The sequence below is a fragment of the Cryobacterium sp. Hb1 genome, from assembly GCF_004403585.1.
Lineage (GTDB): Bacteria > Actinomycetota > Actinomycetes > Actinomycetales > Microbacteriaceae > Cryobacterium > Cryobacterium lyxosi.
This window is the reverse complement of record NZ_SOHI01000017.1, coordinates 1-57,459: the sequence shown is the minus strand read 5'-3', so window position 1 is coordinate 57,459 and position 57,459 is coordinate 1. Positions and strand designations below refer to the sequence as shown.

Below are 57,459 nucleotides of genomic sequence, written 5' to 3'. Positions count from 1 at the left end.
TCAACGGCCTGCGCCTGTGTCTTGGACATCTCCGTGGACTCGGTGGCCTTGAAGGAGACGTCTTTCGAGCCGGGAGCAAAGGCATATGCCGGTAGCGCCATGGTGGCAACGAGTCCGGTGGCAAGGGTCATGACGACGATATTGGCGATACCGCCACGTCGCTTCTTCGGGGCCGCTCGAGGTAGGGCACCGTTGGGGCGTACCGACGATTCCACTTTTTCCAGAGAATCCGCTGTTCGGCTCAGCCCGCGACGGGACCGTCTCGTTCCTAATGCAGCCAAAGTGTTAACCTCCGGCGCCTCGACAACACCAGGTTGTCGTCCCGTCCACTTCGCTAATCGCGGGTGTATTCATAAATCAAGAGACGGGGTAAGCAGGCGTCTTGACCAGAGTCCTTCGACCATTCATGGTCTGTGGGACCCCCCGAGGCTACAAGAGCGACGCGCATTTGTCACCCTGAAGCGGCGCATTTCTAACGGATTGGTAACGAACCGGCGAGCAGGTCGAGACGACTGGCTCGGTTCACAGCGCTGCGAACCCGGTGCAATTTCAGTGAGCGACCGGGCTGTGGCCGGTCGGTGTCGTAACGAAAATGTGCCCGGCTACCTCATTGGGGAGCTCCAAACCGGCACCGAAACCTTCGACTTGAACTAGAACGTACGATCCGGCGGCCGAAAACACCCCGGTCGCGCCGGGCATGACGCCGCTCTGTTTGAGCTGCAGGAGCAGGTCGGGGTCGAACTGCACCGGTTCACCGAGACGGCGGATGACTGCGGTTACCGGCACGGTCGAACTCGCCACCACCGACACCACGTTGGTCACGCCCGCCATGAAGGCGACTGCCGGCGAATCACCGAGCTCGTCAAGCCCCGGAATCGGATTGCCGTAGGGAGATTCGGTCGGGTGACCGAGCATCTCCAAAATCTTGCGTTCGACCTGTTCGCTCATCACGTGTTCCCAGCGGCAGGCTTCGTCGTGCACGAACTCCCACTCGAGTCCGATCACGTCGCTGAGCAGGCGTTCGGCCAGGCGATGCTTGCGCATTACGTGCACGGCCTTGCTGCGTCCGGTCGGGGTGAGTTCCAGGTGCCGATCCCCGGACACGATGACGAGGCCATCACGTTCCATCCGCGCGACGGTCTGCGAGACGGTCGGGCCGGAGTGTCCGAGTCGTTCGGAGATACGGGCCCGCAGGGGCACGATCTGTTCTTCCTCCAGGTCGAGGATCGTGCGGAGATACATTTCGGTGGTGTCGATCAGATCGCTCATCCGAAGCCCTTCATTCGGCTCGTGCGCGCACCGCTCATCGAGTGATAGAACGGCGCTCAGTTGGCGGCCTCGGCAGTGGCCCGCACAGCGTCCCAAGCCTACCCGCCCGTAGCAGGGCAACTAGAATCGCCCTATGGCCGACCTACTGATACCCACCGATCTGCTCCCCCTCGACGGACGATTCGGCTGCGGCCCATCGAAAATCCGGCGCGAACAGCTCGACCATCTTCTCGGATTCGGCACCGGAGCACTCGGCACATCGCACCGCCAGGCACCCGTGAAAGACCTCGTCGGCCGCGTGCGCGCCGGCTTGGGTGAACTGTTTCGCATTCCCGACGGCTACGAAGTCGTGCTCGGCAACGGCGGCTCGACCGCATTCTGGGACGCCGCAGCCTTTTCCCTTATCGAAAACCGCGCGCAAAACCTGGTCTTTGGCGAGTTCGGCGGCAAGTTCGCCAAGGCGGCGGCTGCCCCCTGGCTTGCAGCTCCCGACGTGATCAAGGCCGACACCGGCTCACGCAGCGATTTCGTGGTGCGTGAGGGCATCGACGTCTACGCCTGGCCCCAGAATGAGACCTCAACGGGCGTCATGGCCCCGGTCACCCGGGTCAACGGTGACGCGGGCGCGCTCACCGTCATCGACGCCACCAGCGCAGCCGCCGGCATCGACTTCGACGCGAGCCAGGCGGATGTCTATTACTTCGCGCCGCAGAAAAACCTCGCTTCGGACGGCGGCCTGTGGCTCGCTCTGTTCTCACCGGCGGCCCTCGAACGGGTCGAACGCATCGCAGCGAGCGGCCGGTACATTCCCGAGTTCCTCAGCCTCAAGAATGCCGTGGACAACTCGCGCCTGAACCAGACGCTGAACACGCCGGCTCTCAGCACTCTCCTGCTGATGGAGAACCAGATCGACTGGATCAACCAGAACGGCGGCCTGAAGTGGGCGTCATTGCGAACGAGGGAGTCGTCATCCGTTCTCTATGACTGGGCGGCGGGCGTCGACTATGCGACCCCATTCGTGGCCGACCCGACGCACCGTTCACAGGTCGTCGTGACGATCGACTTCGACGACGCCATCGACGCCTCATCGATCAGCAAAACCCTGCGCGCCAATGGCATCGTCGACACCGAGCCGTACCGCAAGCTCGGCCGCAACCAACTGCGCATCGCGACCTTCACTGCCATCGACCCTGAAGACGTCAAGAAGCTCGTGGCATCCATCGAGCACGTCGTGGCACACCTCTGAAATTAGCTGTACGAAACGCAATGAAAGGATCGGACGATGCGCCTGTGGTTGAAAGACAGCGAACGCCGGCCCGATCCGCTGCCCGCACGAACGGATGCCCGCACGGCACTGATATTCGGCACCCTGCTCTGGCTGGTCGCACTCGGCGCCGCCCTCTTCTTTGAAGAAGCGGCGCCGGGCGCCTCACAGTCAGGGGCGGCGAGCGCGCCGGGAACGGGTTGGTGGCTGTGGTGCACTGTGATCGGCGTCGGCCTCGGCCTCGTTGGACTCGCCTGGGTTCAGTTCCGCCGCCGCTAGCGCTTCGTTGAAGTCGATGCCGTCCAGAGCATCGAGGGAGTCATCCGCTTCATCGTCGACCACATCTGCGTCGTCGACTGGATGCTCGTCTGACCCGTCATCGTCGGCGTCGGCGTCGGCGTCGGCGTCGTCATCGTCATCGTCATCAGCGTCGTCATCATCGTCATCGTCATCATCATCGTCGTCGTCGTCGTCGTCATCGTCATCGTCATCCGCTGCAATGTCGTCATCGACGAGACGATCCGACCACGGCACCCACCCGGGCGCGAGCAGCGAGTCATCGCCGGGCGTGAGCTCGGTTTCAAGAACCTTCGGCTCGGAATTCTCGTCGACCCGCGCAAGACTCACGGTCCAGCGCCAGCCCGGATAGCCGGTCAGCAGGCAGTCGAACAGCAGCGACACTACGAGGTCGCCTTCGTCGATGTGGCCGATGACCTCGCCGATCGTGTCGTCCGTCGTGATTTCCAGCAGCGCCGTGCGCGCCAGTGCAACGGCCGCGAGCAGGGTGGCATCGGTCTGCTTGTCCGATTTCGTCGGCTGTGCGTCGGTCTCCTGCGCCTCGGTCGGCTGCGAGTCGGTGACCTCAGGCATCCAGTTCCTCGGCGACCTTGCGCAGCATCGCCGCGATCTTCTTACTGTGGCTTGATTCGGGGTACCGACCGCGCTTGAGATTTGTGCCGATACCGTCGAGCAGCTTCACCAAATCTTCAACGATGATCGACATATCGTCGGCTGGCTTACGGTTGAATTTAGACAGGCTCAGAGGAGCTTCGATCACGCGCACCGACAGCGCCTGGGCGCCGCGTTTGCCGTCGGCGATACCGAATTCGAGCTTCGCACCGGCCTTGATGGTTACGCCGGACGGCAAAGCGGAAGCGTGGAGAAAGACCTCCTGACCGTCATCGGATGTAATGAAGCCAAAGCCTTTCTCCTCGTCGTAAAACTTGACCTTGCCGGTGGGCATCTGAACCTCACTTGAGTTTTGGGCGCACAATATAGTGCGGGATGTAAACCCAGCATATTCGGTTGCGGCACCCGCGTGCCCGTATCCTTAGGCTGTGACCAATCAAACTCCGCAAGCCGTCAGCCGGCTTGAACGTGTGCTCGCTTACATGGTGGCGAGCGTGGTGGGGCTGTCGATTCTCGCGTTCCTTGCGGTGATCATCGCGACCGCGATGGGCGTCGGTCAAAATGACGGGTTCAGCCGCGGCTTCTGGCCGCCGATCTTCATCCTGCCGCTCTACGGCCTGCCCATCGGTTTCGTTCTCATCATCGTGCTCATCATCTCTGCTGGAGTTCGTCGCAGTCGCGCAGCTCGACGAGACCGCGAGTAATGCTCGGCCTCGCATCGAGACTTCGGGTCCTGCCCGATGCTGAGCTGCGGCACGTCATCAAGGTGCGCGGCGTTTCTGCGAACGGCATCCACGACTTCTTCGATCTGGCCGAAGCCCTGCTTGATGCAGGCAATGTGCAACTGGCCCTCAGCCACCTGGACCGCTCGACCCTTGCCGTTCTGGCCGTGGCCGGACAACTCACCAGCAGCAATTCCGTCCCGACGCTGGTCGCGGTGACGAATCGACTGTTTGAACTCGGCTCGACCGAGGTCACGCTGGCCGATGTGGCCCGCCGGGTCGACAGCCTGCACGCCGTGCTCTTGGCCGAACGAAACGACGGATGTTGCATTCCATACGACGCCGTCTCGGCTCATCTGGCGCACTGGCCGGCGCAGGGTCTACCGGGTACCGCCGACCTCGCCGTCACTGCGCCCCCGGTCACCCTCGCCGCCGTGCCCGACACCGAGATTGCGTTCATCGACCAGCTGGCCGCTGAACGCGCCTTCGGGATGGTGTCGTCGATCGCCGAGCTGGTCAACGAGTTGTGCCGCGAGCCCGCCCGGCAGCTCAGTCGGGGTGGGCTCGGCCTGCCCGACACCAAGCGCCTCGCCGCCGTTATGACGGTCGACGTCGATCTGGTTGCCCCGATCCTGGCCTTGGCCTCCCGGGCCGACCTGCTCGCCCAATCCGACGGTTATTGGATGGAAACCGAGGCCGGCGAGGCCTGGCTGCTCGAACACACGACCAGCCGTTGGGCGGCCTTGGCCGTGGCCTGGTTGGCGGCGCTCCCGCCGACCGTGGCCGACATTCTTCCGCGCCAGGCCGGGCTGCCCTGGGGTGACGGACTGACCGCGTTTATCGCCTGGCTCTATCCGGCCGGCGGCGAGTGGATGCTCTCCCAGCTAACCGAGTTCGCCCGCGACGCCGAGTTGCTCGGTATCACTGCAAACGACACCACCAGCACGGCCGGCGCCAACGTGCTGCGTGGTGACCTCGAGGTAGCCGTCGATATCATGGCGGGCGCGCTGCCGGCTGAAGTCGGCGCGGTGTATCTGCAGCACGACCTCTCGATCGTCGCGCCCGGCCCACTTGCACCGTCGATCGACTCCCGGCTGCGCGGGATGGCCGACGTGGAAAGTCGAGAACTTGCGTCGAGTTATCGCATCACTGCGGCATCCGTCAATCGCGCCCTGGCCGCGGGCGAGAATGCAGACTCGCTGCTCGCTTTTCTGGCGTCGATCTCACTAACCGGCATCCCGCAGCCGGTCGATTACCTCATCAACGAATCGGCTTCGCGGTACGGTCGGGTGCGAGTGGGACGTCTCACCGACGGGCCGAACGCCCCGATCGCCCCACCCGGTAATGACACCGTTTTTCTCAGTTACGTCTGCTCAGCTGATGCCGCGCTGCTCGGCACTATCGCCGTCGACCAGACTCTGGCGCCGCTCGCACTCGTGCGCGCCGGCGACAGCGAACACCTGCTCAGCCGCTTCGCCGGTGACGCCGTGTTTTGGGCGCTGAGTGACGCACGTTATCCCGTCGCTGCCGAAGACGACCTGGGTGAGATCGTGCACTTGCGTCGACACCAGATCGCCCGTGTCACGCTGACACCAACGGTTGACACCACCCGCAACCTGGTCGAGAAGCTGCGGCTTCGCGCGGAAAGTGGCGTTTCAGTAGCGGATGCCTGGCTTGCCCGCCAGCTCGACACCGCCATCAAAGCGAAGCAGACCATCCTGGTCAGTATCGCAATGCCCGGCGGCGCGGTGGTGGACTACCTGCTCGAACCGGCCAGCGTCAGCAACGGACGCTTCCGAGCCCGCGACCGGCGAGCCGACATCGAGCGCACCCTGCCACTCAAGAGCATCCTCAGCATCACCCCGGCCCCGTGACCGCTTGTGCGCGGCAGCGGCCGGTACCGTAAAAACTGCCGAACGGGCGTAGAATTAGGGGTTATGTCTGATGGCCCCCTGATTGTGCAAAGTGACCGCACGGTGTTGCTCGAAGTTGCCCATCCTCTTGCCGAGGATGCTCGTCACGACCTCGCCGTTTTCGCAGAGCTCGAACGCGCCCCCGAGCACATCCACACCTACCGCATCACGCGGCTGGGCCTGTGGAATGCCCGGGCGGCGGGGCACGATGCGTCCGACATGCTCGCGACGCTCGAGAAGTATTCGAAATTCGCAATACCTCAGACGGTCAGCGTGGATATCACCGAGACGGTCGGCCGCTACGGGCGACTCGTCATTGAACGTGACCCCGAGGGTTCCCTCGTGCTGCACAGCAGTGACCAAGCCGTTCTCACCGAGATCGCAGGGGCGAAGCGCATTGCGCCCCTGTTGATCGGGCATCCTTCTCCGGAAACGTATCTCGTCGAAGCCTGGGCTCGCGGGCAGCTCAAGCAGGAACTGGTGAAGCTCGGGTGGCCCGCCGAGGACCTTGCCGGGTACACACCAGGCACCCCGCACGATATTGCGCTGAAGGAAGACGGCTGGTCGCTACGTGACTATCAGAACAAGGCCGTAGCGAGCTTCTTTGACGGCGGCAGCGGCGTCGTCGTGTTGCCCTGTGGCGCTGGCAAGACCCTCGTCGGCGCCGGGGCCATGGCCACCGCGAAGACCAACACGCTCATTCTGGTGACCAACACCGTATCGGCCCGCCAGTGGCGCGACGAACTGCTCAAGCGCACGACGCTGACACCAGAGGAGATCGGCGAATACTCCGGACAGGTAAAAGAGGTCAAACCGGTGACCATCGCGACGTACCAAATTCTCACGGCGAAGCGCAAGGGCGAGTACGCCCACCTTGAGCTGCTCGACGCCATGGACTGGGGCCTGGTGATCTATGACGAGGTACACCTGTTGCCCGCTCCCGTGTTCAAGCTCACCGCCGAATTGCAAGCGCGACGCCGCCTCGGCCTCACCGCCACCCTGGTGCGCGAGGACGGCCGCGAGGGCGACGTGTTCAGCCTGATCGGCCCGAAGCGGTTCGACGCCCCATGGAAGGAGATCGAGGCCCAGGGCTTCATCTCCCCGGCCAACTGCTACGAGGTACGCATCGACCTGCCGCAGTCCGAGCGACTCAGCTATGCCGCCGCAGCGGACGATGAGCGCTACCGCATGGCCGCGACCGCGCCGGCCAAGCTCGGCGTGGTGCAGGCGCTGATCAAGAAGCACGAGGGCGAACGCATCCTCGTGATCGGCCAATACCTCGACCAGATCGATGAACTCGCCGAGGTCTTGCATGCCCCCCAGCTCACCGGTGCCACCCCGATCGACGAACGCGAACGGTTATATCAGGCGTTCCGCGTGGGCGAGGTGAAGGTACTCGTGGTGTCGAAGGTCGCGAACTTCTCGGTCGACCTGCCCGAGGCGACCGTGGCCATCCAGGTGTCTGGTTCGTTCGGCTCCCGCCAGGAAGAGGCCCAGCGCCTCGGCCGACTGCTGCGCCCGAAGGAATCCGGCCTGTCGGCGAACTTCTACACGCTCGTCGCCCGCGACACCGTCGACCAGGACTTCGCGCAGAACCGCCAGCGTTTTCTCGCCGAACAGGGCTACAGCTACACGATCCTCGACGCGCAGAGCCTCACCGCCCAGACCCTGGTCGCCTGACCCGTGTCACCTGACCCGTGTCACTATGGACGGGGCCCGGGCCCCGTCCCCCGGCACAGCTTATAAACTGGGCCCCGGAACAGAAGGTGGGCCCAGCGCGTGTTGCCCGCCCTCTCAGGATTGTCGGCGGGCATACCGCAGGAACAGCATGTCGCCGGCGCGCAACACGTGCAACAACTCCATAGCGCGGGTCGCCGCGCTTGTGCCGACCGCGATGCGCCCGGCAGAGCCCCCCTCGAGCACCGGGGCGAGGCTCAAGCAGAGCTCGTCGACCCGGTCCGCCGCCACGAGGTCTCCGAATAGGTGCGGACCGCCCTCGCAGAGAATCTGGGGCAGACCGCGCTCGGCGAGCTCCGCCACCATGCGTCGCGGGTCAACCCTGTCCTCGCCGCAGTCGACCACATCAGCGCGCGAGGCGAGCGCCGCCCGCCGGTCGGTCGGCGCTGCGGCATGGGTCAGCACAATTGGTCGGGTCGCCGCATTCGTGAACACCGGATGCTCGGGGTCAAGATCCAGCCGACCCGACACGATTGCGACGCGGGGCTGGGCGGCCAGGCCGGCCTGCACGCGCCAGGTCGCGTCATCCGCTGGCAGCAGAATGCCGCCGTAGCCCTCGGCGCGCACCGTTCCGGCACCGACCAGAATGACATCGGTGAGCAGCCGCAGGGTGTCGAAGACGATCTTGTCGTCGGAGTTGTTCAGGCCGCCGCTGAGCCCCTCATGCGTTGCAGCACCATCGAGGCTGGCGATGAAGTTGACGCGTACCCGCGGCACCGATCGGGTGGCCACTCGGTAGTGCTCGATCAGTTCGGCCTGAGGTGGCAGTTCGGCCCGCATCAGGCGAGGTTGTGGCGCTCGTAGGCGGGCTCACGAAACCCGAGGATGGCCTCGGTCATGCGCACGGCGTCGACGGCGGCCCGCACGTTGTGCATGCGCACGATGCGCGCACCCTGCAGAATGCACACCGTCATGGCGGCCAGAGAACCCTCCACGCGTTCGCCGCGTGGCCGGTCCAGGCTCTCCCCCACGAAATCCTTGTTAGACACGGCGACCAGAGTCGGCAGGCCGAGTGCCGTGATCTCGCCGAGCCGCCGGGTCAGCTCGAGCGAGTGTCGGGTGGTCTTGTTGAGGTCGTGGCCCGGGTCAATGATGATTCGCTCTCGCAAAACGCCGCGTCCCATAGCCCGGTCGACCCGGGCTAGCAGAAACTCGCTGACATCGGCGACGACGTCGTCATAGTGCGGCGCCGGGTGGGGCCTACGCGGCGCAGCCAGGCTATGGGTTATCACGAGTGTGGCGTCGCTGTCCGCGACGATCTCGGCCATCGCCGGATCGTGTACGCCGGTAGTGTCGTTGATCACGTGCGCGCCGGCGGCGATGCTCGCGGCGGCCACTGCGGGGTGAAAGGTATCGACCGAGATAACCACGCCCGAGCCGCGCAGCGCCTCGACCACCGGCACTACACGGTCGATCTCCTGCTCGATGGGCACTGCCGGCCCGGGCGCGAATTTAGCACCGCCGATGTCGATCCAGTCGGCCCCATCGGCAATTGCCCGATGCGCCGCCACAACGGATGCGTCGAGCGCGAACGTTGCGCCTTGGTCATAGAACGAGTCCGGCGTGCGATTGACGATGGCCATCACAGCCACCTCTCGATCAAAGTTGAAGGTGCGGCCGCCGATCACCCGGCGCGGGGCATCTATTCGAGGCAACGTCAGTGCTGTTTCGGGGGTCGTGCGGTTCATAGCGGTCCTCACCTGTGAAGCGAATCGATCGTCCATGACCATCATGTCGGTAATCCGCGTCCCGCAACGGATATCTGCCACCCATCTCCACACACACCGTTCACTATCAGCAAAGCTCCAGCTAACGCGCAGATACTGGGGACATGACTGATGGCCCCCGCATACTTATCGTCGATGACGAACCCAATATCCGCGATCTCCTCACCACCAGCCTCCGCTTCGCCGGTTTCGCCGTGCGCGCTGTTGGCAATGGCGCACAGGCCATCTCCGCCGTACTCGAGGAAGAACCGGACCTCATCATTCTCGACGTCATGCTGCCGGACATGAACGGCTTCGGGGTAACGAAACGCCTGCGTTCGGCCGGTTATACCGCCCCGATCCTTTTCCTGACCGCCAAGGACGACACCGAAGACAAGATAACCGGCCTCACCGTCGGCGGTGACGACTACGTGACCAAGCCATTCAGCCTCGACGAGATCGTCGCCCGCATCAAGGCGATCCTGCGTCGCACCATGCACGCTGACGAAGACGCCGTGATCCGTGCTGGCGAGCTCACCATGGATCAGGACACCCACGAGGTTCTCGTCGGCACGGAAGCCATCGAACTGAGTCCTACCGAGTTCAAGCTGCTGCGCTACCTCATGCTCAATCCCAACCGCGTGCTGTCCAAGGCGCAGATTCTGGACCATGTCTGGGAGTACGACTTCAACGGTGACGCCGGAATTGTGGAGAGCTACATTTCCTACTTGCGCCGCAAGGTCGATGTGCACTCGAGCGAACCACTCATTCAGACCAAGCGTGGCTTCGGCTACATGCTCAAGGCTGCCAAGGCTTAGTCCCAGAGAACTTTCGTAGGCTGAAGTCCCATGCACGAAACCCTGTCGAGACGGTGGAGCAGCATCTCCCTCCGTTCCAAAATCACCGGCGTCACGGTGCTGATGCTCACGCTCGGCCTGCTTGTTTCAGGCATCGGCACCATGGCAATGCTGAAGCAGTACGTGGTGACGCAGGTTGATACACAGCTTCAGGTCGACACGCAAACCGCGCTCAGCGGCTATTCGTCGAGCGTGTTCTCGCAGGGAGACACCGAGGGCGTCGCATCGGACTACTTCGTGGCACTCTACGACCAGGACGGCACCCTGATCACGCGTACCTGGCAAGAACGCGACCACGCCGAACTGCCGGTCGTGGGCATGCCGCTCGACCTGAAACGGGTCTCTCAGCTCGACGGGCAGATCCAAACCCTGTGGGACGCTGCCCATGACACCGAGTTTCACGCGATCATGGTTCCCGTCGTGATCAGCCCCACCGGCACCTATGGCACCCTCGTCATGGCGGTGTCGCTGCGGCCGACCGAGAACACCATGGCTACCTACCTCACGATCTTTCTCGGCTTCGGCGCTGGCGTTGTCTTGATCGGGGCCATGCTCACCCGGGTGCTCGTCACGACCACCTTCGTGCCGCTGCGTGAGGCAGAGCAGACCGCAGCGGCCATCGCCGACGGTGACTTCAGTCAGCGCCTCGGTGGTGCCACCCCGAACACCGAGGTCGGTCGCCTCAACCGTTCGCTCAACATAATGCTCAGCCGCATCGACCGTGCTTTCAAGGACCGCGCCCGCACCATCGACCAGATGCGCCGTTTCGTCGGCGATGCGAGCCACGAATTGCGCACACCCCTCGTCTCCGTTCGTGGCTACGCCGAGCTATACCGCATGGGCGCGCTGCAGACGCCCGAAGATGTTGCCCAGGCCATGGAACGCATCGAAAAAGAGGCCATTCGCATGGGCGGCCTGGTCGAGGATCTGCTCGAACTAGCCCGTCTCGATGAAACCAAGCCGCTCGCTTTAACCCCGGTGGATCTCGTTCCACTGGCCCGCGATGCCGCGCTCGACACCATGGCCAGTTCCCCCGGCCGCCAGGTCACCGTTCTCACTCCCCCGCCGCCGGTTGGGCCGCGCGGCGACGACCTCGACGTGACTCTTGACGGGGACTCGGGTGAAATTCTTCCAGTCGGGCATGACTCGTCGGAGAGCGTCACCACAGGCACCATCACCCGGCCGTCGGGAACCGGCACGCCAACCGGAGCGATCGCCTTTGCCGGAGCCACCCTGGCCCGACTGCGCACCCGCAAGCCCCGTCGGGGAAGCCCCGTTATGCCCGACGCCGACCTGACCGCGCTGCCTGTGGATACGCAACTACCGCCGATCGTCATGGCTGAAGAGAATAAGATTCGCCAGGTCATCACCAACCTCATGGGCAACGCGATGCGCTTCACCACCACTGACAGCCCGATCGAACTCGAAGTCAAGGTGGATTCGCACAACCAGCGGGCATCGATCGCCGTGATCGACCACGGTGAAGGTATTCCGCCGCAGATTCGAGAGAAAATCTTTCAGCGTTTCTGGCGCGCCGACTCTTCTCGCGCCCGTGAAACCGGCGGCAGCGGGCTCGGGCTGGCTATCGTCGCCGCAATCGTCGCGAGCCACAACGGCACGGTCGACGTCGTCGAAACCCCGGGCGGAGGCGCGACTTTCCGCGTTTCACTCCCGCTCGCCGGCACACCGAGCGCCCCGCAGCACGCGCAGCCCGTCATTCCGTAGGGATTTCGCCGCATCCTCCACAGGTCATCAGCGGCGGCATGCGCGCACAGATCCGTTTCGAAGAGCGGATGCCGCTCGCCTACCTTCTACGCTCACAGTCACCAACCACTGTTATGTAGGAGAAGGGCACACCATGACAAGCTTCCAGGTCGACAGCGATGCGGTACAGAGCACGGCGAGTACCGCCCGTGGCACCATTGCGCGCGTGCAGGCAGATGTCGGCGACCTCAACGCCCAGCTGACCAGCCTGGAAGGGTTCTGGACCGGCCAGGCTTCCGCGGCCTTCCAGGGGGCATTCGCCGAATGGCGCGGCATGCACCAGCAGCTGGAAGAGAGCCTGACTCTGCTCAACCAGGCCCTGAGCGTCGCCGGGCAGCAGTACGCCGAGACCGAGCAGGCGAACACCCGTCTGTTCGCGCGCTAGGCGGGTAGGCGGGTGCTTTCGGCGGTAGGCGGCGTTCATCCGCGTGCGCTGTCACACGCGATATAACACCATCTCACCCCGCCGAGCCTCGAGTATTCTCGGAAATACGGGGATTCTCGGTGCTACACTGACAGACGCTCACAAGCGCCGCCACCGCGGCCACTCGGACAGCCGACACGCACACATGCGGCTGGCACCATCGAGACATCACACCAAGCACCAAGGATGAGATGACTCTCCCTGCCCCCATTCATGCCGCCGTACCATCGACCGGCCCCCCCGACCTACCCCCGGAAAACAAAACCCGGGTCAATAAGACGGTTTTCTTCGGATCAGCGTCCGGCATCATCGCCATCGCACTGTGGGCGATCCTCGCCCCCACCAACGCGAGCGACGTTATCGCCGCCGTCGTCGGCTGGGTGTCGGTCAACCTCGGCTGGTACTACTTCCTGATCGTCACCGTCGTTCTGGTCTTCGTCATCGTCGTCGCCCTCTCCCGGGTCGGTAAAACCCGGCTCGGTCCCGACCACTCACGCCCGCAGTTCAGCCTGTTCACCTGGACGGCCATGCTGTTCGCCGCAGGAATCGGCATCGACCTGATGTTCTTCTCGGTCTCCGAGCCGGTCACGCAGTACCTCGCCCCGCCCACCGGCGACGGCAGTTCCGTCGAGGCCGCACGTCAGGCCATGGTCTGGACGCTGTTCCACTACGGCATCACCGGCTGGGCGCTCTACGCCCTGATGGGCCTGGCCCTCGGCTACTTCGCCTATCGGCAGAACCTGCCGCTGAGCATCCGTTCGGCGCTGTACCCGATTTTCGGCAAAAAGATTCACGGCCCGATCGGTGACGTGGTCGACATCGCCGCAATTCTCGGAACCATCTTCGGCATCGCGACGAGCCTCGGCATCGGCGTCGCCCAGCTCAACTACGGCCTGACCTTCATGTTCGGAACGCCGGAGACCATTCTGGTGCAGGGCTCACTCATTGCCCTGAGCGTGGTTATGGCGACGATTTCCGTCGTCTCCGGGGTCGAGAAGGGCATCCGACGCCTGTCGGAACTCAACGTCCTGCTCAGCGTTGGTCTCATGCTATTCATTCTTATCGCCGGCAACACGAGCTTTCTGCTCGACGCCATCATTCTGAACATCGGCGACACCCTCAGCCGGTTCCCGGCGATGACCCTCAACACCTTCGCTTACAACCGCCCCGACGAGTGGCTCAACTGGTGGACCCTGTTCTTCTGGGCGTGGTGGATCGCCTGGGCACCGTTTGTAGGCCTGTTCCTGGCCCGCATCAGCCGCGGCCGCACCATCCGCGAGTTCGTCGCCGGCACCATGATCGTTCCGTTCGCGTTCATCCTGCTCTGGATCGCCGTTTTCGGCAACAGCGCCCTCGCAATCGTCATCGGCGGAGACGCCGGCTTTGGCGAGGTGGCGATGAATTCACCGGAGCGCGCCTTCTACTCGCTGCTGGCCGAATTCCCGTACGCCCCCGCAACGGCCGCGATCGCCACGTTCACGGGTTTGCTGTTCTACGTCACGAGCGCCGACTCCGGTGCCCTTGTGATGGCGAACTTCACCTCGCACCTCAAAGATTCCGAATCCGACGGTCCCAAGTGGCTGCGCATCTTCTGGGCGGTGACCACCGGCGTGCTGACAATGGCAATGCTGCTGGTCGGCGGCATCCCAACCCTGCAGAATGCCACCATCATCATGGGGCTGCCGTTCTCGGCGGTGCTGCTGCTCGTCATGCTGGGGCTGTATCGGGCGCTGCGGCTCGAGCAATCTCTCACCGACAGTTACCGCGCGAGCCTGCCCGGACTGCTGTCCGGCCGCAGTACCGACCCGGCCCGCGCGCGTAACTGGCGCCAGCGGCTGAGCCGCGCGATGAGCTACCCCGGCCCGCGCCAAGCCGAACGCTTCCTGTCGGGCGTGGCACTGCCCGCCCTGCAGGAAGTGCGCGACGAACTCGTGACGCAGGGCGCCGAGGTGACCCTGTCGCAGGGCGTCGTCGACGGCCTGCAGCTACCGCACCTCGACCTGAACGTGTCCATGGGCGACGAGCGCGGGTTCAAATACCAGATCTACCCAGTGCAGCTCGAGACCCCGACCTACGCCGTACGGGCGGCCAGCGCGAGCGGAAAGTACTACCGCATGGAGGTCTTCTCCCTCGAGGGCAGCCACGGCTACGACCTCATGGGTTACAGCAAGGAGCAGGTCATCACCGACGTGCTCGACCATTACGAAACGCACCTCGACTTTCTGCACCTCAACCGGGCAGAGCCGGGAAACACCGCCCTCGCCGAGGACCAGGTGGCTAAAGACAATTGGGAAGCCGATTTCGAATCGGACGAGGTCAAACAATGAACACTCTGAACGATTCTGCTGTGCCGGCCACCCTATTCATCAACGGCGCCTGGGTGCCCGCGAGCGACGCCGGCACCCGCGAGATTCGCTGCCCGGCCGACCAGAGCGTGGTCGGTACGGTCAGTGAGGCGACCACAGCGGATGTCCACGCCGCCATTCGCTCCGCCCGCACCGCTTTCGACAGCCACGTCTGGAGCGGGGTTCCGGCGCCGGAACGCGGCGACTTTCTGCTGCGTGTCGCCGCCGAACTGCGCGTACGTCGGGCAGAGTTCGCCCGCGCCGAAACCCTCGACACCGGCAAACGCCTGGTCGAGAGCGAGATCGACATGGACGACATCGCGAACTGCTTCGCCTACTTCGGCAAGCTCGCCGGGCAGGACAGCGGACGCATCGTCGATGCCGGCGACGAGAACGTCGTCAGCCGCATCGTGCACGAACCCGTCGGCGTCTGCGGCCTGATCGCACCGTGGAACTATCCGCTGCTGCAGGCCGCGTGGAAGATCGCGCCGGCCCTTGCCGCCGGCAACAGCTTCGTGCTCAAGCCGAGCGAGCTGACCCCGCACACCAGCATGCTCATGATGATCTTGCTCGACGACCTCGGCCTACCGTCCGGCGTGGCCAACCTCGTGCTCGGCGCGGGCGCCGTGGCCGGGGCGCCGCTCTCCAGCCACCCCGATGTCGACCTCATTTCATTCACCGGCGGACTCGAAACCGGCAGAAAGATCGCCGCGGCCGCCGCTGGAACGGTCAAGAAGGTCGCCCTCGAACTCGGCGGTAAAAATCCCAACGTGATCTTTGCCGACGCCGACTTCGACGCGGCGCTGGACAATGCGCTCAACGGCGCGTTTGTGCACTCGGGGCAGGTCTGCTCGGCGGGCGCGCGCATCGTGGTGGAAGCATCCGTCGCGGAGAAGTTCGTCGACGAGCTGGTGCGCCGCGCGAACCAGATTCGTCTCGGCGGACCGTTTGATCCAGAGTCCGAAACGGGGCCGCTGATTAGCGCAGCCCACCGCGACAAGGTCACCGCCTACGTGGCGAAGGGCATCGCCGAGGGCGCACGCCTGCGCGCCGGCGGAACCTGGGGCGAGGGCGACCTCGCACACGGCTACTACTACACGCCGACCATTCTCGACCAGGTATCGAGTGGCATGTCCGTCGTGATTGACGAAGCGTTCGGCCCGGTGGTGACGATTGAAACCTTCGAGACCGAAGCCGAAGCCGTGCGCATCGCCAACGACACCGTGTACGGCCTGGCCGGCGCAGTCTGGACCCAGGACGCCGGCAAGGCCCAGCGCGTGGCCAAGGCACTGCGCCACGGGACCGTCTGGATCAACGACTTCCACCCCTACCTGCCACAAGCGGAATGGGGCGGCTACGGCCAGTCGGGCGTGGGCCGCGAACTCGGTCCGATGGGCCTCGGCGAGTACCAGGAGACCAAGCACATCTACCAGAACACGGCACCAGCCGTGACGGGCTGGTTTCAGCGGCGCTAGCGGGCATCCGCTCACCGGTATGACAGGATCACCCAGGTTAGGAATCAATTGACCACTGCAACACCAGCTACTCCCACCGAATTCGACTACATCGTCATCGGGGGCGGATCGGCGGGGGCCGCCGTTGCCGCACGGCTCTCGGAGGACCCGACCGTTGAGGTCGCCCTCGTGGAGGCCGGTCCGGACGACCGCGGGATCGACGCCATTCTCCAGCTCGACCGCTGGATGGAATTGCTCGAGAGCGGCTACGACTGGGACTACCCCATCGAACCGCAGGAACACGGCAACTCTTTCATGCGGCACGCTCGCGCGAAAATCATGGGCGGCTGCTCGAGCCACAACTCCTGCATCGCCTTCTGGGCTCCCGCGGAAGACCTCGACGACTGGGCCGGCAAGCACGGCGCGACCGGTTGGGAGGCCGCCAACACCTTCCCGCTGTTCACCAAGCTGGAGACCAATGAAGACCAAGCTCCGCACCACGGCCAGGATGGCCCCGTGCACCTGATGAATGTGCCGGCCAACGATCCGTGCGGGGTCGCCCTGCTGGATGCCTGCGAGCAGGCCGGTATTCCGCGCACCGTGTTCAATGCGGGCACGACCGTGATCAACGGTGCGAACTTCTTCCAGATAAACCGTCAGGCTGACGGCACGCGGGCATCGTCCTCGGTCTCCTACATCCACCCGATCGTGGAGCGCCCCAATTTCACGCTGCTCACCGATCGGCGTGCTCGCAAGCTCATCTTCGACGAGAACAAACGCTGCACCGGCGTTGATGTCGTCGACGCCGCCTTTGGCAAGACGCACCGCCTGACTGCACGCGCCGAGGTCATCCTCTCGGCCGGCGCCATAGATTCACCGAAGCTGCTCATGCTCTCCGGTGTCGGTCCGGCGGAGCAGCTCGCCTCGTTCGGCATCGAGGTAATCGCGGACTCCCCCGGCGTCGGCGAGAACCTGCAGGACCACCCCGAAGGCGTCATTCAGTGGGAGGCCAAACAGCCAATGACTGACACCTCCACCCAGTGGTGGGAAGCCGGCATCTTCACCACGACCGAGGACGGCCTCGACCGTCCCGACCTCATGTTCCACTACGGATCCGTACCGTTCGACATGCACACCGCGCGCCAGGGGTACCCGACCACGGAAAACGGATTCTGCCTGACTCCGAACGTGACCCACGCCCGGTCACGCGGCACGGTGACGCTGCGCAGCAGCGACTACCGCGACAAGCCCAAGGTGGACCCACGCTACTTCACCGACCCGCACGACATGCGCGTGATGATCGCCGGTATCCGCAAGGCCCGCGTGATCGTCGGGCAGCCGGCCATGGCCGACTGGGCGGGTGAAGAGCTGTACCCCGGCATCGACGTACAAACAGATGCCGAGATCACCTCCTACATCGAGAAGACCCACAACACCGTTTACCACCCGGCCGGAACCGTGCGCATGGGCGCGATCGACGACATGTACTCGCCACTCGACCCGGAACTGCGCGTGAAGGGTGTCACCGGTCTTCGCGTCGCCGATGCCTCGGTGATGCCGGAGCTCGTCACCGTCAACCCGAACATCACCACAATGATGATCGGTGAGCGCTGCGCTGAGCTGGTGAAGGCGGCCCGCGCCATCCGCTAGCACGCAGACCGATAGATACATAAAAGTGGGCGCCTCCCGAAGGAGACGCCCACTTTTATGGTGTTGCTAGCGGCGGGACTTAGAAGTCCATGCCACCCGAGGGGTCGCCGGCCGGAGCCGAGTTCTTCTCGGGCTTGTCGGCGACGACGGCCTCGGTGGTGAGGAACAGTCCGGCGATCGACGACGCGTTCAGCAGCGCGGAACGGGTGACCTTCACCGGGTCATTGATTCCGGCAGCGATCATGTCGACGTACTCGCCGGTGGCGGCGTTGAGGCCCCATCCGACGGGCAGGTTGCGCACCTTGTCGGCGACAACGCCGGGCTCCATGCCCGCGTTGAGCGCGATCTGCTTGAGCGGGGCGTCGATGGCGACGCGCACGATGTTCGCGCCCGTTGCCTCGTCGCCGACGAGGTCAAGGACTGCCTTGCTCTCGAATGCGGTCTTGCCGGCCTGGATGAGTGCGACGCCACCACCGGCGACGATGCCCTCTTCAACGGCAGCCTTGGCGTTGCGCACTGCATCTTCGATGCGGTGCTTGCGCTCCTTGAGCTCAACCTCCGTAGCGGCTCCGGCCTTGATGACAGCAACGCCGCCAGCAAGCTTGGCGAGACGCTCCTGGAGCTTCTCACGGTCGTAGTCGCTGTCGGTGTTCTCGATCTCGGCACGAATCTGCGAGACGCGACCGGCGATGGCTTCGACGTCACCGGCACCCTCGACGATCGTGGTCTCGTCCTTGGTGATAACGACCTTGCGGGCGTTACCAAGCAGGTCGAGCGTGACGTTCTCGAGCTTGAGGCCGACCTCTTCCGAGATGACCTGTCCACCGGTGAGGATGGCGATGTCCTGCAGCTGAGCCTTACGACGGTCTCCGAAGCCCGGAGCCTTGACGGCGACGGACTTGAAGATGCCACGGATCTTGTTCACAACGAGCGTGGCGAGGGCTTCGCCGTCGACGTCTTCCGCAATGATGAGGAGCTGCTTGCCGGTCTGGATGACCTTGTCCACGATGGGGAGCAGGTCCTTGATGTTGGAGACCTTGGAGTTGACGATCAGGATGTAGGGGTCTTCGAAGACCGCTTCCTGACGATCAGGGTCGGTGACGAAGTACGCCGACAGGAAGCCCTTGTCGAAGCGCATGCCCTCGGTGAGCTCGAGCTCGGTGCCGAAGGTGTTCGACTCCTCGACGGTGACAACACCTTCCTTGCCGACCTTGTCGATGGCCTCGGCGATGATCGCGCCGATTTCGGTGTCTCCGGCGGAGATCGACGCGGTCGCGGCGATCTCTTCCTTGGTCTCGATCTCCTTGGCGCTGGCGACGAGCTCGGCGATGACAGCAGCCGTGGCCTTTTCGATACCGCGCTTCAGGCTGATCGGGTCAGCGCCGGCTGCGACGTTGCGCAGGCCTTCGCGAACCAGGGCCTGGGCCAGGACGGTTGCGGTGGTCGTACCGTCGCCGGCAACGTCATCCGTCTTCTTGGCGACCTCTTTGACGAGTTCCGCACCGATCTTCTCGTACGGGTCGTCGAGTTCGATCTCCTTGGCGATGGACACACCGTCGTTGGTGATCGTGGGGGCGCCCCACTTCTTCTCCAGAACGACGTTGCGGCCGCGCGGGCCGAGGGTGACCTTGACGGTGTCGGCCAGAATGTTCAGGCCGCGCTCAAGCCCACGACGGGCCTCTTCATTGAATGCAATGATTTTTGCCATATGTGTAACTCGTCCCTCCCGGACGTTCCAAACGATGATGGGGTTGGCACTCAGGTGACGAGAGTGCTAAATCGATTCTGGCACTCTGGGGTCGAGAGTGCAAGCGAGCATCTGGGGTTACGCCGGGCCAGCTACAGACCGTCAGGGAACGAGATCGGTCGAGCCGGTGCCGTTGGGCACCAATTGAAACCAGGTATTGCCCGGAGCTAGCCGAATTGTTACTCCATGAGCGTCGACGAGGCGGATCGGTGCGGTCTGAGAGCTCTTGCTCCAGGTGGCCGCAAGCGTCTTTCCACCGGTCGAAATCGACGCTTCGCCTGAAGCGATGAGCTCGGTCTTGGGGATGCTCTGGTCGACGGTGACGTCCACCCGCAGCACCACAACATTGGTGGCCGCCAGCTGCACACCGTCGCCGGTGAGGTCGGGCGCGCCGTCCTGCGCGCGCAGGTAAGCGGTGGCTTCAGCATTCCAGGTCCAGCTGCGGGCACTCGAGTTGGAGAACCGGGTGTTGATCACTGAAATCGGAGCGCCATCCACGACAGCGGACGCTCCGGCGAGCGTGGCTGCATAGGCGTACTGCTGGGCAGGCGGGGCAACTGTAACGTTGCGGTTAGCGAATTCCGAGGCGGCGAGGATTACGTTGTGCGGGGCCGCAGTAGCTTTCGATCGGGAGAACAAACCGGTCGTGTCGTAGTCGAAGATGGCGCTGATCTGACCGGTCGCGGTCATGGCCTCGACGAATCGCTCCTGGCCGCCCGAATACGAAACGAGTCCGCCGAACGGGGCGATAATATCGGGGTCCATCGGGCGGATCGACCGTACCGGCCCGACCTGGTCAGGAATGCTCGACTGCCACACGGCGACGTACCGGGTGATGCCACCTTCGACCAGTTCTTCGAACACGAGGTCGGTGCGGTCGATCGCGACCTGCGGGCGGGCGGCCACGTGGTTGTCGATCTTGGCCGCGAGGGAGGGGTGCGCCGACGACCCGACTGCCACAGCAATGCCGGTGAGCGGTGCGATCTCCGTGGCGGCGGGAGCAACATAGCCCGAAGCCCAAGCGGGGGTTGGAGTCCGGGTCGGCGTCGCAGTACTGCCGGAGCATCCGCTCAGCAGCAGTGCCGGCACGATCAGAGTGAGCAGGACCGCGGATTTCAACGGTCGTGTCGTGCGGGCTGTCTTTTTCTCGGTCACCGGTAAACACTAATGCCGCCCGTTGCAGCGGGCGGCATTAGGTGGGGGACAGACCCCGATTACGGGGTGGGTCAGGCCGGTCGAACCGATTCAGCCTGGGGGCCTTTCGCTCCGGCACCGACCTCGAAGACTACCTGCTGGCCTTCTTCAAGAACCTTGTACCCGCTCATGTCGATGGCGGAGTAGTGGACGAAAACGTCTTGCCCTCCCCCATCGACAGTGATGAAGCCGAAACCCTTTTCAGCGTTGAACCATTTCACGGTTCCGTTCGCCATGTGTTACTCCTTGCTCAATTTCGACGGCACCGCCCATTGGCTGTTCCGGGCCCTGTCGCAAAAACTGCGTTCATTCTGTGCGAGCAGCAAATCCCCGAGAGCAAGTCTTCTGTTTCAAGTTACCTACTGGTGCAAGTTACCTTGGGCGAGCGTTCTTGATCCGGGCGGGTATTGCCCGAACAAAATGTTTGACCAAGTCCAGATAGTACTGAAGCCACGGCGAAAGAACAGGGGCTTGACGAACCGGGCAATGCCCACTAAGCCCGAAGTTTTGACTGCCTGTCAGCCTGCTGGCAGCACGTAATCGTTGCCGACGACGACGGTGAGGGCCGCTCCCGAATCGACGAAGCTGGTCGAGGCAACGATCTTCGATCCCGGCAGTGAAGCCGCGACGCCGCGTGCGGCGCCTTCTTGGCTGGCATCGGCGTAATAAACGACGGTAATCGGTTCGGTGTCGGTGCTCGCGTTACCGGTGGCGCTGACCACCCAGCCAGCGGCGGTAAGCGTGTCGCTGACGGATGCTGCGACGCCGTTGGTCGCGGAGCCGTTCAACACATTCACGGTCAGCGCCGGGTCGACGGTCGCTTCGGCCGTCGGAATAGCGGTCTCGGTGGGGACCGGAGTCGAGCCGGGCGACGACAGGCCGGGGAAACTGGAAAAGTCGAGGCGGTTGTTGATCGCGAAGATTCCGACCACTCCGACCGCGATCAAGAGCACGGTGGCGCCGAGCGCCCACCAGAACCCGATCCAGCCGCGGCCCCTTCTACGGGGAGCGCGGTGGGCACCGACTCGGTCGAGGGCATGCATCTGGGTGTCGAAACGGTCTTTCGCAAATTTTCGCGCCATAGTGATTGGATCCTTGATTGGCCGGTCGCCCCATGCCGGCGAAATGCGGTCAGGTACTAGTCGTGAGCGGGCAGCGAACGACTGGCGCGCGCCTCGGATCGGGCGGAACGCATCCGCTGCAGTCGGTTCACGAGCATCGGGTCGAAGGCCAGTGCCAACGGTGAGTCGACCAGCGCCGCCAATAGCTGATAGTAGCGCGCGGCCGAGAGACCGAAGGTGGCGCGGATAGCCTCTTCTTTGGCGCCGACATGCCGCCACCATTGACGTTCAAAGGTGAGCACGGCTGCATCGCGTTCGCTGAGTTGGGTCAAATCCGGTGCGCTTCTGGCGGGCGGAGCGGGAGGTTGTGCGTGGGTCGGTGTTCTCTCACTCATTGATGTTTCTTTCCCCCAAAACAGTTTTGACGGAACATCCGACGCACTCATCCTATTTGCGAGCGACTGGATGTTGTCTCCGGCACGCCCGGAACGCCGGAGTTGCGGGGTCTATCGCCGTGCAAACACTGCGAAACGGCCGGGCCTGGAATGCGGGTACTGCCATGCGAGTTTAGGCTGAGTAGACGTTGTCCGTTTGTGGACGGCCGGATCGAAGGGACATCCACCATGGACTACGCAATCAAGAAGTCAAACAGCGAGTGGCGCTCCGAACTGGGCGACGAAAAATTCGCTGTGCTGCGCGAGGCTGGTACCGAGCGCCCCGGCACCGGCGAGCTGCTCGACGAGAGTCGGGCCGGCACCTACACCTGCGGCGCCTGTGACGCCGAGCTGTTCAAGAGCGGCACCAAGTTCGATTCCGACTGCGGCTGGCCAAGTTTTTACGAGTCGGTACGACCCGAAGCGGTCGAACTGCTCGAAGACCGTTCGCTCGGCACCGTGCGCACGGAGGTCCGCTGCGCAAACTGCGGCTCACATCTAGGTCACGTATTTCCCGACGGATTTGGCACCCCGACCGGCGATCGCTATTGCATGAACTCGATCTCGCTCACCTTCACGCCCGCCGAGTAGAGCGGTGAGCCTGCCTCCCTCAACAACGAATGTTGTTCCGTCTGCGGTGTTCCAAGCCGTCAATTGCCGGCGCAGCTACTCCAAAGTGACGGCGTCCGCGCCTACCCGGGCTGAGTTGTTGCCCTTGGTAGGCGCAGCGGCGCGGGTAGCCGATCACGGTGCGCTGCGGCCGTGGCGCCTGCTCGAACTACGCGGAGAAGCGTTGGAGCGGCTGGGAGCGGCATTTGTGGCGGCATCCGCTTGTCAGGGCAGTGAGGCCGTCAAACTAGCCGGCAAGCCGTTGCGGGCGCCACTGCTGATTGCCGTCGTCGCCGTGCGGCGGGCCAGTGACAAGGTGTCCGACTGGGAGCAGGATGCGTCGGCGGCGGGCGTCGCGCACCTGCTCACGCTACTGCTCGACGACGCCGGCTGGGGTGCGATGTGGCGCACCGGACCGTTCGTGCGCACGGCAGCGGTGCGTGCGGTGCACGGCCTCGCCGACAACGAGGAACTGCTCGGATGGCTGTATGTCGGCGGGATTCCGGCGGACTGCAAGCCTGGTGTGCGGCTGTCGATAGACCCCGTCGAGTTTCTCGAAGTTCTGTAATCGAAGCTGGTTCTAGGCGCTGATTCTCGGCGCGAGTTCTAGACGCTAGTTCTAGACGCGAACATGGCCGGGGCGATGCCAGCGCACCGCGGCAATGACCACGGCCACGAGCGCCAGTGCGGTCCCGACGATGGTCGTCACTCCGAGCGGATGGCCCGCCGTTGGCGCGAGCAGATCCAACGCGAGGGCGCAGACCAACTGGCCGGCCACGATGCACAGGCCGAGCATGAGCACCCCGGTGGTGCGCACGACGACCGCGGCCCCGGCGATGAAGACGCAGCCGATGAGTCCGCCGGTGTAAAGCCACGGATTCGCCGGCAAGTCGAACGCGAAACCGACCAGCAGGCCGTGCACGAGGGCGGCGAGTACGAGGGCGATGGTACCGGTGAGAAAGTTCAGAAAGGTCGCCGTGAGCGCGCTTTGGGCAGTGACTCGCACCTGACCGTTGACGGCCTGCTGCCAGCCCTGGCCGATACCGGCGATCAGCGGCAGCGCTAGCAGCCAGAGGGCGCCGCTGCCGCGCAGCTCGCCACTCACCGTGAAGGCGACGGCGACCAGGGCGAGCACGGCACCAACGATTTTGGACGCGTGCAGAGGACGTCGCCCGCCTGGGCCGATGCCGAAGCGGTCCATGAGCACGCCGCTCACGGTTTGGCCGGCCACTACAGCGACCGTGAACAGGGCGATGCCGAGCGGTGCGGCAACGAGCCCCTGCGACAGCACGAACAAGGCGCCGGCCAGTCCGCCGAACAAGTGCCACCAAGACAGGTGGTTCGCTGCAACGCCGCGCGCGACGAGTTGCAGGCCACGGCGTCCGCTGCGGAACACGATGAGTCCGAGGCTGAGAACAATGAGGCCGGAACCGAAAGAGATGACGGCGGCGGTGAATCCGTCGCCGATTCGCTGCCCGAGTTCGCCATTCACCCGTGATTGCACGGCATACAACGCGCCGATCAGCACGGAGAAGACGAGGGCTAGCCAGACCGGCACAACGGATGCCGCGAGCGCGGCCGACGCATCCGTTCGTTTTCGTGCGCGGGCTTGGGTCACTTGGTAATTCTACGAGAGAGTACGTTGCCGCGCCGCCCGGCCTACCGGGACCTTCCGACCAACCCTGGGCCGCTAGGCTGCTAGGCCGCGGGGCCGCGGGGCCCACCTTGTGACCCCGGGCCCAGTTTATAGACTGGGCCCGGGGTCCGGGCCCGGGCCCCGTCCGTGAGAGACAGGGCGGCGAGAGTCAAGCGGCGCGCACTTGGATCTGGCCGGGGGCGGCTCCGTCGCTGCCGAAGACCAGACGGCGGTTGGCGATCTTGTCGGTGAAGAAGCGGTCGTGGCTGACCACCACGACGGCGCCGGGAAAGTGCACGAGGGCGCGTTCCATCACCTGGGTGCTCGACATGTCGAGATGGTTGGTCGGTTCGTCGAGCAACAGCACCGAAGCTCCGGAAAGCAAACACTGGGCCATCGCCACGCGGGCACGCTGACCACCTGAGAGAGCACCGATCTTCTGCTTGAGATCGGCCTCGCTGAACTGGAACATGGTCAAAAAACGGTTGACCGACTTTTTCGTCGCGGTGAGGGCAAGGCTGCCGGGCATGGCGTTGACGGCATGGCTGACGGTATCGGTCTCGTCGAGTTCGACCAGAATTTGATTGTACGAGACGACGCCGGCGCCGCTGGCCCAGGCGACCGAGCCGTGGTCGGCCGTCTCCTCACCGGTGAGCACCCGCAACAGGGTGGTTTTGCCGCTGCCATTGCTGCCGAGGACGACGATGCGGTTGCCGCGGCGCACCTCGAAGCTGAGGTCCTCGAACAAGAGTTTGTCGCCGTAGCTCTTGGCGAGGCCGTCGACCCGACACAACACGTCCTTGACGTGCAAATTGCCGTAGATCTCAGTGATGATCTGGTCTACCGGGCGCGGCGTGCGCGACTTCTTGATGTGGGCCAGCTGGTTGCCGAGCTGGCGGCTCTCCGCTTTGGCTGCTTCCCGACGGTCGGCGATTCCCTCGGCCTCGAAGGCCAGCAGCTCGGATTCGTGCACGAACTGAGCCTGAAGAGTCTTGAGCCGAAACTGCTTCTGCACGATGTACTCACCGAAGTTGCCGGGATACTCGTGCAGGTGAAAGTTTTCCACCTCGACAATGCGGGTGACGACGGCGTCAAGAAACTTGCGATCGTGGGAGACAACGATGGCGGCACCCTTGAAGCTCGTGAACCAGGCTTCGAGCCACTCAACGCCGGCCACATCGAGATAGTTGGTGGGTTCGTCGAGCAGCAGCACGTCAGGGGCTTCGAGCACGATCTTGGCCAGGGCCGCGCGGTTGCGCCAGCCGCCGGACAACTCGTCAATCGTGCAGACGCGGTGCGCCTCGTTGAACCCGAGGGTGGTCAGCGCGGTGTCAATGTGGCGTTTGTAGTCCCAACCGTCCAGGCGGTCCATCTCCTCGAATAGCTCGCCCTGCCGGGTGATCAGCCGGTCGAGTTCTGCGCTGGCCGAAGGGTCGAGGGTGATTGCCGCGTCAATCGCCGCGAGTTCAGCCTCAATCGCTTTCACGTCCACGAACAACGCGTCGAGCGCTTCGGTGATGGTTTGGGCGCCGTTGAGTTCTGAGAACTGGGAAAAGTAGCCGACCCGGATGCCGTCTTCGAGCGTGACCTCGCCGGTGTCGGGCGAGACCTGGTCGAGGATGAGCTTGAGAATGGTGGATTTGCCGGAGCCGTTCTTGCCGATCAGGCCGACCCGGTCACCGGGTTCAAGGCGAAAGAACGCTTCGCGCAGAATCTGCGTGTTCTCGAAGCGAATACTGACGTCGTTCAGCCGGATCAGGCTCATGCGTGTTTCCTCTCAGGGCGCGCGGGCATCCGCACCTAAAAACCCCGCCATCAGTGTACGTGGCGACCCTGTTTCGCCCGGCGGCTGGGGCCATAGGGTAAGCCCGCGACGCATCGCCGTCGCCACCACGGCCTCACTTGCTGCGCCAGGCGCATCGCGGGCGAGCGTCCATCCGACTGAAAACCCACTCACGCTTCTGGCGTGGGAGTCGTGGGAGTCGTGGGGCCGGCCACGGGACTTGAACCCGTAACCCCCACTTTACAAGAGTGGTGCGCTACCAATTGCGCCAGGCCGGCATGAGGCACAGTGCCTCAGTCCACCATCCTAAATGATTTCAGCGCTGCCACGGGCAACAGCCAAGCGGATGCGCGTGGCGCGAGTTGACGCATCCGCTTCGGCGATGTGGCGTACTACCCGCCGGGGGTGGGATCTGGCGTCGGCGTTGAGGTGGAATACGTCTCGCCGAGGGCCACCTGTACGAAGGATGCGAACTCTTTCGGGTCTTCGAGAGATCCGGTATATGGCTTGCCGTTGACCAGAATGGTCGGCGTTCCGATGATGGATTCCATCGAGGAATTGGGGATAGGACCGTCGAGCGCACGGTTGGTTGCCGCTGTGACCCACGACTCGTAGGTGCCGTCCTCGATGCAGGCATTGATGTCGGAGAGGGCTGTGCTCACACCGGATTTCCGGAGGACGGTTTTGATCTCGTCGTCGCTGCGGCCGGGCGATGTTTCTTTCGGCTGGTCGACGAACAGTGCCGAGCTGAAGGCGAAGAAATCATCCGGTGAATAATTGGCGACGCACGCTGTCGCGTTCGCTGCGCGCAGGGAGTACTTGGTGCCGGCGGATTTGCTCGTGAGAATAGCTACCGGGTGGATTTCCACTGTTGCCGCGCCGGAGTCGACCCATTGGGCGATTTGTTTGTTGTTGGCGTCTTCGAAGTCGCCGCAGAGCGGGCAGAGGTAGTCGACGTAGACCCGGATGTTGGCTACGGCGCCGGTGGTATCCGGTTTGGATGGCCTCGGGTTCGCGTCGGGCTGCAATGCGGGTGTCAGAGTAGTGACCATTCCCTCGCCGATGAGAGCGCCGTCGCTGGCCATGTTCTTCGGGCCCGGACCGGCCGGTTTGATCGAATTCATGATGATGACGGAAACCAATACGACGATCGCGACGGCTGCAATCGCGATGCCGCCTTGCAAAAATACCTTGTTCCGGCGGTCCTTCTTTTTTTGACTGACTCGAAGCTGCTTGGCTTTTACCCGGGCGGCGTCACGCCGCCGGTTTTTTGCGGGACTGCCGTCGCCTGAACCGCCAATAGTCATAAAAAATCGCTTTCCAGAAGAGGGGGCGCGCGTGAAGGCGCCTCTGAAATAGTAGGTCCCGTGACTGGGAATCGACCAAACGGATCGCGGACCCGCGCCGGGGCATCCGTCGTGTAATATCGGGGGAAACGCGTGCTATAGCACACGGAGCATGAATTCTATTCACAACGGATCGTCCGGCACGTTCCTGCCGGTGAAGGAGAAATAATTATGGCTTCAGTGACCTTTGACAAGGCAACCCGGCTGTACCCGGGGTCCACCAGGCCGGCTGTTGACCAGCTTGACCTCCAGGTCGCCGATGGCGAATTCCTGGTCCTGGTCGGCCCGTCCGGCTGTGGCAAATCCACGTCACTGCGCATGCTCGCCGGTCTCGAAGAGGTCAACGACGGCAGTATTTTCATTGGCGAGCGTAATGTAACGGATGTTCCGCCGAAAGACCGCGATATCGCCATGGTCTTCCAGAACTACGCGCTGTACCCGCACATGACCGTCGCCGAGAACATGGGTTTCGCGCTCAAAATCGCCGGCATCAACAAAGATGAGCGCGCCGTCCGCGTGCTCGAAGCGGCCAAACTGCTCGATCTGGAACCATACCTCAGCCGCAAGCCGAAGGCACTCTCCGGCGGCCAGCGTCAACGCGTTGCCATGGGCCGCGCGATCGTTCGTCAGCCGCAGGTGTTCCTGATGGATGAGCCGCTCTCCAACCTCGACGCCAAACTGCGCGTGCAGACGCGCACCCAGATCGCTTCGTTGCAGCGTCGGCTCGGCGTCACCACCGTCTACGTAACCCACGACCAGACTGAGGCTCTCACCATGGGCGACCGGATTGCGGTCCTGAAGGACGGCGTCCTGCAGCAGGTCGGTTCGCCTCGCGACCTGTACGCGAAGCCGCAGAACGTGTTCGTGGCCGGTTTTATCGGCAGCCCCGCGATGAATCTGTTCCTCGCGGACACCGTCGATGGCGGCATCAAGTTCGGCACGGCCACCGTTCCCGTGCAGCGCGAGACGCTCGCCAACTCGACCGGCAAGAAGGTCACCGTCGGCATTCGCCCGGAAGACATCCAGATGTCGTCCGCCGCCGGCGAAGGCCTGCAGATCGAGGTCGACCTGGTTGAGGAACTCGGCGCTGACGGCTATCTCTACGGTCACTCCACGATCGAGGGCAAGCGCACCGACATCGTCGCGCGCGTCGACGGCCGTTCGCACCCGAACGCCGGAGAGACGGTGTACCTCACGGCCACGCCGAACCACCTGCACGTGTTCGACGCGGAAAGCGGCCTGCGCCTCGGCGGCGCCGTCACCGACTAGTCAGTATCGTAAAACGGCTGGAGGGAGTGCGCTCCCTCCAGCCGTTTGTTGTTTGTTAGGGTCAAATAATGAGCGGTTCACTCAACATCACGTCGGCTACGGTCGATCCTGCCCTGCTCGACCTGCCGTGGCAGCTGCCCCTCGATGCATGGCCGAATGAGAACATCGCCTCACTGCCCAAGGGCATCTCGCGCCACCTCGTGCGGTTCGCTCACTTGAGCGGTCGGGTGGTGGCCATCAAAGAGACCACGAGCGAGATGGCCAAGCGCGAATACGACATGTTGCGAACCCTGGCCAACCTCGAGATTCCCTGCGTCGAGCCGGTAGCCGTCATCACCGACAGAACGGATGCCGCGCTCGACCCGCTTAATTCGGTTCTGGTTACCCGTCATCTCAAGTTCTCACTCCCGTACCGCGCGCTGTACTCGCACGAACTGCGCCCGGATACCGCCACCCGGCTGGTCGATGCCCTCGCGGTGCTACTGGTGCGCCTGCACATGATCGGTTTTTTCTGGGGCGACGTCTCGCTTTCGAATACCCTGTTTCGTCGCGACGCCGGCGCCTTCGCCGCCTACCTCGTCGATGCTGAAACGGGACAGCTGTACTCGGGCGGTCTCTCGAACGGTCAGCGCGAGAACGACCTCGAAATTGCCCGGGTGAACATCGCCGGCGAGCTGATGGATCTGGAAGCCGGCGGTCGCGTCGCAGACGAGTTGGACCCGGTGCGCATCAGCAACGGCATCGTCGCGGCCTATCGGCTGCTCTGGCAGGAACTCACCGGCTCCGAGTCCTTCTCTAACTCCGAACGCTGGCGAATTGCGCAGCGAGTGGAACGTCTCAACAACCTCGGCTTCGACATCGAGGAACTGGCCATCAAGACCGACAGCACGGGTTCAAGCGTGCGCATCCAGCCGAAAGTCGTCGACGCTGGCCACCATCAGCGCCGGCTACTGCGCTTGACCGGCCTCGACGCGGAAGAGAACCAGGCCCGCCGTCTGCTGAACGACCTCGACTCTTATCGGGCTGCCTACGGCGACCCTGGAGCCGACGAAGAAATGGTCGCGCACGAGTGGCTGGTGCGGGTGTTCGAACCGGTTGTGCGCGCCATCCCCGAGGAGTTGCGAGGCAAGCTCGAACGCGCAGAGGTGTTTCACCAGTTGCTCGATCACCGCTGGTTCATGGCGCAAAACCAGTCGCGGGATATTCCGCTCGCCGAGGCCGTGACTTCGTACGTGCAGGACGTACTGCGCCACCGCCGCGACGAGGCGACCGTGATCGACCCACTCACCGGAACCATCACCCTGCCGATTCGCATGCAGCTGGGCGACGACGCGTCCGCTGACCCCGACGATGCCGATGACTGGATGCTCAAGGTCTAGCCTTCTGTGGCTTCCCGAGCCCGTTCGGTGCTTCCCTCTCGGACGGGGCCCAGGCCCCGTCCACAGGCCCCGTTAATAAACTGGGCCCCGGGTCACAAGGTGGGCCCAGGCGCAGTGGCGACGGAAATTGGCGCCATTTAGGGTACGTGCGGGGCGCATCCAATGCAGGTTTAGGCACGCGGAACGTCGTGCTGAATCATGAATTCGGAGAATAAGCGAGGAGAGTAGGCCATGTCCCAGTCCCAGCGGTCGAAGCTGGTGACTTCACGACGCAGGAGATTTTCTCGATTCTTCTCGGCGACGACCACGTCGCCCGGGTGCCGGTCGCCCAATAGTGCGCCCCGGGTGTACTTGATTTTGCCGTCGAATTCGCCGATCTTGCGCACTCCGCGCCAGAAGAAGTCGACCCAGTACTCTCGGTCCTGCACGACGAAGCGCACCTGAAGTTCGGGTATCTCGAAGCCCAACTCGACCATGCGTACCCGGCTCAACGACTCGCCCGGATTGGCAGACAGCGGATTCGCGAAGTCTATGACCCGACGCACCGTTTGGCCTCCACGTCTGGGATGCACCAGCGCCAGTTCGGCGTAGAGGTCGTCCTTGCAGAGTATCGGAGCACTGCAACTGCCCTGCCGGCGTTCCCGCTGCCCGCGCTCCTGCTCCACGCGCAGGGCGTGGTCCATCATCGTGACGCCGACGAGAAAGCTTGAGGTTGCCGCCACATCGATGAGGGTGCGCGTGAGGGTGGTAGCGGCGCATCCGTTTATCGTGACCGGCTCCGGCTCGACCACGCTGCGATGGCTCATGGTGAATCGGGCGCTGCTGCCCCCGGCCGCGTCGTTGTTGATCGCGTGCACGACTGTGGGCCAAGGTCCGATGATGGGCAAGTTGTACAGTGCCGCCGCCGAATGATGGGAGAGGAGAAGCGGTTCCTCGGCCGTGACCACGGTGGCACGAACGAAGAGTCGATAATGGTCGTCGCTCTCGGCCCTGCGCCAGGTGTCCCCCGAGGCATAGACTCCGCGACGGATGCGTACCAGCTCACCCTTCGCAAGCAGTGCGCGCACGGCCCGCGTGTTCAGCCCCGCCGCCCACAGGGACTCAGCGAGAATTAGGCCGTCGTTGTGGGCACTTGGAACATCCAAAATCTCAAGCATGACCAATTGTCATCATGCTCAGGACCTGGAGGGTGTGACGTCGACTGATCTGTGGAAAGCGGGCAGCAACATCCGCTGTGGAGGGCGGTCACTGGTCGGGAACGTTCAGTCAATCGCGATGGTCGCCGGGCCCACCTTATGACCGTGGGCCCAGTTTATAAACTGGGCCCACGGACGGGGCCCGGGCCCCGTCCGAAAAGGAGCGAGGCTACTGCTTGGCGGCCTTTGCCTGCTTGATCTGGGCACGCAGGCGCGCCACCTCGTACAGGGTGACTCCGGCAGCGATTCCGGCGTTGAGCGACTCGGTCGCAGCACTGATTGGAATCGAGACGATCGCGTCGCAGGTCTCGGTGACGAGGCGTGACAGCCCTTTACCCTCGCTGCCGACGACGATCACGACGGGGCGCTCGGCGAAGCCCGTGCCGAGGTCGGGCAGCGACACGTCGCCGTCGCCGTCGAGACCGAGCACGAACACGCCCTGCGCTTTGAGCGCTTTCAGGGTCTGGGTGAGGTTGCTCGCCATGGCAACGGGGGTGCGGGCGGCCGCTCCGGCGCTGGTCTTCCAGGCCGAGGCGGTCACGCCGACCGAGCGACGCTGCGGCACGATGATTCCGTGGCCGCCGAACGCAGCGGTCGAGCGGATGATCGCGCCCAGGTTGCGCGGGTCTGTGATGCCGTCGAGGGCCACGAACAACGGCTTGTGGCCGCGGCTGATGGTGAGTTCGAGCAACTCCATCGGGTGCGCGTACTCGTAGGCGGGAACCTTGAGCGCGAGCCCCTGGTGCACGGCGTCACGACCGGCAAGCCGGTCGAGTTCGGGGCGCATGACCTCGAGGATGGGGATGTTGCGGCTCGTCGCCATGAGCAGCACCTCTTTGACCCGTTCATCCATTTCGATGCGCGCGGCGATGTAAAGCGTCAACGCGGGGATCTTCGCCCGCAGTGCCTCGAGCACCGAGTTGCGGCCGGTGACAATCTCGTGCTCGTCGATCTGCTTGGCCCGGCGAGTCGAGGATCCGCCGCCGCCGGTGTTGCCCGTGCCGCGCTGGGGCGCACCCTGCGAGGCGCCGCGGGCGCCGCCACGAGGGGTGCCTCCACGCGCTCCGCCTCGGTTGGCGGACGCATCCGCTGCGGGGCGCGAGTTGAAGCCGCCGGCCGCGGTGAACCGCTCCGCCGCAGCCTTGCGCTTACCGGCGGGGTGGTACGGACGGTCTTCGGCCTTCGGAGTGGGCTTTTTACCCTCGAGCGCCTGACGCCCTTGGCCGCCGGAGCCGACCTGGGCTCCGCGGCTGCCCTTGCGCACCGATCCGGTGCGCGATTTGCGGTCTAAGTTCTTCATCAGTCAAAGCTCCAATGGGCACCCGACGGGGTGTCTTCGATGGTGATTCCGGCGGCGACGAGTTCGTCCCGGATTCGGTCTGCGGCCGCGTAGTCGCGGTTTTCCCTGGCGAGGTTGCGGTCGCCGAGCAGTCGCTCGACCAACGCGCTCAGGGCCACCATGGCCGGTTCGTCCGTCGCCACGGCCCAGCCGGGCGACAAAGGGTTGATTCCCAGTACTTCGCTCATCGCGAGTACTCCGCTGCGAGCGGATGCCGCAGCGTGCAGGTCTTCGGCATCCAGCGCAGCGTTGCCGGCACGCACGGTGTCGTGGAGTACGCCGAGCGCCTGCGGAACGGCGAGGTCGTCGTCCATGGCCGCGGCGAAGTCATCCGGCACGATCTCGACGCCGGTTCCGGCGAACCGGGTTCCGGCGAGCCTTCGGTCGGCACGGTCGAGAAAACTTTCGACGCGCTCGAGGGCAGCTTCAGCCTCGACCAGCGAACCGTCGTTGTAGTCGATGGTGGAGCGGTAGTGGGCAGCGCCGAGAAAATAGCGCACGACGATGGCGCGGGCCTGGCTGAGCAGTTCGGCCGCGAACACCGAGTTGCCAAGCGACTTCGACATCTTTTGACCGTTCACGTTCACCAGGCCGTTGTGCACCCAGTAGTTCGCGAAGTCGCTGCCGGCCGCGTTGGACTGCGCGAGCTCGTTCTCGTGGTGCGGAAACCGCAGGTCGAGGCCGCCGCCGTGAATGTCGAAATGCTCGCCGAGGTAGCGGGCGGCCATAGCGGAGCACTCGATGTGCCAGCCCGGACGGCCCTGCCCCCACGGCGAGATCCAGGCGGCGGAGGCGGGCTCGCCAGCCTTGGAACCCTTCCAGAGGGCGAAGTCGCGCGGGTCTTTCTTGCCGCGTGGGGAGGCGTCCGTTGCCGCTTCCATATTGCCGGGCGACTGGTGGGTGAGGGCGCCATAGGCCGCCCAGCTCGCGCTGTCAAAGTAGACGTCGCCCGACGAATCGGGGGCGGCATAGGCGTGACCACGCTCGATCAGGGTAGTGATGAGGGTCTGCATCTCGGTGATGCTCGCCGTCGCCCGCGGCTCGTAGGTGGGGGCGAGAATGCCGAGTCGCTGGTAGCCGGCGGTGAACTCGAGCTCATAACGGTAGGCGAGGGCCCACCACTGCTCGGTCGATCCTTTCGCGTTGATCAAAATCTTGTCATCGATGTCGGTGACGTTGCGCACAAACGTGACGTTCAGTCCGCGGTAGCTGAGCCAGCGACGAAGCTGGTCGTAGACCAGGGCACTGCGCAGATGACCGATGTGCGGGCTGGACTGCACGGTGGGTCCACACACGTACATCGAGACCTGGCCCGCTTCGAGGGGGACGAAGTCACGCAAGGCCTGCGCCTTCGAATCGTAGAGTTGCATGGTCACGCCTCCCAGTTTAGGTCAGGGGTCTGACCCGGCTCGGGCAGGTGCGCAGGCTCGGCCGGCTGCCCGCTGAATCGACCTGCGCGAGGTGCGGGGTAGAGCAACGCGGTAGCCGTCGCCGCCACACCCTCACCGCGGCCGGTAAAGCCGAGCGCGTCGGTCGTTGTCGCGGCAATATTGACCGGTGCGAGGAGGATGCGGGTGAGTAGCGTTTCTGCTTCGCCCCGACGCGGCGAAAACCTGGGGCGATTGCCGATGATCTGCACCGACACATTGCCGATGAGATAACCGGCGGCGGCGACCAGGCGCACGGTCTCGGTGAGGAAAATCTCGCCGTGTGCATCGGCGAACCGAGGGTCGGCCGTGCCGAAAACGCTGCCGATATCCCCGAGTCCGGCGGCGCCGAGTATGGCATCACAGATAGCGTGCGCGACGACATCGCCGTCGCTGTGCCCGCTCAGGCCGCGTTCCCCTGGCCAGTACAACCCGGCCAGCCAGAGGTCCGTGGTGGCGTCGGTCGCGAACGAGTGCACATCGAGGCCCGTGCCGATGCGCGGAAGGTGCCAGTCGGGCGTCGGGGACGCCGTCACCGCGTGCAGGATGGCCTCGGCACGTTCGAGATCTTCGGGGGTCGTGATCTTGAAGGCGAGCGGATGGCCGGCAATAACGCTCACCGGAAGTCCAGCGTCGGCGACGAGGGCCGCATCGTCGGTGTGGGCTTCGAACCGGCCGTTCTGCGCGGCCCGGGCGTGGGCATCCGCAAGCATCGAGCGCGGAAAACCCTGCGGGGTCTGCACTGCGGAGAGCTCAGAACGATCGACGGTGCCGAGGATTGCGCCGGAATGAGCGACGCGCTTAATGGTGTCGACCAGGGGCAGCCCCGGAATAATGCCGTGTCCGGTGGAACGCACCGCAGCGACGACCTCGTCACAGAGGGCGGCGGGGGTGAGCGCGCGCGCGGCGTCGTGCACGAGCACGATGTCGATGCTCGGCATCAGTGCACTCATGCCCCGGTCGACCGAGTCCTGCCGGGTGCGCCCGCCTTCGATGATGGTGACCGTGCGCGAAGGAGGCGCGGCGATCCTGGTGGACGTGGCGGCGGGACTGGGCGCAGGCGGCGTGGTGGTGTCGGGCGCCTCGTGACGGGCGAAGACCGAAGCGGCGATGCGTCGGGCATCCATCAGCCGGTCGATGGGGGCAACCACGATGATCTGCACCGCTTCACGCATTGTGAAGATCGAATCCAAGGCACGATCCAGGAGGGGGCGCCTCTGCAGTAGGACGAATGCTTTAGGTTCGACGTGCCCGAGGCGGGAACCACTTCCGGCGGCCACGACGATGACGGCAACCGAGGGCGCAACCGCTAATGCAGGTGAATCAGTCATATCTGGAGGGTATCTATCCGGGGGTCGGGCTGGAGAGCATGGTCAGGACAAGCAAGCAAAAAGGCGACGCCTGTCGGCGCCGCCTCTTACGAAGCACAGTGATCGAGCTGGGCTCGGAAGTTCAGGAAGCAAGGACCTCGTCGAGAACGGTGGATGCTTTCTCTTCGTCGGTTTTTTCGGCCAAGGCCAACTCGCTGATCAGAATTTGTCGGGCCTTGGCCAACATCCGCTTTTCACCGGCGGACAGGCCACGGTCTTGGTCGCGGCGCCACAGGTCGCGCACCACCTCGGACACTTTGATCACATCGCCGCTGGCCAGCTTTTCAAGATTAGCCTTGTACCGGCGGGACCAGTTGGTGGGCTCTTCGGTAAACGGTGCCCGCAGCACTTCAAAAACCTTGTCGAGGCCATCTTGGCCAATAACGTCGCGAACGCCGACGAGATCAACGTTTTCGGCGGGAACTTCGATCGTCAGATCCCCCTGGGTGACGTTCAGCTTGAGGTACAGCTTTTCTTCACCCTTGATGATGCGGGTTTTCACCTCGGTGATCATCGCCGCGCCGTGGTGGGGATATACGACGGTCTCGCCAACCTCAAACAGCATGGATGTGATCCCTTCAGCGGATCCGAGTTTACCACAGCTAAGAGGTGCTACAGTACGCGCGCCCCCGCGAGGCACGTCGACGACAGCCGTGCCCCCAAACTCGCCGCTAAGCTAATAGCACAGGGAATTCTGCAGCGTCGGCCCACAGCCGAACGCTGCTTCAGTAGTGGAGGTTTTGTGAGAGCGCGCATCGCTGCATCCGTTGTATTGGCGGCTGGCATTCTGTTGGGCACGAGCGCGTGCGGATTTTTCGCACCCCCGGCCACCTCGATCGCCTACAACGCGAGTGACGGTGTAAGCGGCGATGTGGGCGAGATCCACATTCGCAACGCTCTGCTGATCTCGACCGACGGGGAACTGGCCAATCTGGTTGTCTCCGTCGTGAACCCCACAGACGCCCTGCAGACCCTGCTCGTGCAGTACGAGTCGAGCACCGGAAAGGTGTCGCAGCAGGTGCCGGTTGAGGCCAACACGACCGTGACATTCGGCACGGAGGGCGCCCCCTCAGTGGTTCTGGACAACATGGCCAGCCAGCCCGGCTCGCTGTTTCCAGTCTTCTTCCAGTACGGAGAAGAGACCGGTATTGAGCTTTTGCTGCCCGTTCTCTCCGGCGCCCAGAGCGAGTATTCGACCCTTCTGCCCACGCCAGCACCGACCGTGACACCGACCCCCACGGCAACACCGACCGTGACACCGACCCCCACGGCCACGCCTTCCGCGTAACCCGCGCAACACACGAAACAGGCCGCCATCCCTCAGGGACGGCGGCCTGTTTCGTTTTCCCCTAGGCTTCGAACCGGTACCCGAGACCGCGCACGGTTACGAGCATGACCGGCTCGGACGGGGCTGCCTCGATGCGTGAGCGGATGCGTTTGATGTGCACGTCGAGCGTTTTCGTGTCACCAAAGTAGTCGGTACCCCAGACTCGGTCGATGAGCTGGCCGCGGGTCAGCACGCGACCGGCGTTTCGCAGCAGGAACTCGAGCAATTCGAACTCTTTCAACGGCATGTTCACGAGCTCGCCGGAGACTGTCACGGCGTGCCGTTCCACGTCCATACTCACCGTGCCAGCCGTGAGCATGGTGTCCACGTCGGCTGCACTCTGATCCTCGTGCCGACGCAGCACCGCACGAATACGGGCGACCAGTTCGCGGGTTGAATACGGCTTGGTGACGTAATCATCAGCTCCGAGCTCGAGACCAACGACGATGTCAATCTCGGAATCTTTTGCGGTGAGCATGATGATGGGTACGGTCGACCGAGTTCGAATCTCTCGGCACACCTCGGTGCCGGGGATGCCGGGCAGCATCAGATCGAGCAGAATGAGGTCGGTGCCGTTCTGGTCGAACTCGCTGATCGCGCTCGGTCCGTCTTCGGCGACGACGACCTCATAGCCCTCTCGTTCAAGCAGAAAGCTCAACGGTTCGCTCAGGGCGCTCTCGTCTTCAACTAAGAGAATGCGTGTCATAGTGTGTCTCCTGCGGTCGCACGAGCGACCGTTCGCGGTTTATTCGGGCGTGGTTCTATGATCGGTGCAGCCGCCTCCGGGAGGCGGATGGTGAAAGTGGATCCGCTGCCAGGCTGCGACCAGACGCGAATGTCACCGCCGTGGTTTTGCACGACGTGCTTGACAATGGACAGGCCGAGGCCTGTCCCACCGGTATGCCGCGATCGAGCCTGGTCGACGCGGAAGAAGCGTTCGAACACCCGGTCGATGTCGCTCTCGGCGATGCCGACTCCCTGGTCGGTAACGGTGATCTCGACGATGCCCTTCTGCAGGCGCACGCCGACGCCGACTCGTGACCCCTCGAGGGAATAGTTCACCGCGTTTGCGACGAGGTTATGCACGGCGACGGTGAGTAGAGCTTCGTCACCGAACACCCGGGCCCCGGACTTCTTGCCGATGACGATCGTGATGCGCTCGGCCTCGGCGACGACCCGACTTTGATCGACCGCTGCGGCGACGATGTCGTCAACACTGAGAATCTCAGGTTCCGCGAGGGCATCCTGCGCCTGCAGCCGGGACAGCTCGATGATCTCCTGGGTGAGGCGGCCGAGCCTCGCCGACTCCGTCGTCAATCGGTTGGCAAAGCGGCGAACCTGCTCCGGTTCATCCGCTGCCTGGTTGAGAGCCTCGGCGAGCAGACCGACCGAGGCGATGGGGGTCTTCAGTTCGTGGCTGATATTGGCCACGAAGTCGCGGCGCACCTCGTCGAGGCGAAAGGCTTCGGTGCGGTCCTCAGCCAACATCAGCACATAGCGCGTGCCGAGTCGGGCCAGGCGCACCCGAAAGCGCATGCTCGCGTCGCCGAACGGGCCGCGGGACAGCACCAGGTCTTCGGAGATCGGCTCGCCGGTCTGCCGTACCCGACGGGCGAGTTCGAGCAGTTCGGGGTGCACCAGCTGCTGGTTCCAGACCAAGCCCAGAGTGAGAGCGCCCGGGCTGGTCTTGATGACGTTGTTCGACGGGTCGAGCACGACACCAGCGGTCTCGAGGGCGTCGAGCACCTGATCGATACCGTCGGGCACAGCGGGGTTGACGACATCCGCAGCGCGGCGGCCGTGATGCTCGGCGACATGTATGAGCGACACGAAACCGGCACCGACCCCGAGTCCGAGTGCCAGCGACAGCAACAGCAGCCACGTCGATTCCATCTCTACAGATTACTGACAGTATTCGTCCCTCGTTCGCAACGCACCTGCGCCAGGCCCTGTACTTTAGTTAGTGTTCAAGTGGGCGGCACCTGCCGTTAACCTAAATTCGACACCATAAAGCGGTGGCCAAGGCTGGTCACACAGATCGTGCGTGTTCGCGCGGCCGAAAGGATCACCCCATGCGCGATGTATTCCAACAGGAACTAGCCGAAGTTCAACAGCGGCTCGTCGATATCGCCCGGCTCGTCGCGATTTCTATGGACAAAGCAACACGCGCCTTCAATGAGAGCGACGTGAGTCTGGCCGAAGAGGCCATCAGCGAAGACGAGAAGATCGACGAACTCACCGTCGAACTCGATGAACTCGCCATCACCATTCTCGCGCGCCAGCAGCCGGTCGCCCGCGACCTGCGCATCGTGGTCAGCGCCTTGCGCATCAGCGCTTCTCTCGAGCGGATGGGCGACCTCGCCACCCACATCGCCCAGCTGGCCCGGTACCGGTTTCCCGACAAGGTCATCCCCAAGGGTCTGCGCAGCACCTTCGCCGAGATGGGCGCCCTTGACGTGGTCATCGCGAACATGCTCACCGAGTTGCTCACCAACCAAAACATGCAGCTCGCCGACAGGATTCGCAACGAAGACGACAAGGTCGACGCCCTGCACTTGAGCGTGTTCGACGCCGTGCTCGGCGAAACCTGGAAGGGGCTGGCCGCCGACACGGTCGACGCGACCCTGGCCAGCCGGTACCACGAACGATTTGCTGACCACGCAGTCTCCATCGCCAAAAAGGTGCAGTACCTCGGCACGGGCGCCTGGCACCAGGACGACAGCGCTTGAATTCATGATCAAGGAAGGCCCCGGAGCATCCGCTTCCGGGGCCTTTCTTTGTAGGTTCATTGCGGCCATGCGCGCATAACTCCTGCAATTTCTGCACCGACAGCGGGCCGACCGCGTAATCACGCGGGACGTGCTGCGGTGTCGAAGAATTTGCAGGAGTTATGAGAATGAACCGGTGCGCACCGGGCCTGTCGTGTGGGCGCGCAGGCTACTTCGTGGTGCCCTGGGCGGCCACGGCGGCCGCGCCGGCCGCAGCAGCTTCGGGGTCGAGGTACTCCCCCGGTGCGAGCGGCATAAGGTCTTCGCCGAGCTGGTAGACGAGCGGAATTCCGGTGGGGATGTTCAGCTCGGCGATGTCGGCGTTGCTGATGCCGTCGAGGTGCTTGACCAGGGCGCGCAGGGAGTTGCCGTGCGCGGTGACCAGTACGGTTTTGCCGGCGCGCAGGTCGGGCGCGATGTTCGACTGCCAGTAGGGCAGCATCCGCTCGACGACGTCCTTGAGGCACTCGGTGCGCGGCAGGTCGGAGCCGAGGCCCGCGTAGCGGACGTCGTGCGCCTGCGAGAACTCGCTCGAGTCGTCGAGCACGGGCGGTGGGGTGTCGTAAGAGCGGCGCCAGAGCATGAACTGCTCCTGGCCGAATTTTGCCTGAGTCGCGGCCTTGTCAAGGCCCTGCAGCCCGCCATAGTGGCGTTCATTGAGGCGCCAGGAACGCCTCACCGGGATCCAGGAGCGGCCGGCCTCGTCGAGCGCGAGATTCGCGGTCTGGATGGCGCGCGAGAGCAGGCTGGTGTGCAACACGTCGGGCAGCAGGTCGGCATCCCGCAGCAGCGCGCCGGCGCGCGCGGCTTCGCTGGCACCCTGCTCACTCAGGGGAACGTCTACCCAGCCGGTGAACAGGTTCTGCTGGTTCCAGGTGCTTTGGCCGTGGCGGAGGAGGACGAGTGTGTATGGGGCAGGCATGTGCCCACTCTATCGAGCGGCGGGGTGGCCTCAGTGACCGGGCGTGCGGATGCCCAGGCGAGGCAGACGGGGGATCTCAGCGACGGACCCGGCCGACTGCGGCACGATAATCTCCTGGCTGGCCGAGATGGAGATCCCCTCGGAGGCGACGTACAGCGTCGACGCAGCCGGAATGGTGCGCTTGATCACCGCGAGCGCGATCGGCCCGAGCTCGTAGTGGATTCCGCTCGAGGTGATGACGCCGACGGTGACCCGCTCGGCTTCCTGCTCGGGCCTGACGCGGTCGGCCTGGACCGGGTCGCCAGGGGCAGGCAAAACGCCCTCTGATCCGTCGAGGTGCAGCATGACCAGCCGGCGCGGCGGGTGGCCGAGGTTGTGCACCTTCGCGACGGTTTCCTGCCCGCGATAGCAGCCCTTGCTCAGGTGCACGGCGGTGCGCAGCCAGTCCAGTTCGTGCGGGATGCTCTTCTCATCGACCTCGCGGGCCCGGCGCGGCCGCCAGGCGGCGATGCGCAACGCTTCGAGGGCGAGGAGTCCTGCAGGTTTCACGGTCGAGGTAGCTGCGGCACCGGTGGGCGTGACGGTCACGGTTCCGGCGGCCAGGGCATCGCGCAGGGCCGGCAGGCTGGCCCGGGCCACGAGGGTTTCCGTGTAGGTCCAGTGGGTTCCGGGGTGCTCAGGGGTTTCGGCATACTGGTAGCCGCCGCGGGCGACTTGCGCCCACGGGTCCAGCCAGGTCAGGGGCACGTCGTTCGGGGATGCGGGAGCGATGCCGACGGTGGCGGGGGCATCCGTCATGGCGCCGATCGTGGCGTAAGCGAGGGTGTGGTCGACGACCTGCACGCGCAGCATGAACTTCATGCGGTCGAGGAACTTCTGTAGGCCGGGCAGCTCTGCGGCCTCGATCAGAAGCCAGGTCTCGACGCCGTCGTCGAGCACGCGGATGGCATATTCGAGACGCCCGGTGGGGTCGAGCAGCAACATCTCGGTGGATTCGCCCGGTGCAAGGCTTTTCAGTTCCTGGCTGGCGATGGAATTGAGCCAGGTGAGGCGGTCGGGGCCGGCGACGGAGAGCACGCCGCGGTGGGACAGGTCGACGATGGAGCTGCCGGCAGCGAGCGTGCGCTGCTCGATCATGGGGTTGCCGTAGTGCGCAGCGACACCGGCGTCGATTCCTTCGGCTTGCACCGCGCCGGGCAGGCCGAGCAGCGGGGAGGAGGTCGGGGCCGGGTCAGTCATGTCGCTCAATTCTGCCGGCCCGGGTTGTGGGCGGCGATCGTGCTTCGATGCGTGGGTCATCACTATCAACAGTACGACCACTCGATTTATTCGGTGGAGGGGCGGGCACACGGACTTCACCGCGCGACCGGGCCCACCCTATGGCCCCGGGCCCGGTCTATAAACTGGGCCCAGGGCCCGGGCCCAGGCCCCGTCCAAGAAAGTGGGGTGGGGGCGGTGGGGGGCTATTGCACTCGGGCCAGGCGGCCGGAGGCGTGCGTGCGTAGATCTTGGCCGAGGGCGGCGATATCCCAAGCCCAGAGCAGGTGGTTGTCGACCAGGCCGTAGAGGCGGGTGGCAGCAGCGTAGGGCTTGGCGCCCGCGGTGCGCAGCACGGCATCCGTTGCGAGATCGATGCGCGGACCCTTGACTTGGCCGAGGTAGAGTTCGGCCACACCGCCGGGGTGCACGAGGGTAACCTCAATGTCGAAGCCGCCATCCCTGTTGCGCAGCGTTTCGACGGCGGCAGCCGAGGTGAACGGACGCTCGCCCGTGCCGGGCAGCATGCCGGGGCCGGGGTCGCCGTCACCCTGGTGACGGCTGAGCCGCCAGTACCCGGTTTCGGTGACCAACGGTGTTTTCTCGTCGGACACCATCTCGGGTGGTAGCGCTTGAGGCAGTGCGGGGGCCACGCCGTCGGCGTCGGTTTCAGTTTCGGTTTCGGCAGGTGCGGACGGGCCAGCGGATGCAGCGGCCTCCGTTTCGCGGGAAGCGACCTCGGGCTCGAGCCAGGTATAGGAGCTGTAGTTCAGGTGTGGCAGGCCGTCATGGCTGAAGCTGACGCGGTGGCCGAAAGTACGACTGACCGACTCTTCGCCGATCTTGTATTCGAGTACGCCGGAGCCTTCCCACACTCCGATCAACCAGGAGAGCGGAACGAGTTCGGACGGCAAACCGACCGGCAGGTCACGCATACGTGGTTACCGCTGCCCCCGGAACAGCTTGAACACGACCATGCCCGATACCCAGGCGATCGACAAGCTGGCCAATCCGAGCAGGCCCAGGAAGAAAAGTTCAAGCGCTAACAGATCCATGCTAGAGAGTCTAGTGCGAGCGGTCAGATCGAGACGACGATCGTGGCCACCACCAGAATAACGATGGCTCCGGTGATGCTCATGGTGACCCTTTTGACGTAGCCCTCTTTGGTTCGGGTGGCGATCTGCAGGCCCAGCGTCACGAGAGTGCAGACAGCCAGTGTGAGGCCGATCCAGCTGATCTCCGACCCGTCGGTGGCGAGAATCGCGGTAAGAATTGCGCCCGCAATTGCCAGTACCCACACGGTCGCGATCGTTTTCCAGTGCCAGCTCACGTGTCTATTCTGCCTGACCGCCCGCGTTTCATGGCACGCTAGTATAAATTTCGAGATACTTGGAGGGCGCGAGTGGCGCAGTTGTTGATCCTGACCTCGGTGGCCAACAATGATGTGCTCCCCGCCCTGGCGTTGCTGTCACACAGCGCGAAACTGATTCCCGCCCAGGCGGATCAACTGATCAATGCGCCCGATTCAGATCTCATTCTGGTCGACGCCCGCAGCAACCTCGCCGCGGCCAAGTCGCTGTGCCAGATTCTGCGGACCATGAACAGCTCCACTCCCCTGCTGCTGGTGGTCACCGAAGGCGGCCTCGCCGCTGTCAGCCCCGATTGGGGCGTCGACGACGTCATTCTCGACACGGCCGGTCCCGCCGAAGTGGATGCCCGCATCCGCCTGACCGCAGGGCGCCTCGCCCACACGGTGCCGTCGAACACGATTCGTGCCGCCGGAGTGGTCATCGACGAAGCGAGCTATTCGGCGAAGGTGCACGGCAAGCCGCTCGACCTCACCTACAAGGAGTTCGAGTTGCTGCGGTTTCTGGCCGCGCATCCGTCGCGCGTTTTCACCCGCGAACAGCTGCTGAGCGAGGTGTGGGGCTACGACTATTTCGGCGGAACCCGCACGGTTGACGTGCACGTGCGGCGCCTGCGCGCCAAGCTCGGCGACCAGGAGTCGCTCATTGGCACGGTGCGCAACGTCGGCTACCGTTTCACTGTGCACGAAGAAAACGATGAGCGGGTTCCCAATTCTGTCCGCGCTTAGTACCGCGGATGCCGCTGGGCTGGCTACCTTTCACCAGGTCGCCGATTCCGCGCTGGCCTTCGACGGCTACGCGCCATTCAACGAGCAGGCGCTGTATGACCTGCAGGCGGGCCGGCGTACCGCCTATCTGGTGCGAATGAACGAACTCGTCGTCGGGGCGTCGCTGGGAGGGCCGGGCGAGATTGACCTCGTGATCAGCCCGAACTATCGGCGGCGCGGGTATGGCCGTACTGCGGCGCACGATCTCGCGCAAACCGAGCCGGATGGCGTGACCGCCTGGTCGCACGGCGATCATCCAGCAGCCCGGGCGCTCGCGAGCGAGCTTCACTTCGTCGCTGCGCGCACGTTGCTGGAGTTGCGGAAGCCCCTGCTTGACGAGGCGACGGCATCCGCTCCGTCCACTGATGAAGATATTTCGGCGTTCCGGGTGGGAATTGACGAGCCGGAGTGGGTGGCGCTGAACGCGCTCGTGTTTGCAGCACACCCGGAACAGGGCGCTATCACCGAGGCTGACCTGGCGGCGCGGCAGGCGGAGTCGTGGTTCAACGCCAACGACTTTCTGATTTTACGCAACGCCGCCGGCCGCATGATCGGCTACAACTGGCTCAAGGTCGATGGGACGATCGGCGAGATCTATGTGGTCGGGGTGCATCCGGATGCCGCCGGCCGCGGCCTTGGACGAGTGCTCATGCAGGCCGGTCTGCACCACCTGGCCGACGCTGGCTGCACGACCGCCTCGCTCTATGTCGAGGCCGACAGCTTCGGACCGGTGCATCTGTATCGGACGCTGGGGTTTGTCGACCACACGGTCGACGTGCAGTACCGCCGCGTCACCGACTGAAGGCACCTCACGGGTCGCCATGCGGGTCGCGGCCGGAAGAAAACCAAAGTTGGGGAGCAGTCCTGCGCGCGCGTGACACGCGACAAGCCGAAAAGTCAACGGCTGCCGGATTATTTCGCCAGACGTTCACCCCGTTCGTCGCGGTGACGTGACCAAGGGTGTCAGGATGGTCAGATGGACGGCGAAATCACCCAAGCAGACTCGGGACTCACAGACTTCGATGACGACTTTGACCCACTTATCGAAAAACTTGACCCGGCGCTGCCCGACGACCGCTACCTCGACCGCGAACTGAGCTGGCTCGCCTTCAACCAGCGCGTTCTCGAACTGGCCGAGGACGAGAGTCTGCCCGTGCTGGAGCGCACGAACTTTCTGGCCATCTTTGCCAGTAACCTCGACGAATTCTTCATGGTGCGTGTCGCTGGTCTGAAACGTCGTATCCTCACCGGGCTCGCGGTACCGACCAACGTGGGTCGAGCTGCCCAGGACGTGCTCAGCGACATCTCGGCGGCCGCCCACGCCCTGCAGAATCGCCACGCCCTCGCCTTCCAGAAACTCGTGCGCCCCGCCCTCGCCAACGCCGGGGTCGACGTCGTGGCCTGGGAAAGCCTGGATGACGCCGATCGCCGATCACTGCGCACCTACTTCTCGAACCAGATCTTTCCGGTGCTGATGCCCCTCGCAGTCGACCCGGCGCATCCGTTTCCCTATATCTCCGGCCTGTCACTGAATCTGGCTGTGCGGGTGCGCAACTCGAAGACCGGCAAGCAGGAGTTCGCCCGGCTCAAGGTACCGCCGATGTTGCCGCGCTTTGTGCGGGTGGATCGCACCGAGTCGGTCGACTGCATCCGCTATATCGCGCTGGAGGACCTGATCGCCAACCAGCTCGGCGACCTGTTCCCGGGCATGGAAATTCTGGAACACCACGTCTTTCGGGTCACCCGCAACGAAGACGTCGAAATCGACGAAGACGAAACCGAGAACCTGATCAAAGCGCTCGAGAAAGAGCTGCTGCGCCGCCGGTTTGGCCCGCCCATTCGGCTGGAGGTCACCGAGGACATGGACGACGTCACCCTCGGGCTGCTCGTGCGTGAACTCGACGTGACCGAGCAGGAGGTCTATCACCTGCCAGCGCCTCTCGACCTCGGCGGCCTGTTCGACCTGCGCATCGACCGCCCGGACCTGCACTTCGTCAAGCACGTGCCCACAACGGCCGCTCAGCTGCTGCCGAGCGAGCCGAACGCCGAGCAGGACATCTTCGCAGCGGTCGCCAACCGCGACGTGCTGCTGCACCATCCCTATGAGTCGTTCGCGACGAGCGTGCAGGCTTTTCTCGAGCAGGCCGCCGCCGACCCGAACGTGCTCGCCATCAAACAGACGCTGTACCGCACCTCGGGCGACAGCCCCATCGTCGAGGCACTCATCGCCGCCGCCGACAGCGGCAAGCAGGTGCTCGCCCTGGTCGAGATCAAGGCCCGATTTGACGAACAGGCGAACATCACCTGGGCCCGCAAACTCGAGAAGGCAGGCGTGCACGTGGTCTACGGCCTGGTGGGCTTGAAGACACACTGCAAGCTCGCCCTCGTGGTGCGCTACGAGAAGGGCGTGCTGCGGCACTACAGCCACGTCGGCACAGGAAACTACAACCCCAAAACCAGCCGTATCTACGAAGACCTCGGACTGCTCACAGCCGATGCCCAGGTTGGCAAAGACCTCACCCGCCTGTTCAACGAGTTGTCGGGTTATGCCATCGAGAAGAAGTTCAAGCGACTGCTGGTCGCTCCGTTGCACCTGCGGAAGGCCTTGCTCAAACACATCGCGATCGAGACCCAGAATGCGCTCGACGGCAAGACGAGTGGCATCCGGATCAAGGTCAACTCCATGGTCGACGAGGCCATCATCGACGCGCTGTATCGGGCCAGCCAGGCCGGCGTACAGGTAGACGTCTGGGTGCGCGGCATCTGCAGCCTGCGACCCGGCGTCGCGGGCATGAGCGAGAACATTCGGGTGCGGTCGATTTTGGGCCGGTACTTGGAACATTCGCGCATCTTCTCCTTTCACAGTCTCGGCGGCACCCAGGTGTACATCGGCAGCGCCGACATGATGCACCGCAACCTCGATCGCCGGGTCGAGGCGCTCGTGCGGCTGGTCGATCCTGAGCACCTGGTCGAGATCGACGAACTGTTCGAGCGAGCGATGGATCCGCGCACGTCAAGCTGGTGGCTCGACGAAACCGGCCAGTGGACCCGCCACGACGTCGACGAAAAGGGCGGGCACCTGAGCGATATGCAGAACAAGCTGATGCGGCAAATCAGTGCGCGCAAGCGGCCGACCGGACGTCGCTAGTGGCCGTCAAGGCTAACGACCCCGCCGTTTACGCCGCCGGCGCCGTCTGCTGGCGACTGGTCGAGGGTCGCATGCAGGTACTGCTGATCCACCGCACGGTACACGGCGACGTGACCATTCCCAAGGGCAAGGTGGACCCGGGCGAAACGCTGCCCCGCACCGCGGTGCGCGAAGTAGAGGAAGAGACCGGGCTGGCCGTGGCCCTCGGTGTGCCGCTCGGCGTGTCGCACTACGACATGCCAGACGGCCGCACCAAGATCGTGCACTACTGGGCCGCCGAGATTACGCCCGATGCCATCGCGCACTCCACCTTTGTGCCGAACGGTGAGGTCGCCGCCATTGAATGGGTCACCATCAAGAAGGCGCGTACCTATCTGAGCTACCCGGCTGACGTCACCATTCTCGAGGCGTTCTCCGCTTTGGTCGACGCTGGGGTGACCCGTACGTTCGCACTGATCGCGCTGCGGCACGGCAAGGCGGCGCCGCGCACCGGCGCCCTGCCCGACGCGCGTCGTCCGCTGACCGCTCGCGGCGTGAAGCAGGCGGCGAGCCTGGTCGACACGATCACGGCGTGGCGCCCGCTGCGCATAATCTCGAGCACGGCAACGCGATGTGTCACGACCGTGGCGCCGCTGGCTGCCGCCACGGGTATCCCGATCAAGCAGACCGACCTCATCAGCCAGGACGCGCTCGAAAGTGACGAAGCGGATGTTCGCGGCGTCGTCGGCAAGCGCGTGCGGGCCCGCAAGACGGCCGTGCTCTGCAGCCACGGGCCCGTACTGCCGGAGATTTTGCGCGAGATCGCGCTCGCGACGGGAAGCCAGACGTCGTCGGCACTGTCGGAGGCAGCGAACCTGGACACCGGTGGATTCACGATCGTGCACTTGTCGTCGGAGAATCCGGCGGCCGGCATCCTCGCGATAGAAACATACCCCGCGACGGCCTAGGCCGGTCAGCTGGCGCGTGACGCGTGCCGGTGCGGAAGTCGCGAGCATCGTCGGATCACGCGCGAGACCCCACTGATGAGGGCCGCAGATGCTTCAAGCGTTATCTCTCGTTTACCTTCTGTTTACCAATAGGTCGGGCGATGGTTACTTCAAATCCCTAACGTCGTTTACGGGCCAGCACCGGCTTGTATAAGCACACACAGTCTTGTCAAAACCCTGAAAGGGAATACACGTGAACTTCAAGCGTTTCGGCCGCCCCGCGGTCATCGCCATTGCCGCAGGTCTTGCTCTCTCGTCCTGTGCCGCAAACGAAGGAGCCGCCCCGGCGTCCGACGAAGCATCCGCCAGCACCCTCACCGGCACGCTCAACGGCGCCGGCGCCAGCTCGATGGGCGCAGCGCAGGAAGCCTGGCGCGCTGGATTCCAGACCGCAAACCCCGAGGTCACGATCAACTATGACCCGACCGGTTCCGGCGCGGGTCGCGAAGCCTTCATCGCCGGCGGCACCGACTTCGCCGGCAGCGACTCCTACATGAGCACCGACGAGCTCGCCGGCACTTTTGCCTCCTGCGCCCCGAACAGCAAGGCTGTCGATTTGCCGGTCTACATCTCACCCATCGCCGTGATCTTCAACGTCGACGGTGTTGACGAGCTCAACATCGATTCCAGCACGCTCGCCAAGATCTTTGCCGGCACCATCACCAGCTGGGACGACGCCGCGATCGCCGCCCTGAACCCCGACGCAACCCTGCCGGCCACCCCGATCACCGCCGTGCACCGCTCGGACGACTCGGGTACCACCAAGAACTTCTCCGACTACCTGGGCCAGACCGCACCCGACGTGTGGACCGAAAAGGCTTCGGACACGTTCCCGTTCTCCACGGGTGATGGCGCACAGGGCACCTCGGGTGTCGTCTCTGCCGTCACCAACGGCGTGGGCACCATCGGCTACGCTGACGCATCGCAGGCCGGCACGCTCAGCACCGCCAAGCTCATGGTCGGCAGCGAGTTCGTGGCTTATACCCCCGAAGCCGCGGCCGAGGTTGTCGCCGGATCGCCTCTCGTGGCCGACCGGGCTGCCGATGACCTGGCGCTCGAGCTGAACCGCAAAACCACCAACCCGGCGGAATACCCGCTCGTTCTGGTGAGCTATGCGATTGTCTGCAACGAATATGCCGATGCAGCACAGGGCGAGCTCGTCAAGGCCTACATCGAGTACATCGCCAGCGCTGCCGGCCAGGCTGTTGCTGAAGAATCCGCCGGAGTCGCACCGCTGACGGACCAGCTCGAAGCCGACGTCGCCGCTGTTCTCGCGACCGTCAAGTAACAACTCCACACACCTGCCCGGTCTGTTCTCGCACACCTGCGAGGGCAGATCGGGCAGACTGGGGTGTACGGCCAGTTGCGTCCAGCCGCATCGCACCCCCGTTTCACGTACTTTCACCAGCTCGACGCTTTTTAGGAGACCGGCATGACCACCGCTGCCGCCACGACCATCAAGGCCAGGCAACGCCCCGGCGACCGCATCTTCTCGTCGGCCACCGTGATTTCCGGAAGCCTGATCCTCGCCGTGCTCGCCGCCGTGGCCATCTTTCTGCTCGTCGAGAGCCTGCCGGCGTTCGTCGCGGGGCCAGCCGATTTCAGCGGGGACGTCACCAATTTCTGGTCGTACGTGGGCCCGCTCGTCTTTGGCACGGTCTACTCGGCCATCCTGGCGCTGCTCATGGCCGTTCCGATCGCCATTGGTATCGCCCTGTTCATCTCACACTTTGCACCGCGCAAGCTCGCGCAGGGTCTCGGTTACCTCATCGACCTGCTGGCCGCCGTTCCCTCGGTCGTGTTCGGCCTGTGGGGCATCACCGTCCTGGCCCCTCTCCTGCAGCCGTTTTACACCACCCTCGTCGATTGGTTCGGCTGGTTCCTTCCCTTCGCCGGTCCTGTCTCGGGCACCGGACGAACGATCTTGACCGTCTCTGTGGTGCTCGCCGTAATGATCCTGCCGATCGTCACCGCCATCTGCCGCGAGATCTTTTTGCAGACTCCCCTGCTGCACGAAGAGGCTGCGCTGGCCCTGGGTGCCACCAGATGGGAAATGATTCGTATGGCCGTGCTGCCGTTCGGCCTGCCGGGCATCATCTCGGCCTCGATGCTCGGCCTCGGCCGTGCGCTCGGCGAGACCATGGCCGTGGCCATGGTGCTCTCCCCCAGCCCCGACGTCTTCTTCCAACTACTCACGTCACAGAACTCCAACACGATCGCGGCGAATATCGCACTCAATTTTCCCGAGGCGCACGGTGTCGGCGTGAATATTCTGCTCGCGACCGGCCTCGTTCTGTTCATCGTGACACTGCTCGTGAACATGCTGGCCCGGGTCATCATCAACAGCCGTAAGGCATTTTCGGGAGCCAACTGATGTCATCCGTTCTGGAAGCTTCGCCGCTCACGAACTCGCTCACCGCGGGCAAGCTACCCCGGCGGTCGTCACTGTGGGTACTGCTCGCGAGCTGGGCTGTTTCGGCCGCCTTCTTTGCGATGCTCTACCTATCGGGCACGGTCGACGGCTTCAACTTGGTGGGCACGGTCGTGTTCGGCACTGTGCTCTACTGCGTGGCCATTTACGTACTCTCTCGCTTGGTGGAAGGCTCGCGCAAGGCCATGGACCGGTTGATCACAGCACTCGTGACGGCCGCATTCATCATTGCTCTGCTGCCGCTCGCTTCGATCGTCTACACCACCGTCGTGAATGGGCTTCCCGCCTTTCTGACGCCGACATTCTTCACCGAGTCACAACGCAACGTGGTCGGCGGCGGCGGCGGCGTGCTGCACGCGGTGATCGGCACCCTGCTGGTTACCGGCGTTGCCACGCTCATCTCGGTGCCGATCGGGCTGCTCACCGCGATCTACCTCGTTGAATATGGCCGTGGCCGACTCGCCAGGGCCATCACATTCTTCGTCGACGTGATGACCGGAATCCCCTCGATCGTCGCCGGGCTCTTCGCCTTCGCGCTGTTTGCGCTTTTGTTCAACGACCCGGGTATCCGCTTTGGTTTCGGTGGGTCCATCGCACTGACCGTGCTGATGATTCCCGTGGTGGTGCGCTCGAGCGAAGAGATGCTCAAGCTCGTGCCGAATGAACTGCGCGAGGCGGCTTTTGCCCTGGGGGTGCCGAAGTGGCTGACCATTCTCAAGGTCGTGCTGCCGACATCCATTGCCGGAATCGTCACCGGCGTGATGCTGTCGATCGCCCGCGTGATCGGTGAGACGGCTCCGCTGCTGATCATTGCCGGGTTCACGTCGAGCATGAACTACGACCTGTTCAGCGAACGCATGATGACGCTGCCGGTGTTCGTGTATACGCAATACGCCAACCAGGGCGCCGACGCGCAGTCTTACGTGGACCGGGCCTGGGCCGGGGCGCTCACCCTGATCGTGATCGTGATGCTGCTCAACGGTCTCGCCCGCCTGATCGCCTACTGGTTCTCGCCCAAACTGGGCCGCTAATTTTTCATTCAGTATAGAAAGGGACCTATGTCCAAGCGCATCGAAGTCAACGACCTCAACGTGTATTACACCAATTTTCTGGCCGTCGAGGGTGTCTCGATCGTCATCGAGCCGCGCACGGTGACCGCGTTCATCGGGCCGAGCGGTTGCGGTAAGAGCACATTCATTCGCACGCTCAACCGCATGCACGAAGTCATCCCCGGCGCCCGCGTCGAGGGTGAGGTGCTCATCGACGGCAACAATCTCTACGGACCGGGCGTTGACCCCGTGCTCGTGCGTCGCCAGGTGGGCATGGTCTTTCAGCGACCCAACCCGTTTCCGACCATGTCGATCCAGGACAACGTGCTGGCCGGCGTGAAGCTCAACAACCGTCGCATGTCGAAAACAGATGCCGACGACCTCACCGAAAAGGCCCTCCGCGGCGCCAACCTGTGGAACGAGGTGAAGGATCGCCTGGGGCGCCCCGGATCGGGGCTGTCGGGTGGGCAGCAGCAGCGACTGTGCATCGCCCGCGCCATTGCCGTCGAGCCCGACGTGATTCTGATGGACGAGCCGTGTTCGGCGCTCGACCCGATCTCGACGCTGGCCATCGAGGACCTCATCGAAGAGATGAAGCAGGAGTACACGATCGTGATCGTGACGCACAACATGCAGCAGGCGTCGCGGGTGTCTGACCGTACGGCGTTCTTCAATATTGCGGGCACCGGCAAGCCGGGCAAGCTCATCGAATACAACGACACCACGACGATCTTCTCGAACCCGACCGTGCAGGCGACCGAGGACTACGTGTCTGGACGGTTCGGGTAGGCCTGCCCTCAGCCGCCGAACAGGGCGGCGCCGTGGGTAGCGCGGCCGGCGAGCAGCGTGGCAGCCACGGGCATCCGTTCAAAGACGGTATCGGATACCTGTAGCGGGTCACCGTCGAGGACGGCAAGGTCGGCGACATCGCCAACGCGCAGGCGGGTGCGGCCGCGAGCTGACGCGGCCAGTGCCTGACTGCGGGTGATGACCTGGTCGGGGCGCCAGGGCTCTCGGCCGTCACTACGAGCCCGGGACGACGCTGCGCTCATGGCGGTGAAGGGATCGAGGGGGGCGACGGGGGCGTCGGATCCGAAGGCGAGGGTGGCGCCGGCGTCGAGCAGCGAGCGCAGAGCGAAAACGCGGTCGGCTCCGTCTGCCCAGTTGGATTCGATGGCGTCGCGGTCGTCGAGGGCCTGCTCCGGCTGCACGCTTGCCGTGACGCCCAGGCAGGCAAAGCGGGCGAAATCCTGAGCCTGCAAAAACTGGGCGTGTTCGATGCGGCCGGCCACGCGCGGGCGGCCGGTCGTGCCGCCGGGGTTGTCACGGCCGATGGTGCCGGCGCGCTCGAAGGCGTTGAGCGCGACGGTGTTGGCCGCGTCGCCGATAGCGTGCACCGCGGGCAGCAGCCCGGCTTCCCGCGCCTTCAACAGAATCTCGGTGAGCTCGTCTTCGCCCACGACGAGCACCCCGTGCCCACCGACCGGGTATTCGTTGACGCAAAAGGCCGTGCGGGTGTTCAGCGACCCGTCGATGAGCAGCTTGAGCGGCCCTACGCTGAGCAGGCCGCGGGTATCTGCGATGAGGTCGCCGGTGTGCATCCGCTCGTCGACGGCGCGGTCAAGGTCGGCGACGTAGACGCCGGCATCGATGCGAAGGGCATCGAATCCGTTGCTGATGCGGCGCTGCCACGGGTCACGGTTCCAGGTCATTTCAAAGTCGACGACACCGACGACACCGCGGGCGGCGGCCCGACTCCCGGCCTGGGCGGTCAGAACGTCGACTTCGGCGTCGGGCAGCTGGCCGAGTGCCAGGGTGAGGTCGAACGCGGCCTGCTCCCTCAGCAAGCCGGACTCGTCGACGTACACGTCAAAACGCACAGCGGCCGCACTGTTGAGCCAGACGCAGTGCAGGTCATGACTGATCAAAGCGGTCGGATGCCCCTCTGTCGCCTCATCGAGGCCGTGCAGGGTCGGCCAGTCAGCCCAGGTCGCGTCGCGAAATCTGACTCCGATCAACGGGGTCGGCTGCGCGGCCGTGATGATCTGCGCGCGCACGAGCCCGAGCGCCTCATGGGCCGAAGAGGCTGCGGAGAGGTCGAACCGGGCTCCGGCGAGCGCCCACTGGGTCATGTGCACGTGTTCATCCCACAGGCCGGGGATGACGGTGCGGCCCTCGAGGTCGACGGTGGGGGCATCCGTTTTGGTGTGTGTAGGCGCGATCTGCGTGATGACCCCGTCGGAGATATGCACGTCGCAGAGCGTGCTGTCGCCGGGCTGCGTGACGGAGCGCAGAACGAGATCGGGCATGGATCGTCTTTCACTCAAGGGGCAATGTGCCCCCTTGCCACACTACAGGCGCGTGAGGGGTGGATCCGTTGACCGATTTCGACTCCTTCGGCGAAACTTTCACCTCGCGCACGTACGCGTAGCAGGCCAGACAAGCGAGGCGACGGCCCGGGAGCGTACCGCACAATATTTTCAATGAGAATTTGTCAGCAACCCGTAGATATCTACGGTAGAAATCGCTACGGTATGAGGCGTTCAAGGCACACATTCACCTCGATCCGTGCCGAACCGACCGTTCTGACAGGAAATCTCTCATGCTCAAGAAGCTTTTTGCAATTACCGCCCTCGCCACGCTGGCCGTCTTCGCTGTGCCAGCCGCAGCATCCGCTGTAACGTACGTTCCGAACGGCAGTTCGAGCCCGGAGGCGACCGGCGCCGTTGTTCCTCCGGACGCGGGGTATGTCGGCTCCGCAGAGGAATACGTGGGCTACGTCGGGCTTGCCTCCACGGGCTATGACGCCTCCGTGCTGGCGATTTCGGGCGGAACCGCCGCGCTGCTGCTCGGGCTGACCTTCGTCACCACGACCGCGGTGCGACGGAAGCGCGCCGAAGGCGCGGCGCGCGCATAAAGCGGACGCCAGCCGCCCTCGCGGCACCGTCTAGGGACGAGCGCACCCCAAGGAACCGGTGCCCTCTTCCCTCAACGGTGCCGCGAGCGCTCAACATCTGCCCGGTGGGAAAACGGCGGGTGTCGACCCGGAATGATATTGCCGGCAGCCCCGAAAACCACCCGGCGCTGGACCCGACACTGGACCCGACACTAGGCGCTCGGCGGAGCGATCTTGAGGGACTGCAGTTTCTCCTGGAGCACTGCACCGATGCTTTCGCTGTAGGTCGCGGTGAGATGACTGGAGTCGGCGTACACGGCTGATTTGTCAACAAAGGCGGGGCATAGAGCCTCAATGCAGAACCAGGACTGGGTGTCGATGAACGTCGTGCCAACCGAGGTCGCGGCGCTCGCTTCGGCACGAAGAAGAACCTTCCAGTCGTCTTGAATCGAACGGATGCAATTGCCCGGCTGAGACAAGGGGGTGTAACACGACTGCAGATTTTCTGCACCGGGAGGGGTCATAAGGCTGACTTTCGACGCGCGTGCGGGCAGCTCGGCAAGCGCGGCCGCGTAGGCCGCGGTCCATTCGGATTCCGCGGCCGGCCCTTCAGCCTGAGACGCCAGTCGTTTGATGGAGAGAAAGGAATCGGAGAGGATGATCAGGTCAGGGTCCAGTTGCCGCACCTTCTGCTGCGCCCAGTCGGTGAATGATCCACACTCGTCAAACACTTTGTCCCGGGCACGCGGGTCGAGGACATCCGTTCGCGCGATGGGGCAACTCTCCTTGGTGAGTGCCTGTATCGAGTAGCCGAGGGGTTCGAGCGCCGAAATCACGGCCGGAAGCCAGCTGGTGGCGATGGAATCGCCCAGCACGACGGCGGTGCGTGTTGGAACAGCTGCGCCGTAGGAGCACAGATCGAAATTGCGATCGGTGACGTTCAGACAGCCATTTTCGGTCCATTGCGGAACACGCTGATCGGCCAAATTGACGATGGGCGGGTTGAACTCCGGCCACGTTGAAGCCAATAGCGCCGATGAAAGCTGTGCCTGTACGGCGTCGGCCTGCGGCGCTAGGGAGGGAGCCGTCGAATCTCTGGGAGCCGCCGGCACGTAGCCAGCTGCGGGGTTGGGTGACAGCGACGGGAGGATTGCGAGGAAGACGACACCGAAAGCCACGAGCGTGGCGCCGGCAAGCCCGTTGCGTTTTAGGGCGGGGCCGTGCTGTCGCCGCCAGGTGGACCACTCAAGACGGCGGCGCTGGCGGGACGTCTTGCCGCCGAGCCACGGTGATTTATGCAGGGGCCGCTCGACCAGGTTGTAGGCGAGCACCGAAAGCACCGCGATACCCACGAGAACGAGGACATAGTACCGAGGCGAAGACGGCGAAATCAGCGTGCCGGCCAGAATGATGACCGGAAAGTGCCAGAGGTACAGGGAATAGGAAATGTTGCCGAGGTAGACGCTGACCCGGTTAGTCAGCGGATAGAGGAAGCGCTGCTCACCCCCGATGCCGGCTGCGATAACGAGGGCTGCGGCGACGACCGGGAGCACAGCCCACGGCGCAGGGAAAGGCAAGGTTTCATTGATGACGAAGATCGAGAAGACGATGCCGAGCAATCCTACCCACGCGAGAATCGGACGCGCTCGCGCTGGAATCTGTGACCACCACGGCGACGTTATGGCGATGAGCGCGCCCACACCGAGTTCCCAAGCCCGTGTAAAGGTGGAGAAATAGGCCAAGGTCGGGTGGGCTTGCGTGTCAAACATGGCCCACCCGAACGACACGACGATGATGAGTGCCATGACGACGCCGGTGACAAGACGTCGACGATTGACTCCCGCTTTGGCGGCGACAATCAACACGGCGAGCATCAACCCCGGCCAGACAAAGTAGAACTGTTCCTCGACGGAGAGGGACCAGTAGTGCTGCAGGGGAGAAATCGGGCCGTCCGCCAGAAAATAGTCCGTGCCGGCGGCAGCGAAGTGCCAGTTCGCCGTGAAGAAGAATGCCCAGATCGCATCCCAGAACGTCTGGTCAAACCGGCCCCTGTTGAACAAGAGCAATGCCGTGCCAAGGGTGACCAACAAAACGAGCGTCGCTGCCGGGATGATGCGCTTGATGCGGCGTTGATAGAAGACCGTGAAAGAGATGTGATTTGTTCGCTCATGCTCGCGCAGCAGTAGTCCGGTGATGAGGAAGCCGCTGATTACGAAAAAGACATCGACACCCACGAAACCGCCGGACGGCCACGCCCAGATATGGTCGAAGATGACGGCCACGACGGCGAGCGCACGGAGTCCTTGAATATCGGAACGGACGCCGCTCGGTTTATTCTCCTGCGCCCGTGGGAGCTGAGCAGTGGGCGACATTGTTCTCCCTGCGATTGAGGGTCAGTGTGCATTCAGCGCCGGATGCTTGGGTGCTGCGGGGTGGCGGCCAACGCCTCAAAAAGACCGTGATGAGTCGAGGGTAGTAGATCATGAGGATTGCGCGCCATTCGTTCCGGCTTGTCGATGGCGTGGCACCCCGGAAGACAACGTGCTGGGTTGGGGTGCGCGAAGAGGCGGGCCTCGCGTGCTGTGTGCACGTGGGGCCCGCCTGGTGTTCCTGCGAGGGAGTTCTGGGGTGGTTAGCGGGGGTGGTTAGCCTTTTTTGATGGTGACGATGGAGTTGTCGGTGTAGTAGTTGCGTTGGAAGTCGATGATGGTGGTGGTTTTGGCTATGACGGCGCAGT

At 64.0% G+C, this 57,459-nt stretch carries 52 protein-coding genes and 1 tRNA gene (1 of these 53 only partly in view); 25 read left to right on the top strand and 28 right to left on the bottom strand.

Annotated features, from left to right (window positions below):
• Both E3T38_RS06250 and E3T38_RS06245 read right to left on the bottom strand, forming a co-directional pair.
• Positions 1-131: the start of a C40 family peptidase gene (locus tag E3T38_RS06250; RefSeq protein ID WP_104199955.1), read on the bottom strand. 550 nt of this gene lie to the left of the window's left edge; the window shows 131 of its 681 coding nt (coding positions 1-131); its start codon is at positions 129-131; its stop codon lies off the left edge, out of view.
• A gap of 418 nt (positions 132-549) precedes the next feature.
• Positions 550-1,269 (bottom strand): metal-dependent transcriptional regulator, encoded by a 720-nt coding sequence (locus E3T38_RS06245; RefSeq protein WP_134547157.1) that lies wholly within the window; start codon positions 1,267-1,269, stop codon positions 550-552.
• A 133-nt stretch (positions 1,270-1,402) separates the two neighbouring features.
• Between E3T38_RS06245 and serC the strand changes: the two genes are divergently transcribed.
• The gene (gene serC, locus E3T38_RS06240) at positions 1,403-2,515 is read left to right on the top strand and encodes a phosphoserine transaminase (protein WP_134547155.1); all 1,113 of its coding nucleotides are present in this window, start codon (positions 1,403-1,405) and stop codon (positions 2,513-2,515) included.
• A gap of 189 nt (positions 2,516-2,704) precedes the next feature.
• Here serC and E3T38_RS06230 read toward each other — a convergent pair whose 3' ends face one another.
• Positions 2,705-3,403, bottom strand: a complete 699-nt coding sequence (locus E3T38_RS06230) for a DUF3027 domain-containing protein (RefSeq protein ID WP_134547151.1) — start codon at positions 3,401-3,403, stop codon at positions 2,705-2,707.
• Complete coding sequence (locus tag E3T38_RS06225) at positions 3,396-3,776, bottom strand: cold-shock protein (protein WP_104196470.1); 381 nt, start codon at positions 3,774-3,776, stop codon at positions 3,396-3,398. Before E3T38_RS06225 ends, E3T38_RS06230 begins: the two co-directional genes overlap by 8 nt.
• 94 nt (positions 3,777-3,870) lie before the next feature.
• Here E3T38_RS06225 and E3T38_RS06220 point away from each other — a divergent pair, with 94 nt between their 5' ends.
• The 3 genes from E3T38_RS06220 (at position 3,871) to E3T38_RS06210 (ending at position 7,757) form a co-directional block, all read left to right on the top strand.
• Complete coding sequence (locus E3T38_RS06220; RefSeq protein ID WP_241984325.1) at positions 3,871-4,146, top strand: hypothetical protein; 276 nt, start codon at positions 3,871-3,873, stop codon at positions 4,144-4,146.
• Complete coding sequence (locus tag E3T38_RS06215; protein ID WP_134547149.1) at positions 4,146-6,038, top strand: helicase-associated domain-containing protein; 1,893 nt, start codon at positions 4,146-4,148, stop codon at positions 6,036-6,038. The genes E3T38_RS06220 and E3T38_RS06215 overlap by 1 nt, the downstream gene beginning before the upstream one ends.
• Before the next feature lie 63 nt (positions 6,039-6,101).
• Positions 6,102-7,757 (top strand): DNA repair helicase XPB, encoded by a 1,656-nt coding sequence (locus E3T38_RS06210; RefSeq protein WP_134547147.1) that lies wholly within the window; start codon positions 6,102-6,104, stop codon positions 7,755-7,757.
• A 114-nt stretch (positions 7,758-7,871) separates the two neighbouring features.
• On the opposite strand, the gene E3T38_RS06205 is transcribed toward E3T38_RS06210, so the two are convergent.
• Both E3T38_RS06205 and folP read right to left on the bottom strand, forming a co-directional pair.
• Positions 7,872-8,594 (bottom strand): pyrimidine reductase family protein, encoded by a 723-nt coding sequence (locus tag E3T38_RS06205; protein ID WP_134547145.1) that lies wholly within the window; start codon positions 8,592-8,594, stop codon positions 7,872-7,874.
• Positions 8,594-9,502, bottom strand: a complete 909-nt coding sequence (gene folP, locus E3T38_RS06200) for a dihydropteroate synthase (protein ID WP_134547143.1) — start codon at positions 9,500-9,502, stop codon at positions 8,594-8,596. The genes E3T38_RS06205 and folP overlap by 1 nt, the downstream gene beginning before the upstream one ends.
• Before the next feature lie 143 nt (positions 9,503-9,645).
• On the opposite strand from folP, the gene E3T38_RS06195 reads away from it, so the two are divergent.
• The 6 genes from E3T38_RS06195 (at position 9,646) to E3T38_RS06170 (ending at position 18,014) form a co-directional block, all read left to right on the top strand.
• Positions 9,646-10,338 carry a response regulator transcription factor gene (locus E3T38_RS06195; protein ID WP_092112483.1) on the top strand — a complete coding sequence of 231 codons (693 nt, stop codon included), beginning with the start codon at positions 9,646-9,648 and terminating at the stop codon, positions 10,336-10,338.
• A 30-nt stretch (positions 10,339-10,368) separates the two neighbouring features.
• Complete coding sequence (locus E3T38_RS06190) at positions 10,369-12,102, top strand: HAMP domain-containing sensor histidine kinase (RefSeq protein WP_134547141.1); 1,734 nt, start codon at positions 10,369-10,371, stop codon at positions 12,100-12,102.
• Positions 12,103-12,235: 133 nt separating this feature from the next.
• Complete coding sequence (locus tag E3T38_RS06185) at positions 12,236-12,526, top strand: WXG100 family type VII secretion target (protein ID WP_104199907.1); 291 nt, start codon at positions 12,236-12,238, stop codon at positions 12,524-12,526.
• Between the two features lie 230 nt (positions 12,527-12,756).
• Positions 12,757-14,892: a choline BCCT transporter BetT gene (betT, locus tag E3T38_RS06180; RefSeq protein ID WP_134547139.1), complete on the top strand. Its 2,136-nt coding sequence runs from the start codon at positions 12,757-12,759 to the stop codon at positions 14,890-14,892.
• A complete protein-coding gene (locus E3T38_RS06175) occupies positions 14,889-16,385 on the top strand; it encodes an aldehyde dehydrogenase family protein (RefSeq protein ID WP_134547137.1) in 1,497 nt (498 codons plus the stop codon). Before betT ends, E3T38_RS06175 begins: the two co-directional genes overlap by 4 nt.
• Positions 16,386-16,433: 48 nt before the next feature.
• Positions 16,434-18,014, top strand: a complete 1,581-nt coding sequence (locus tag E3T38_RS06170; RefSeq protein WP_134547135.1) for a GMC family oxidoreductase — start codon at positions 16,434-16,436, stop codon at positions 18,012-18,014.
• A gap of 79 nt (positions 18,015-18,093) precedes the next feature.
• Here the strand turns inward: E3T38_RS06170 and groL are convergent, their stop codons facing one another.
• From groL to E3T38_RS06145, 5 genes are all read right to left on the bottom strand, one after another.
• The gene (gene groL, locus E3T38_RS06165) at positions 18,094-19,722 is read right to left on the bottom strand and encodes a chaperonin GroEL (protein WP_134547133.1); all 1,629 of its coding nucleotides are present in this window, start codon (positions 19,720-19,722) and stop codon (positions 18,094-18,096) included.
• 141 nt (positions 19,723-19,863) lie between these two features.
• Positions 19,864-20,916: a DUF3048 domain-containing protein gene (locus E3T38_RS06160; protein WP_134547131.1), complete on the bottom strand. Its 1,053-nt coding sequence runs from the start codon at positions 20,914-20,916 to the stop codon at positions 19,864-19,866.
• A 71-nt stretch (positions 20,917-20,987) separates the two neighbouring features.
• A complete protein-coding gene (locus E3T38_RS06155) occupies positions 20,988-21,191 on the bottom strand; it encodes a cold-shock protein (protein ID WP_035834941.1) in 204 nt (67 codons plus the stop codon).
• Positions 21,192-21,473: 282 nt separating this feature from the next.
• Positions 21,474-22,037, bottom strand: coding sequence for a LytR C-terminal domain-containing protein (locus E3T38_RS06150; RefSeq protein WP_134547129.1), 564 nt, complete (start codon positions 22,035-22,037; stop codon positions 21,474-21,476).
• A 56-nt stretch (positions 22,038-22,093) separates the two neighbouring features.
• Entirely contained in the window at positions 22,094-22,411 is a 318-nt protein-coding gene (locus E3T38_RS06145) for a DUF3263 domain-containing protein (RefSeq protein WP_134547127.1), read from the bottom strand.
• 228 nt (positions 22,412-22,639) lie between these two features.
• Between E3T38_RS06145 and msrB the strand changes: the two genes are divergently transcribed.
• Together msrB and E3T38_RS06135 are read left to right on the top strand one after the other, a co-directional pair.
• Positions 22,640-23,041, top strand: a complete 402-nt coding sequence (msrB, locus tag E3T38_RS06140) for a peptide-methionine (R)-S-oxide reductase MsrB (RefSeq protein WP_104199914.1) — start codon at positions 22,640-22,642, stop codon at positions 23,039-23,041.
• 4 nt (positions 23,042-23,045) lie between these two features.
• Positions 23,046-23,627, top strand: coding sequence for a nitroreductase (locus E3T38_RS06135; RefSeq protein ID WP_370448996.1), 582 nt, complete (start codon positions 23,046-23,048; stop codon positions 23,625-23,627).
• Positions 23,628-23,678: 51 nt separating this feature from the next.
• Here the strand turns inward: E3T38_RS06135 and E3T38_RS06130 are convergent, their stop codons facing one another.
• The 4 genes from E3T38_RS06130 to E3T38_RS06115 all read right to left on the bottom strand — a co-directional run bounded on the left by E3T38_RS06130 (position 23,679) and on the right by E3T38_RS06115 (position 27,785).
• Positions 23,679-24,677 (bottom strand): DMT family transporter, encoded by a 999-nt coding sequence (locus tag E3T38_RS06130; RefSeq protein WP_241984324.1) that lies wholly within the window; start codon positions 24,675-24,677, stop codon positions 23,679-23,681.
• Between the two features lie 187 nt (positions 24,678-24,864).
• A complete protein-coding gene (locus tag E3T38_RS06125; protein ID WP_134547125.1) occupies positions 24,865-26,460 on the bottom strand; it encodes an ABC-F family ATP-binding cassette domain-containing protein in 1,596 nt (531 codons plus the stop codon).
• Positions 26,461-26,680: 220 nt separating this feature from the next.
• A tRNA-Thr gene (locus E3T38_RS06120) sits at positions 26,681-26,756 on the bottom strand.
• A 114-nt stretch (positions 26,757-26,870) separates the two neighbouring features.
• Positions 26,871-27,785 carry a thioredoxin domain-containing protein gene (locus E3T38_RS06115; protein WP_134547123.1) on the bottom strand — a complete coding sequence of 305 codons (915 nt, stop codon included), beginning with the start codon at positions 27,783-27,785 and terminating at the stop codon, positions 26,871-26,873.
• Between the two features lie 210 nt (positions 27,786-27,995).
• Between E3T38_RS06115 and E3T38_RS06110 the strand changes: the two genes are divergently transcribed.
• Positions 27,996-29,093, top strand: coding sequence for an ABC transporter ATP-binding protein (locus E3T38_RS06110; protein WP_134547121.1), 1,098 nt, complete (start codon positions 27,996-27,998; stop codon positions 29,091-29,093).
• A gap of 68 nt (positions 29,094-29,161) precedes the next feature.
• Positions 29,162-30,472, top strand: coding sequence for a DUF4032 domain-containing protein (locus tag E3T38_RS06105; RefSeq protein ID WP_134547119.1), 1,311 nt, complete (start codon positions 29,162-29,164; stop codon positions 30,470-30,472).
• A 170-nt stretch (positions 30,473-30,642) separates the two neighbouring features.
• Here E3T38_RS06105 and E3T38_RS06100 read toward each other — a convergent pair whose 3' ends face one another.
• The 5 genes from E3T38_RS06100 to E3T38_RS06080 form a co-directional block, all read right to left on the bottom strand.
• Positions 30,643-31,629, bottom strand: a complete 987-nt coding sequence (locus tag E3T38_RS06100; protein WP_134547117.1) for a type IV toxin-antitoxin system AbiEi family antitoxin domain-containing protein — start codon at positions 31,627-31,629, stop codon at positions 30,643-30,645.
• A gap of 208 nt (positions 31,630-31,837) precedes the next feature.
• Complete coding sequence (rlmB, locus tag E3T38_RS06095; RefSeq protein WP_104196456.1) at positions 31,838-32,968, bottom strand: 23S rRNA (guanosine(2251)-2'-O)-methyltransferase RlmB; 1,131 nt, start codon at positions 32,966-32,968, stop codon at positions 31,838-31,840.
• Entirely contained in the window at positions 32,968-34,383 is a 1,416-nt protein-coding gene (gene cysS / locus E3T38_RS06090) for a cysteine--tRNA ligase (protein WP_134547115.1), read from the bottom strand. The genes rlmB and cysS overlap by 1 nt, the downstream gene beginning before the upstream one ends.
• Positions 34,380-35,765: a 2-C-methyl-D-erythritol 4-phosphate cytidylyltransferase gene (ispD, locus tag E3T38_RS06085; RefSeq protein WP_134547113.1), complete on the bottom strand. Its 1,386-nt coding sequence runs from the start codon at positions 35,763-35,765 to the stop codon at positions 34,380-34,382. Before ispD ends, cysS begins: the two co-directional genes overlap by 4 nt.
• Before the next feature lie 121 nt (positions 35,766-35,886).
• Positions 35,887-36,369: a CarD family transcriptional regulator gene (locus E3T38_RS06080; protein ID WP_104192043.1), complete on the bottom strand. Its 483-nt coding sequence runs from the start codon at positions 36,367-36,369 to the stop codon at positions 35,887-35,889.
• 177 nt (positions 36,370-36,546) lie between these two features.
• Here E3T38_RS06080 and E3T38_RS16655 point away from each other — a divergent pair, with 177 nt between their 5' ends.
• Positions 36,547-37,092 (top strand): hypothetical protein, encoded by a 546-nt coding sequence (locus E3T38_RS16655; protein ID WP_166805448.1) that lies wholly within the window; start codon positions 36,547-36,549, stop codon positions 37,090-37,092.
• 61 nt (positions 37,093-37,153) lie between these two features.
• Here the strand turns inward: E3T38_RS16655 and E3T38_RS06070 are convergent, their stop codons facing one another.
• Both E3T38_RS06070 and E3T38_RS06065 read right to left on the bottom strand, forming a co-directional pair.
• A complete protein-coding gene (locus E3T38_RS06070; protein WP_104199923.1) occupies positions 37,154-37,837 on the bottom strand; it encodes a response regulator transcription factor in 684 nt (227 codons plus the stop codon).
• Positions 37,834-39,024: a cell wall metabolism sensor histidine kinase WalK gene (locus tag E3T38_RS06065; RefSeq protein ID WP_134547109.1), complete on the bottom strand. Its 1,191-nt coding sequence runs from the start codon at positions 39,022-39,024 to the stop codon at positions 37,834-37,836. The genes E3T38_RS06070 and E3T38_RS06065 overlap by 4 nt, the downstream gene beginning before the upstream one ends.
• 179 nt (positions 39,025-39,203) lie before the next feature.
• On the opposite strand from E3T38_RS06065, the gene phoU reads away from it, so the two are divergent.
• Complete coding sequence (phoU, locus tag E3T38_RS06060; RefSeq protein ID WP_134547107.1) at positions 39,204-39,860, top strand: phosphate signaling complex protein PhoU; 657 nt, start codon at positions 39,204-39,206, stop codon at positions 39,858-39,860.
• A 208-nt stretch (positions 39,861-40,068) separates the two neighbouring features.
• On the opposite strand, the gene E3T38_RS06055 is transcribed toward phoU, so the two are convergent.
• The 4 genes from E3T38_RS06055 to E3T38_RS06040 all read right to left on the bottom strand — a co-directional run bounded on the left by E3T38_RS06055 (position 40,069) and on the right by E3T38_RS06040 (position 43,408).
• Complete coding sequence (locus E3T38_RS06055; RefSeq protein WP_134547105.1) at positions 40,069-40,821, bottom strand: phosphoglyceromutase; 753 nt, start codon at positions 40,819-40,821, stop codon at positions 40,069-40,071.
• A 30-nt stretch (positions 40,822-40,851) separates the two neighbouring features.
• Positions 40,852-42,060, bottom strand: coding sequence for a folate-binding protein YgfZ (locus E3T38_RS06050; RefSeq protein WP_134547103.1), 1,209 nt, complete (start codon positions 42,058-42,060; stop codon positions 40,852-40,854).
• Positions 42,061-42,284: 224 nt separating this feature from the next.
• On the bottom strand, positions 42,285-43,013 hold the full coding sequence (locus E3T38_RS06045; protein WP_134547101.1) for an FABP family protein: 729 nt from the start codon (positions 43,011-43,013) through the stop codon (positions 42,285-42,287).
• A 143-nt stretch (positions 43,014-43,156) separates the two neighbouring features.
• A complete protein-coding gene (locus E3T38_RS06040) occupies positions 43,157-43,408 on the bottom strand; it encodes a hypothetical protein (protein WP_134547099.1) in 252 nt (83 codons plus the stop codon).
• 72 nt (positions 43,409-43,480) lie between these two features.
• Between E3T38_RS06040 and E3T38_RS06035 the strand changes: the two genes are divergently transcribed.
• The 8 genes from E3T38_RS06035 (at position 43,481) to pstB (ending at position 52,615) form a co-directional block, all read left to right on the top strand.
• Entirely contained in the window at positions 43,481-44,173 is a 693-nt protein-coding gene (locus tag E3T38_RS06035) for a response regulator transcription factor (protein ID WP_134547097.1), read from the top strand.
• Positions 44,142-45,014, top strand: a complete 873-nt coding sequence (mshD, locus tag E3T38_RS06030) for a mycothiol synthase (protein WP_134547095.1) — start codon at positions 44,142-44,144, stop codon at positions 45,012-45,014. The genes E3T38_RS06035 and mshD overlap by 32 nt, the downstream gene beginning before the upstream one ends.
• Before the next feature lie 174 nt (positions 45,015-45,188).
• On the top strand, positions 45,189-47,360 hold the full coding sequence (locus tag E3T38_RS06025; protein WP_134547093.1) for an RNA degradosome polyphosphate kinase: 2,172 nt from the start codon (positions 45,189-45,191) through the stop codon (positions 47,358-47,360).
• Positions 47,360-48,307, top strand: a complete 948-nt coding sequence (locus E3T38_RS06020; RefSeq protein WP_255452728.1) for an NUDIX hydrolase — start codon at positions 47,360-47,362, stop codon at positions 48,305-48,307. Before E3T38_RS06025 ends, E3T38_RS06020 begins: the two co-directional genes overlap by 1 nt.
• Before the next feature lie 232 nt (positions 48,308-48,539).
• Positions 48,540-49,634 (top strand): phosphate ABC transporter substrate-binding protein PstS, encoded by a 1,095-nt coding sequence (gene pstS, locus E3T38_RS06015; RefSeq protein WP_134547091.1) that lies wholly within the window; start codon positions 48,540-48,542, stop codon positions 49,632-49,634.
• Positions 49,635-49,778: 144 nt separating this feature from the next.
• Positions 49,779-50,720 (top strand): phosphate ABC transporter permease subunit PstC, encoded by a 942-nt coding sequence (gene pstC, locus E3T38_RS06010; protein ID WP_134547089.1) that lies wholly within the window; start codon positions 49,779-49,781, stop codon positions 50,718-50,720.
• Entirely contained in the window at positions 50,720-51,808 is a 1,089-nt protein-coding gene (pstA, locus tag E3T38_RS06005; protein ID WP_134547087.1) for a phosphate ABC transporter permease PstA, read from the top strand. Before pstC ends, pstA begins: the two co-directional genes overlap by 1 nt.
• 27 nt (positions 51,809-51,835) lie before the next feature.
• Positions 51,836-52,615: a phosphate ABC transporter ATP-binding protein PstB gene (pstB, locus tag E3T38_RS06000; RefSeq protein WP_134547085.1), complete on the top strand. Its 780-nt coding sequence runs from the start codon at positions 51,836-51,838 to the stop codon at positions 52,613-52,615.
• Positions 52,616-52,623: 8 nt separating this feature from the next.
• On the opposite strand, the gene E3T38_RS05995 is transcribed toward pstB, so the two are convergent.
• A complete protein-coding gene (locus E3T38_RS05995) occupies positions 52,624-54,135 on the bottom strand; it encodes an amidohydrolase family protein (RefSeq protein ID WP_134547083.1) in 1,512 nt (503 codons plus the stop codon).
• 293 nt (positions 54,136-54,428) lie between these two features.
• Here E3T38_RS05995 and E3T38_RS05990 point away from each other — a divergent pair, with 293 nt between their 5' ends.
• The gene (locus tag E3T38_RS05990) at positions 54,429-54,743 is read left to right on the top strand and encodes a hypothetical protein (RefSeq protein WP_134547081.1); all 315 of its coding nucleotides are present in this window, start codon (positions 54,429-54,431) and stop codon (positions 54,741-54,743) included.
• 191 nt (positions 54,744-54,934) lie between these two features.
• On the opposite strand, the gene E3T38_RS05985 is transcribed toward E3T38_RS05990, so the two are convergent.
• Positions 54,935-57,094 (bottom strand): acyltransferase family protein, encoded by a 2,160-nt coding sequence (locus E3T38_RS05985; protein WP_134547079.1) that lies wholly within the window; start codon positions 57,092-57,094, stop codon positions 54,935-54,937.
• Positions 57,095-57,459: the final 365 nt, after the last annotated feature.

Excerpts from the sequence above, each read along its gene's own strand:
- E3T38_RS06100 (WP_134547117.1), bottom strand. The coding sequence starts at position 31,629 with ATGCTTGAGATTTTGGATGTTCCAAGTGCCCACAACGACGGCCTAATT.
- E3T38_RS06105 (WP_134547119.1), top strand. The coding sequence starts at position 29,162 with ATGAGCGGTTCACTCAACATCACGTCGGCTACGGTCGATCCTGCCCTG.
- pstB (WP_134547085.1), top strand. The coding sequence starts at position 51,836 with ATGTCCAAGCGCATCGAAGTCAACGACCTCAACGTGTATTACACCAAT.
- E3T38_RS06225 (WP_104196470.1), bottom strand. The coding sequence starts at position 3,776 with ATGCCCACCGGCAAGGTCAAGTTTTACGACGAGGAGAAAGGCTTTGGC.
- E3T38_RS06185 (WP_104199907.1), top strand. The coding sequence starts at position 12,236 with ATGACAAGCTTCCAGGTCGACAGCGATGCGGTACAGAGCACGGCGAGT.
- E3T38_RS06055 (WP_134547105.1), bottom strand. The coding sequence starts at position 40,821 with ATGCCTGCCCCATACACACTCGTCCTCCTCCGCCACGGCCAAAGCACC.
- E3T38_RS06080 (WP_104192043.1), bottom strand. The coding sequence starts at position 36,369 with ATGCTGTTTGAGGTTGGCGAGACCGTCGTATATCCCCACCACGGCGCG.
- E3T38_RS06155 (WP_035834941.1), bottom strand. The coding sequence starts at position 21,191 with ATGGCGAACGGAACCGTGAAATGGTTCAACGCTGAAAAGGGTTTCGGC.
- serC (WP_134547155.1), top strand. The coding sequence starts at position 1,403 with ATGGCCGACCTACTGATACCCACCGATCTGCTCCCCCTCGACGGACGA.
- E3T38_RS06045 (WP_134547101.1), bottom strand. The coding sequence starts at position 43,013 with ATGCGTGACCTGCCGGTCGGTTTGCCGTCCGAACTCGTTCCGCTCTCC.
- E3T38_RS06230 (WP_134547151.1), bottom strand. The coding sequence starts at position 3,403 with ATGCCTGAGGTCACCGACTCGCAGCCGACCGAGGCGCAGGAGACCGAC.
- E3T38_RS06125 (WP_134547125.1), bottom strand. The coding sequence starts at position 26,460 with ATGAGCCTGATCCGGCTGAACGACGTCAGTATTCGCTTCGAGAACACG.
- E3T38_RS06025 (WP_134547093.1), top strand. The coding sequence starts at position 45,189 with ATGGACGGCGAAATCACCCAAGCAGACTCGGGACTCACAGACTTCGAT.
- phoU (WP_134547107.1), top strand. The coding sequence starts at position 39,204 with ATGCGCGATGTATTCCAACAGGAACTAGCCGAAGTTCAACAGCGGCTC.
- E3T38_RS05990 (WP_134547081.1), top strand. The coding sequence starts at position 54,429 with ATGCTCAAGAAGCTTTTTGCAATTACCGCCCTCGCCACGCTGGCCGTC.
- E3T38_RS06065 (WP_134547109.1), bottom strand. The coding sequence starts at position 39,024 with ATGGAATCGACGTGGCTGCTGTTGCTGTCGCTGGCACTCGGACTCGGG.
- msrB (WP_104199914.1), top strand. The coding sequence starts at position 22,640 with ATGGACTACGCAATCAAGAAGTCAAACAGCGAGTGGCGCTCCGAACTG.
- pstA (WP_134547087.1), top strand. The coding sequence starts at position 50,720 with ATGTCATCCGTTCTGGAAGCTTCGCCGCTCACGAACTCGCTCACCGCG.
- betT (WP_134547139.1), top strand. The coding sequence starts at position 12,757 with ATGACTCTCCCTGCCCCCATTCATGCCGCCGTACCATCGACCGGCCCC.
- mshD (WP_134547095.1), top strand. The coding sequence starts at position 44,142 with ATGAGCGGGTTCCCAATTCTGTCCGCGCTTAGTACCGCGGATGCCGCT.
- E3T38_RS06195 (WP_092112483.1), top strand. The coding sequence starts at position 9,646 with ATGACTGATGGCCCCCGCATACTTATCGTCGATGACGAACCCAATATC.
- E3T38_RS05985 (WP_134547079.1), bottom strand. The coding sequence starts at position 57,094 with ATGTCGCCCACTGCTCAGCTCCCACGGGCGCAGGAGAATAAACCGAGC.
- E3T38_RS06070 (WP_104199923.1), bottom strand. The coding sequence starts at position 37,837 with ATGACACGCATTCTCTTAGTTGAAGACGAGAGCGCCCTGAGCGAACCG.
- groL (WP_134547133.1), bottom strand. The coding sequence starts at position 19,722 with ATGGCAAAAATCATTGCATTCAATGAAGAGGCCCGTCGTGGGCTTGAG.
- E3T38_RS06190 (WP_134547141.1), top strand. The coding sequence starts at position 10,369 with ATGCACGAAACCCTGTCGAGACGGTGGAGCAGCATCTCCCTCCGTTCC.
- pstC (WP_134547089.1), top strand. The coding sequence starts at position 49,779 with ATGACCACCGCTGCCGCCACGACCATCAAGGCCAGGCAACGCCCCGGC.
- E3T38_RS06210 (WP_134547147.1), top strand. The coding sequence starts at position 6,102 with ATGTCTGATGGCCCCCTGATTGTGCAAAGTGACCGCACGGTGTTGCTC.
- E3T38_RS05995 (WP_134547083.1), bottom strand. The coding sequence starts at position 54,135 with ATGCCCGATCTCGTTCTGCGCTCCGTCACGCAGCCCGGCGACAGCACG.
- folP (WP_134547143.1), bottom strand. The coding sequence starts at position 9,502 with ATGAACCGCACGACCCCCGAAACAGCACTGACGTTGCCTCGAATAGAT.
- E3T38_RS06115 (WP_134547123.1), bottom strand. The coding sequence starts at position 27,785 with ATGACTATTGGCGGTTCAGGCGACGGCAGTCCCGCAAAAAACCGGCGG.
- ispD (WP_134547113.1), bottom strand. The coding sequence starts at position 35,765 with ATGACTGATTCACCTGCATTAGCGGTTGCGCCCTCGGTTGCCGTCATC.
- E3T38_RS06150 (WP_134547129.1), bottom strand. The coding sequence starts at position 22,037 with ATGGCGCGAAAATTTGCGAAAGACCGTTTCGACACCCAGATGCATGCC.
- E3T38_RS06175 (WP_134547137.1), top strand. The coding sequence starts at position 14,889 with ATGAACACTCTGAACGATTCTGCTGTGCCGGCCACCCTATTCATCAAC.
- E3T38_RS06050 (WP_134547103.1), bottom strand. The coding sequence starts at position 42,060 with ATGACTGACCCGGCCCCGACCTCCTCCCCGCTGCTCGGCCTGCCCGGC.
- E3T38_RS06205 (WP_134547145.1), bottom strand. The coding sequence starts at position 8,594 with ATGCGGGCCGAACTGCCACCTCAGGCCGAACTGATCGAGCACTACCGA.
- E3T38_RS06110 (WP_134547121.1), top strand. The coding sequence starts at position 27,996 with ATGGCTTCAGTGACCTTTGACAAGGCAACCCGGCTGTACCCGGGGTCC.
- rlmB (WP_104196456.1), bottom strand. The coding sequence starts at position 32,968 with ATGAAGAACTTAGACCGCAAATCGCGCACCGGATCGGTGCGCAAGGGC.
- E3T38_RS06215 (WP_134547149.1), top strand. The coding sequence starts at position 4,146 with ATGCTCGGCCTCGCATCGAGACTTCGGGTCCTGCCCGATGCTGAGCTG.
- E3T38_RS06245 (WP_134547157.1), bottom strand. The coding sequence starts at position 1,269 with ATGAGCGATCTGATCGACACCACCGAAATGTATCTCCGCACGATCCTC.
- E3T38_RS06145 (WP_134547127.1), bottom strand. The coding sequence starts at position 22,411 with ATGAGTGAGAGAACACCGACCCACGCACAACCTCCCGCTCCGCCCGCC.